Source organism: uncultured Aquimarina sp. (assembly GCF_947492405.1).
GTDB lineage: Bacteria > Bacteroidota > Bacteroidia > Flavobacteriales > Flavobacteriaceae > Aquimarina.
In genome coordinates this window covers 1-57,671 of the sequence record NZ_CANLMP010000001.1, presented here as the reverse complement: position 1 = coordinate 57,671, position 57,671 = coordinate 1, and the positions used below count along the sequence as shown (strand labels likewise).

Sequence of the window (57,671 nt, the reverse complement as noted above, 5' to 3'; positions counted from 1 at the left end):
AACGATCATATTAAATTGGTAAGATGTTTAATAAAACCTGATCAAGCAAGATTGTATGAAGGGTTCTTACGTTTAGAATCTACTCCTAATGGAGGATTGCCAGATGTTCCCATTGTATTACTTACTGCTTTCGAAAATAAAGAAACACATAGTAAAAAGTTAATCCAGGATTGGGTGGAGACATTTAAAAAAGATGAAAAACTACAACAAGACCTCGATACCAGAAATCTAAAATTTGATTGGGATGTTTTAGAATTCGAAACAAAACTCGAAAATGAGAATACCGATTGTGATGTATTGTTGTTAGAAATGTTAAGCACCTTTCAGAAAGCAATGCCAAATCCACAACTACCATTAGCATTATCCCTGTATCCTTACTCCGTAGAAGAAACTAAAGAGTATGGAAAATGGATTGATAAGCTTATGCAATTAGGGTTACCCGATAAGGTCCGATTGATGTTTTTTGACTATGTAGAAGAACGATACTTTGATCTGCTTATAAAAAAGCACAGTGGTATATCAATCTCACTTGCAGTTCCTTTAGATTTACAAGGAGCTATCAACAAAATTGCTTCTGCCGGAGATCCTAATGATCCCGAAGTACAGTTTAGACAATGTATGATCGAAATGTCTAAAAGTGTAACTAAAAAGAATTTACAAAGACTTCATACCTGGGGAAAAAAAGGATTAACCGTTACTCAGAAGTCTGGCAGTAAATCTGCGTTTGCCACAGCTCATGTGATCTATGCCGGGATGCTTTTTAATTTTAAAGAATATAAAATTATAGAAGAATTACTGCAAAAAGGATTAGCCATTGCTAAACAAGGATTATCGGGAGGAGATGAAACCTGTAAACCTATTATTGTACAAAATTATGGATATCAAGCTAGTTGTAAACAGTTACAAAAACAAAAAGATACAGCAGCGGATTTATTTTGCAAACAAGCAGATATTTCAATTGAATATGGTTTTGGACCACAAGCGTTAACTGCATGGTGGTTAGGATATAATGTAATCAAGAAAAGAGATAAAAAAAGATATATAGATATTGTTACTAAAGCGTATCAATATGGTGTTTCATTAGCACCAGAAATGATAAAATCCACCTGTATGGCCTACATCGCCGCAGATTATTACAATATCAAGGAAAATAATAGAAATATAAACGAATGTGAAGCTATAGATATCTTTATGAAAGAAATTGAAGGAGAAGAATGGAGAGAAAGCGTAGAAGCACATCGTAAAGAAATGGAAAAAAAGAGTCTTTCAATTTTAAACTGGTTCTAGATATGTTATTAGCAAGTAAACACTTTACTCCTGTCATCGGAATTGATATACATATCGTAATCATTCCACCTGGAGTTCCTGTTCCAATACCGCATCCGTATATTGGTATGGTGATTGACCCAATGGATTATGTTCCTATAATTGGATCTACCGTAAATGTTAATTGTGTTCCTAAAGGGAATAGTGGTACCGCAGGGATGATCGGAACCATGGTACATATCCCTATGGGAGGTCCTTTTGCCATGGCTCCAATGATTGGTCACGATTCTATGAACTTTTTTGGAAGTACAAAAGTGAGTGCAGAAGATGCTTACTTCACTCCTGCTGGGTATATGACAATGACCTGTAATGATATCGGAATGCCACTATCCGCTACACCAGGAAAAAAAATGAAACCTATTCCTACTTTATATCTCCCCTCATCGATGAGCGTGCCATTACCCATGGGAAAACCTGTAAATGTAGGTGGTCCGTACGCTCCCGATTTAATGGGAATGTTGATGGCATTAGTCATGTCTTATGGTTTTGGAGCTTTAATGAAAGGAGCCGGAAAACTTGCCAAAAAAGGACTTACCAAACTTAACCACGCATTACCTGCTACTAGTGGATTAAAGAAAAAGATGTGTAAAATGGGCTTCGAACCTGTAGATTTGATTACAGGTCGTATGGTATATGAAGGAGAAGACTTTAGTCTTGCAGGCCCTATACCAATTAGATGGGAACGTAATTGGTACTCCGATTCTGGATATGAAGGAATGATGGGACACGGAATGCATTGTAACTATGATCTAGCGCTACACATCGATTATGACAAAGATGCTATAGTGATGCGATTAGCTGACGGAAGAATTACCTCTTTCCCAATGTTACTAACAGAAAATGAATCTTCTTATAACAGACCAGAAAAACTAACGCTTACATTCATTAATGGTAACACTTATGAAGTTATAGATCACGAATCACAACAGACATATACCTTTACTAAATATACAGACACTCTTTATAAACCAACTAGTTTAAGAAATCCTGAAGGTTTTAAAATTCAATTTATATACAATGCTGTTTATAAACTAGAACAAATCATCGATGCCGCTGGCAGAAGAATTAATTTAGATCTGGATGAAGAAAATAGAGTTACTAAAGTTACAGCTACACACCAAGGAGAAACCAGAACGCTGGTTCAGTATGCATACAATAAAGATGGAGATCTAATAAAAATTATTGATGCATTAGATCAAGCAACCGTAATGGAGTACGAAAATCATCTGATGATCAAAAAAACGGATCGTAACGGACAAGCTTTCTACTGGAAATATGATGGAAAAACTACGGGTGCTAAATGTATTGAGACCTGGGGTGATGAAGGAATTCTTTCAGGAACCATCGAATATAACAAAGGATATAATGTGGTAACAAACTCACTTGACCAAGAGAGTATTTATTATTTTAATAGCTTAAATCTTTGTACACAGGTTACCGATCCAATGGGTGATCATATCTTTCACGAATACACTCCATATATGGAACCGTATCGCGATATTGATGAAGAAGGAAACATTACTGGATATAGTTATGATGAACGTGGAAATTTAACTGGTTTACACCAACCAGATGGTTCTGTTATTGGATTTGTTTATGATGAAAAAGATAGGTTAGTTCTTACTAAAGATCCATCTGGAGGTTCTGTAGTAAAAACTTTTGATAATGATCGTCTACACGCAGTTATTGGATTAGACGGAGGCGTTACTTCTTTCGAGTATAATGAATCGGGATTAATTAATGAAGTCAGAGATAATGCCGGAAACAGAACAAAACTCGAGTATGATGAAGATCATAACCTACATAAACTTACGCTACCCAATGGAGCAGTTTCTAGCTGGAAATACGACCCATGGGGAAGATGTTTGCATACTAGAAACTCCGAAGAACATCAACAGCAATTCTTCTATGATGAGTTAGATCGTATTTATCAAATAAGACAAGCTGACACTAATCTTGTAAAGCTGAAGTACAATGCATATGATGAGGTCATCCAAACGGTGGATCAGAAAAAACGTGAAGTCAATTTCGATTATACCCCCATGGGAAGCCTTAAAATGCGGGAAGAAAATAGTAGAAAAGTCTACTTTAAATACGATACCGAAGAACAACTAAACACCATTACCAACGAGCATAATGAATTCTACCGTTTCTCCAGAAATGAAAAAGGAGAAATTATAAGAGAAATTGGTTTTGATGGATTGACCAGAAAGTATGATCGTGATCGTGCTGGAAAAGTACTAAAGGTAAATAGACCGGATGATAAATACACAGAATATGAATACGATCTAAACGGAAGAATCACTCGAGCAGAACATAGTGATGGCACTTGGGAAACCTATAGTTACGATCTTAATGGCAATCTTATTGAAGCAGTAAATGAGAATAGTCGTGTACAACTCATCAGAGATACTGCCGGACGTATCATTGCAGAAAATCAAGATGGACATCTGGTAGAAAGCGAATATGACAACCTTAGTAATCGCACCAATATTACCAGTAGTTTAGGTGCAAACATAGCACTCACCAGAAATAAACTTGGATTGATTGAAGAAATGAATGCCGCTGTTTCTTCAGACAGCTTCTCTCCTTCCAAAGAAGAGATATCTGCCCAAGGCGGACAGAGAGGTTGGAATGCCCAATTCTCCCATAACAGTTTAGGTATGGAAGTAGAAAGAATACTTCCTGGCGGGATCACTAATCATATCGAATACGATAATGCAGGCAGACCCATACAACATAAAGTAACTGCTGGCAATAGGGAAATGCGCCATCGCACCTACACCTGGAATGTAAATGATCGACTCACCAAAATGGTGGATCAATTAACCAAAGGTACAGTAGCATATAGCTATGATGAATTTAACAATTTAGCTGGTGCGCGATACGAAAACAAACAATTTGATTACAAATTACCCGATGAGGTTGGTAATTTATATAGAACCGAAGGCAAAGGAGATAGAAAATACGGAACTGGTGGACAATTATTAGAAGCCGATGGCAATAAGTTTAAATACGACTTAGAAGGAAATCTAATTACCAAGATTACGAACAAAGGAAACTGGGACTATGATTGGTATGGCAACGGAATGTTAAAATCTGTGACTGATCCTAAAAATAAAGTAACCGAGTTCGAATACGACGCCTTAGGCAGACGAACAGCCAAAAAAATACTGTCACCTCGAGCGGAATCGAGAGGCGGTCAAATTGTGAGATTCGTATGGGACGGCAACGTGCCACTCCATGAATGGAAATACGATCTCAATCAACGACCAGAATTGGTAGTCGATGAGTTTGGTATATTAAAAGAAAGTAAACCTGAACCAGTAGAAAACCTAATTACTTGGATATTTGACGAAGGTACTTTTAAACCAGCTGCTAAGATCACAGAAGACGACTCCTACTCTATTATCACAGACTATCTCGGCACTCCTGTAGAAATGTATAATTCTAAAGGCGAAAAAACCTGGCAGGTAGCATATGATATTTATGGAAAAGTACGTAAGTTAGCGAAAGGTTCTTTGGAAGATTGCCCATTTAGGTATCAGGGACAATATGAAGATACTGAAACAGGACTGTATTATAATAGATTTAGATATTATTCTGCTGATGAAGGTGTTTATATCTCGCAGGATCCGATTAGGTTAAAAAGTGGTAATGCCAATTTCTATGGATATGTTTTTGACTCCAATAGCTTGATTGATCCTTTTGGACTAAGTGATTGTGCTCTTTCGGATTTAGATAAAAAAGCAATAGATGCTTGGGATACCTTACCAAAGGGAAAAAACAAAAATATGACAACTGTGGCTGTAGGAAAAGGTAAAAGCGGTCAGCTTTACGTCTCTACAAGTGGTACACATACACCTAAGAAAATTCAAGCATGGGCAGATGCTAATGATGTTAAATTTGTTAATAGTAAGACTTCTAATGTTCATGCTGAAGAATCACTACATAATTTTGCAGGTGAAGAAATGGTTGAAATAGGAAGTAGTAAACCTATATGTCTTGATTGTGAAAATGGAATGAAGAAAAATGGCGTTGGCTTTAATGAAAGTAATACAAAAGGGTCTCGTTCAAATAAAAGAAAAAGAGAAGGAGATTATTCAGGTATGTGGTAATAAAATAAAATATGTCTTTAGAAAATAAAGTTTTAGAATTATTGAACACCTTAAACAAAGAACAAAAAAAGTCTTTTGGTATTTTTTGTTTAGAAAGAGTTCTTAGTTTGTATAAGAAAGTTGATGAAACTGAAAATTTAAATATTGTAGATTCCTCTATTAAAAAAGGTGAAGCATACAAGAGATTAGAATCAATATTTAATGAAGTTAAAAATAAAGAAATAAGTGATATTGATAAGTTAATTGAAGCTTGCGATCCATTAATTCTTGATACTGAGGAGATATTTGATAATACCTCGGAAAATGAAATTTCAGGATTAGTAGCCCAAGGCCTTGATTATCTTTTAAATTTTGAACAAAGTGAAGATGAAGAATTTATTGAATATTGTTCATCAAATAACATTGAAATTCTAAATCAATTAAAAGCTAGAGAATACTATGTTCAAAGCAATTTTAAAGCTAATGATGATGAAATTATGAATTATGTAAAGCCTCTTTTTGAAAAAGAGTATGAAATTCAAATCCAAGCTATTAATTTTATTAAAGAGCAAAACTTAGAAGGTATCAAAAACTTGATTAAAGCGAACTTGATAGAGTGGAGTAACTAAGACCTTAATTGAAAGTTTTTAACTTCATAATATAAAAAAGATAAAACCACTTTATAATAATAAGAGTGGTTTTTTTATACAATTAGCTAGAGCTATCAAACCGATGCTAGAGGTAAAAAGTTTAAATCAGAATACAACAAGCCTAAAGGAAAAGAGAAGCCTAAAGTTAAATGCTGACAAAATAATATGAAAAAAACTTCTAAATTAAACTAAACAAAAAACTACCAAAGGTAAAAGAAGGTTAAAAGCTGCAGATAAACTATTAGATGGTAAAAAACCAAGTCAATTACCTTCGTTAGATGAATTAGAGTTTAAAGACTTAGGATGTAAATAAATATGACAACAATATTAGAACAAGAAATTATCCATCACGATGATTTAGTTGAACAAATTTTTGTGGAGTATGGTAAAGCCGATAAAGAAAAATACATATCATTATTTTTAGCTAGCTTAAGTACTAAAAATATGAATTGGAGAAGTGGTTTATCTGCTTATTCAATTTTGCAGACCTTTCCTAATCATAAATTCAAACTGGTTGAAAATCAAAAACCTTCTCGAATATCACCTTGCGATATTTGCTCTAACTATGAACAGATCGAACTAGATACAGAATTAGTCGAAGAATCTTTTGAAGAAATTGGTGGACTGACAGGTTTTGAACTTTTAGATTATTTTTACTACCTCAAGAAAACTAGTGAGTTAAAACCTATAAAACCTAAAGAAGAAGATCTTGAAATTTTCTCTAAAATATTAGAAATATTAGGTAATGCAGATGAAGAAGAAACAGTGAAAAAGTCAATTCAAACCAAAATATCTAAAATTAAAGAATTTAAATCGAATTCTGAACAAAGACAAGCACTACTAGAAACTTTGGGCTACTGTAGTATTTTAGAGACAGAAGAACATAAAGGTTTATTAAATCAATATACTAATTTGGCTGTTGCTCCAACAAAAACTCATAGTTCTGACTGGAATTATCCTGTAGATTGGTGGTTAGGAAAAAATGGACTTAATAAAGAAGCATTGAAATTCTGGTTTGGAAATTATTCTGAACTCGAAAAATTTTGGACATGATCTGGCATGAACGAACTCTTAGAAGTTGTAAAAGATAAAGTAGGTTCTTTTCTAATAGATAAAGGATATACAAAAAGGGGTAACAATGCTTATATCAAAAAAGAAAAACTTCATAAAAGAGAGGAAGTGATTTCTTTTTCTTCCAGAAAAGGAAGAACTCCACATACAGACCAGACATATATTGGTGTCACATCGGGTATTTATTATAGAGAACTAAACAGTAAGGATAAAAAAATAATTCAGGATTTTTTAAATTCTTATCCTATAATTGCTGGATCTATAGGTCACTTTAAAAATACTGATAGTAAATTTATTTCTATCCCTATTTGCAATACAGATCAAATAGAAAGTGTCTCAAATGAAATTATTAGTAACATAGAAGATGGGGCTTTCAACTTGTTTAAAACATTCCCTACTTTAGAAAGTATCTTAGAAGGAATTGACACAAAAAATGAATGGTTAAACGATTATCATAAATTTATCAAAATAAGGAGCCAGGTAAGAGTAGCTGCAATATATCTATTAACGGAAGATAAAAACAAAGCTGTACAATGGTTTAAAGAAAACGCTACAGATTCTGAAAAATCAAAACAAGAAATCTTAGAAAAAATGGAAGCTAATTGGTGATTCAATAACTAACCATAATATTAATTTATTTATAATGGAAATAACATTAACCTCTCAAATTGGTGGTTCTGATGCAGGTAGTAAATTTAGGAAACCAATAGTAAAACTGAGAAAATCTTTAAAATTACTTAATGATAAAACATATTCAGAATCTATTGAGAAAATAAAAGTATTGCTTAGAATCAGTGGAGAAATAGAAAATTATGATGAGTCTACAGGTATTTATAATCATAGATTAGACAAGAAAAATAAAACTGCTTCCGCTGAAATAATTATATCAAATGAATCCTGGAAGCAAAGTAACGATATAGGACTACTTCTATCTGATTTGACTAAAGTTTTTTTTAATTCTTTATCAGAATATTTAATTGAAAAAAAAATAGAACTTAATAGAGAATCTTTGTTACGGGATGTTGAAAATATTGTAATAACTAATAATAACTCCGAGAGTTAAAACAACTTAGATAGCGGAGTCTTCAACTAAGAAAATGCTTCAGATTCCGAAAAAACTAAGTTCGAAATTCTAGAAAAAATGCAGATAAATTTCATTTCTTAATCCAACATTGATGTAGTATATTTAGAATTCTAATCAACCAACAATGAAAAATTTTAAAATCTACTATATCAACATATTTTTTGTTTGCTTTGCTTTTTCTCTTTTTGCGCAAGACACTACTACAGAGTACATAGAAACTGATGCAATTATTAAAGAAATTAATTTCAAAGTTAGATCACGTAGATCCTCTGCAACCGCAAAAGTAGCTTATAAGACCATAGAAGGAGATAGTCTTACAAGTACAGTGAAACTAATGCATATTCCTTTTATAGGAGCTCTGGACAAGGAAGGTGATAACATTAAAATATTATATAATAAAGAGAATCCTCTCCTACTTACCACCAAGAGCAATTCTTTTTGGCAGTCTTATGGATTATACCTTCTTATAGGATTAGGTATTATTATCTTATTATATAGGTTTATAAAAAGGTCTAAAAAATGCATCCTTGGATCTAGCTTGTTTAAATAATCTCATAATTAACTAAAGAAGTAGTACCTAATTTCTGTACCAGAAATCAACATTTCTTTATATAAATCATTTTTGTAACTTTAAAAATAGAATTACCTACAAGATTTATGGCATTTACAGCAGACGAATTTGAACTTCTTACAGAGAAAACTTCGCTATTTCTTATCATCCTGGATGAACAAGGAAATATCCATAAAGCCAATAAACGTTGCGAAGTACTTTTTTCGTTACCATCAGATAAAATCATTGGAGAATCTATTTATACCTTTTTACTGGATGAAGATGAGCTGAAATTTAAAGCGGTAATTTCGGGACTTTCCAAAAGTAAATCTAAACTTAATACAACATTAGGTTTTGCCAAGCTAGTTTCTGACGCTATTTTATATATAAAATTTGATCTTATTTACCATAAAGGTAAGATTTATGCTTCGGGAATAGATGTTACCGAAGAAAATGAGGAACACAATTTCTTAAAGACCGTATTTAGATTAACCAAAACAGGAGCCTGGCATTATGATCCGGTCCATGATCAAGTATACTTTTCTGATGAATGTTATCATTTGCACGATCTAGACATAGGTACTTCCATAACAATGGAGCAAGCTTTATTATACTATCCTGAAGCATCGCAAGAACGTATAAAAAACTATTGGGATAATCTTATTAAACACGGAACTTCATATGATTATATAGATCAAATAATCACTAAAAAAGGTAAACAAAAATGGATACGCGTAATTGCAGAAGCTATAAAACACAATGATAAAGTTATTTTTATCAATGGTAGTTTTTCTGACATTACTGATCAACAAAATTATATAGAACAGCTAAAATATAATGAGGAAACTAAAAAACTAGCGTTAAAAGGAATTCGGGCTGGATTATTCGATCATTTAATAGAAACCAACATGGTTTTTTATAGCCTGGACTTTAGAAAAATGCTGGGGTTACCATTAAAAGAAGACTTTGTTCCCGAAGAAACTTTCAGAACAATGATACATCCGGATGATGTTGATGATGCTTTACAAAGACATCAAGATAACCTGAAAAAAAATGGATATCATTATTTTAACTATTATCGTCTTAAGCACCTTGATGGCGGATATCGCCATTATGAAATATATGGATACAGGAAAAAGAATGAGAAGGGCGAAACAACCAGAATGATTGGTAACCTTATTGATGTACATCAAAAGAAATTAAATGAACGAACCATAGCAGAAAATCAAAGTCGATTGCTAGCAATGGTAAATAATGGTTTTGCATATACTGTATTGCTCAATACTGCTGGAGAAATTCTAATGGCCGATGAGAACTCTGTAAATATCATAAAAAGAGATTTTAATGTAGATCCTACTGTTACAGCATCTCGTTTTATAGATGTAATGCCTGTTAATTTTAGGAATACCTTTGCTCATGAATTTAATGAAGCTTTAAAAGGAAAAACAGTTAAAAAAGAAATCGAGAGAACCACTATCAAAGGATCCGTACAATGGTTAGAATCAAAATATACTCCCATCAAAGATCAAGAAAATAATGTCAATTCTATTTTAGTTAGTTTTCACGATATTACGGAACAAAAATCTGCGGAGCTGGCCATAAAAGAAGCACATATAAAAGAACAAGAGTTAAGCAGTTTAAAATCAAATATCCTATCTAATTTCAGCCATGAGATAAGAACACCTTTAAACGGTATTATTACGATTAGCAACCTATTATTACTTGGAGAAGAAAATCCAAGTGATCGTAAAAAATTAGCCACTTATCTGGATGAAAGTAAAGAAAGATTGCTTGCTACTATTAATAACCTATCACATTATAGTGAAATAGAAACTATCCAAAAAAATCTCAATTACCTAGAAGTTGATATGAATTACACAGTAGAGACTTCTTATCGAGAATATCGTCATTTTGCAAATTCTAAAAATTTAGAATACATTTTGGAGCTAGATGAAAGCTGCCCTTCTGCAATTATTGATGTAGATGTTTTTCATACAGCTATAAATAATATTATTCACAATGCCATTAAGTACACCAATAAAGGTAAAGTGATTGTTAATGTTAAAGCAAAAAAAACAAGCATTCGTATTTCTATAAAGGATTCAGGAATCGGAATTGGAAAAGAAAGTCTAAGAAAAATATTTGATCCTTTTATACAAGAAAGTATTGGATTGAGTCGCAAATATGAAGGTACCGGAATTGGTTTAAGCCTATCAAAAAGATATATTGAAATCCTTGGAGGAAAAATTAAAGTTATTAGTAAATTGAAAAAAGGAACAAAGTTTATCATTACAATCCCAAAAAATATATGAATATACTTTACGTAGAAGATAATAAGATAAACGCAATGGTCATGAATAAGATGCTATCTAAAAATGTATCCAACGTTATGATTGCAGAAAATGGTCCAACTGCTCTAAAAATAGTCAAAGAATCATCTCCTGATTTAATTTTAGTAGATATTAATCTTGGGTTAAATCAAATGGATGGATGTGAATTATTAAAACGACTTAAGAAACTAGATATACTAAAAAACATACCAATATATGCAGTAACAGCATATGCTATGCCAGGTGATGCTCAAAAATTTATTAAAATCGGATTTGATAAATACTTTTCGAAACCTGTTAATTTTGAAAAACTTTTATCCGCTATTTCCAGCGTAGCATCTGGAATAAATTAAAAAAGCGAGTGTTAAAAGTAAACACTCGCTATACAATATAAATACTATTTATACTTTTTATTGTTGTTCATAATCAGAATCCCAATCAGTTCCATCATCTCCTTTCTGACCATCCATCTTGATCATAAAGTTTTTTGCTGGGAAATAAGGTTTCATATGTATATCAAGATACACTCTATCCTTTTGATTTGGATCTTGTTCAAAACGTTTTATAGAAAAATCTTCAATTAATTGATCCGGACCAGTAATTTCATCTAAGAACTTAACAATTTGTCCCATCAATTCTTTACGAGTTCTAGCATTAAAGTTTTCAAATGCTCTTCTATTTAAGAAGTCCATAAGTACCTTAGTTACATAATCAAACACCCTTACTACAGAATACGTTTGTAATCCTAGGTTATCTCCATTAAACAAGGTTTTAGCGGAGAAAGCCATAACTTTTCCATATTCATTAACCATAGGTACTAATCCAAGTTTTTCTAGCTGAGCGATTTCACTTTTCTTTAGATCAAATCGAACTCCATCAACCTCATTAATTCCACCATGTTTCTTACCAGCAGCAACCTGAGACATTAATGTTCTATATACTTGCCCTGCTAATGCACTTGATGGTGGCACAAAAAGATCATCTTCTTCTCCAACTTCATCATGTTTTCCTCTTCCTACTAACCAGTTACAGGCCATCATTACATTAGATCTATACTTATCACCACCTGTAAGATTAGCAGCTTCAAACATCTCCATAACATCATCTGGTTCATCAAGATGCTCAAAATCAGTAATCATCATAACTTTATTCTCATGCGCTATTTTAGCCCATTTCTCTACTACTTTGTTAGAACCAAGATATCCTGGTATCACTAAAATACCATAGTTATCTCTTAAATCCAGACGATCATATCCTTGTACTAACTCTTCTTGGACAGCATCGATGAATCTGGTATTATCCAGATCTTTCAACTGTTCAAGTTCAGCATTCATGATATTAATATTTTTAACTTTTTGAGACTCAGTATTTTTAAAGAATAATGCTACTGATCTATACGATTGTTCCAATTCTCTTGTTTGTTCCAGTGCTGCTCCCAAGTTTTTTTCTAGAGATTTACCAGCGATTTCTGAACGCTTTTCAGATTCTTCAACCATTTCTGAAATATCATCAGAAGATGATAAAACATCTCTCCAAATCTCTAATGTCTTTTCGAGTTTAGCTCTCTCTAATTTTTTAGTTGATTCTGTAAGAAAAATCTTTTTTCGTGCTTTACGATCAGGATTCATATTCTGAACGTCATCTATACACGCTTCTAAAAGATCAAAACCACCATATCTGGCTAATTTTTCTTCATTTATTTTTAGCTCCTTTGCTGGATTTTCTATCTTAATACTCTCTTGAGCTTGTTTTCCTGCTGCCATGTATTTTATATCTTTATCTTTTAACCTTGTTGTAATTCTGCTAATAATGATTCAATAGATCTTATTAATGCCTGTTTAGCATCTGGGTCTGCCAAAGCAGTTTTTAAGATCTTATTTGATTTAAGTTGTTTTACTACTTTAAGATACTGATCTTTTTCTGTATCCAAATCATTTAAGAATTTACTTTGGTCTATAATTCCCTTTTTCCCAAAATTACCTAAATGGTTAAATTTCAACATTTCTTTACTCTCTACACCATCTGCATCTTCGAATTCTACTTCCACTTCGGGCTTATAATTTTCAAATACATGATCAATAGATGTTAAACCATTTACTATCTGCGGTTTAATAGGTTGATCCTGTGTTAATTTCTGAACAAGAAGTGTCTTATTTTGTCCGATTTCCAATATAGCTTCACTAGCATCGGTTTTAACCTCTGTTCCTCCTAATCCATATGTGTTATTGCTCATACTTTCTTATCTTAATAATGATTGTGAATTATAAATATACTAATTTTATCGCAGGATACGGTCTTTATTCGTATGACCACTGCATTTTTTCATCTTTTACATCAAGACTCACCTTGCTCCCCTTACCTATTTTACCGGTAATCAGCATTTTAGATAGCGGCCCTCTTAAATCTGTTCTAATAACTCCTCGTAAAGGTCTTGCTCCATATTTGGGGGTAAATCCCTTATATGCAAGATATTCCTGAGCAGCTTCAGTCAACTCTAAAGTTACCTCTTGCTTGTTTAAAGCTTTGTGCAAGTCTTTTAATTGAATATTAAAAATCTTAATTACATTGTCTTTTGTTATCGGCGCAAACGGAACAATTTCAGTAAGTCGTCCCAAAAACTCAGGTCTGAAATGTCTAGACATCAATTCTAAAAGATCAGAGGATTTAGGGATTTCACCATCGGTAAATGATTTCACCACATGCTCACTACCTATATTAGAAGTAAATAAAATTACCGCATTTGAAAAGTCTCCCGTTTTTCCTAATCTATCGTTTAATTTTCCTTCGTCCAAAATCTGAAGAAAAATATCAAAGACCGAAGGATGCGCTTTTTCTATCTCATCAAAAAGCACAATCGAATATGGTTTTTGTCTTATTTTATTTACTAATAATCCTCCTTCTTCATAACCTACATATCCTGGAGGCGCTCCATATAAAAGTGCAGCAGAATGCTCTTCCTTAAACTCTGACATATCAAATCTAATAATAGCATCTTCTGTCTGGAATAAGAATTCAGCCAAAGATTTTGCTAATTCTGTTTTACCGGTACCGGTTGGCCCTGTAAAAAAGAAAGATCCAGTTGGCAAACCTGGTTTACTTAACCCTGACCTAGATTCTAATACCGCCTCTGAAATTGTTTTAATAGCATGATCCTGTCCAATCACTCTCTTTTTAAGGTGATCTTCCATGTTTAACAGCCTTTCTTTTTCATCTGCTTGCAATTTTCCTACTGGAATCCCTGTCTTATTGGCAATAGTAGCAGAAACATCATTTTTATCTATAAAAACTTTCTCTTCTGAAGCTTTCTTAAAAAAGTGATCCAGAATTGTTACAAGTTTAGTTTTATAATTATCGAATGTTTCTGATCCCAAAACCATTTCATCTTCACTAAGTTCAGTAAACAAAAGATAACTAAACTTACTTTTAAGATTATTATATATCCAACTTATCGAATTTACTTTTTCAGATTCTTCCGATTCTTTTTCCCCTATTTCTTTTACCTCTTTTAATAAAGTTTCAACATTATTAGCAGTCGTTTCTATCATATATCTAGAAGCAGACATCGTTCTATCGAGCAAATCAATAGCTGCATCAGGAAGACTTCTATCTTTATTAAAACGTTTAGAAAGTCGGATCGCCTCCGCTATTGTCTCATCAATAACATCTAGGCTATGATGATTTTTATACTTATCAATAGTATTAGAAATCATTGTAAGCGTATCTTCTTCTGAAGGTTCATCTAAAGCAACAATCTCGAATCTTCTAGTAAGTCCTTCGTCTGTTTCTACATGTTTGCGATACGCATCATTAGTAGCAGTAGCTATAAAAGTTACTTCGCCTTTTGCTAATTCTGATTTCAGGATATTTACTAATCCTTGATTACCACTATTCTTATCAGTAAGATTATTTATTTCATCGATTAGCAAAACAGGCTTATCAAATTCTTTTAGCGCCACTAAAATCTTTTTAAACCGATCTTCTACTTCACTTTTGTAACTAGCTCCTGAAACAAGATTTATAAAATCTAATTCGTAGATCTGTGCATCCTTTAATGATTCCGGCACGTTACCGTTAACAACAGCTTCAGAAAAACCATCTAACAGCACTGTTTTTCCAACACCTGGTTCTCCTGTAATCAAAACATTAGGTTTAGAATGTCTCCCCAATATCTCGGTGATCATCTTTATTTCACCATCTCTACCAAAAACGTCATCTAGCTGCTTATTTTTAGCAGCAAAAGTTTTATCAAAACAATACTCATCTAAAATTCCTGAATCACCTTTCTGTCCTATAGCACCCGTAGTTCCACTCTTAGAAGCACCAGTCTTTCCGGTTACAGTTTTGCCTTGGGTAGCAGCAATTAAAACTTCATCAGCTTTAAGAGGCAATGTTTTAAGTTGTTCATAAGAGAACCCAACACCAGGTGTGCATAAAGCTATTAGAACAGCTTTTGGAGTAATTTCATCCTCACCTAATTTAAGTTTTAATGTATCTGCTTCATTAAATACAGCTTCAACGGATTTATCTCCGTTAATTGCATCTGGAATATTAACTACCCTAGGTAAAGCCTCTATTCTTACTTCAGACCACTCTTCATAGTAATAAATATCTCCATCAATTTGGTTAAAAAAATCTTTTAATCCCACATCTTTGTGCAAAAGAGCTTTTAATAAATGAGCAGCATTATACTCATCATTATGATATTCTTTAGCGATAGATTGTGCTATATGAATAGCATTAGTCACTTTTGGAGATAATGTATAGTCTAAAATTTGCATGAAGTTGGTTTTTCGTAAAGTAAATAAATAACCTAATAATTCGCAAAAAATTATCGCTCCGCTCGAAATAAAACTTGTTTTTTTTCGATATCTCTTAGGTTTTCATCCAATTGTTACATAAAATATACTTTCCGAAACCAAAAGTATATTATTTTTTCTAATCTATTTACCTAGTTTTTAGGTAAAGCATCCCCCCTGTTTTCAGGTAGTTTTTGAATAAAATCTATGTAATTTATCCTGGTTTTTTGATAGAATCCGAAATCTGATGATACTATTTTTATTACAAAAGGATCAAAAATAATTAATTAGTTTGCTTTATCTAATCTGGGAAAACCTAATTCCGAGTTGCTTTTCCAAATCTCTAATCACTTTTAATTCTTGCTTAACTATTAATGCTAATGACAACCCTGTTTTTCCAGCTCTTGCGGTTCTACCACTTCGATGTGTATAATACTCTATTTGATCCGGTAATTGATAATGGACTACAAATGCTAAATCAGCCACATCAATACCCCTTGCAGCTACATCTGTAGAAACCAATAAGCCGAGAGTACCTTTTTTGAAAGCACGCATTACCTTATCCCTATCTTTTTGAGTCATATCACCTTCCAGTAAGCCTACCTCGTGATTTTTTGCAATTAATTGCTTAGACAATTTCCTCGCTGCAGCTTTGGTTTTAGTAAAAATAATACCTCTTTGTTTTTTTTGAGATTTAAGAAAATAAGTTAATGTATCTAATTTATTTGCTTCTTCACCAACAACGAACTGATGTTCAATCCCTTTGTTAACCGTATCATTTTTATCTATAGAAACTCGTACCGCATTTTTATCTACATAAGAATTAATAATTTCGTTAAGAGCAGACGGTATCGTAGCAGAAAACAACCAAACATTTCTTCGACCTTTCGTTTTACTTAAAATTGTGGTGAGATCTTTTTTAAATCCCATACTCAACATTTCATCAGCCTCATCCATCACCAAAGTCTTTATCTTGGAGATATCTACTGCTTTTCTTTCCATTAGATCTATAAGTCTGCCGGGAGTTGCTACAATTATATGAGTAGGTCTTTTTAACCTTGAGAGTTGTATTTCGATTTTTTCGCCTCCGTAAACGGATTCTGTGAAGATTTTATCCGTATACTTAGTAAACTTAAAAAATTGTTTCGCAATTTGCTGTCCTAACTCTCTAGTGGGAGCTAATACTAAGGCTTGAACTTCTTTCTTTTTAGGATCAATAGCTGTTAATAAAGGAATGCCAAAGGCAGCGGTTTTCCCTGTACCTGTCTGAGCTTTACCAATAAAATCTATTTGATTATTGATTAGAACAGGTAATGTTTGTTCTTGAATTTTGGTAGGGATCGTAATCCCCATTTCTTTTAGACCTCTGTTTAGATCTTTAGGAACACCTAATTCTGAAAATTTCATCCTTATTTTGTTTTAGGGTACAAAAATAGATGAATATATTCATTGCCCAACTAAATAGATCAATACATCATAGAAAATATAAGCGTATTAGCAGGAAATTTTCATGAAATAATCAAATAATTGTTTTTTTAAGGTTAGTCCTCTTTTATGAAAATGAGACTTATCCATACAGAAACCTCCTGAACAATTAAAGTCAGATCCTTCGTCAGACGAAATGATATCAATAAGTGAAATACTCTCAGAATGTATATGACAGATTTGTTCCGGAGTATGTTCAGAATGGTTATGAGAATCGTGAGAGTCTAATTCAAAATTTGAAATGTAAGAAAAAACGTTCTTTTTATTAAACCCGTCCATTTCAAAATTTGTTGATATATCTAAAATCGTTACTTGATTATCAAACAGGGCTTTAACTTCCTTAACATCTTCTTTCTGAGCTATTAATAAAGGGGATACTAATAAAAAAACTAATAATAAAGTGGGGTGTAGTTGTTTAGTCATACGTATTTTTTTGGCTTGTTAATACAAATTCAAAGTAAGCCTGTTTTTAAATAAATCTTCGGAAATTTAAGCCGTATTATTTAAAATCATCGGCAAAATACACATAAATAGGTTTAAGTGCAATATATTTTAAAACTTTAACACTATTTACGACTGATTATAGCTACAAAACGAAATATTAATTTTTATTTTAAGTAAAAAACTAACTAAAATAAGGTTGCACCATCGGATGAATGGTTGGGTAAATTAAGACTTGTTCCCAATTCCTTATTCAGCAATTCAATAAAATATTTAGACAATAGCGGAGATTCTTGTTCAATATTCTGATGTACAAAAAAATGAATATCCTCAATACCCTGTTCTTTCCAGAATTTTAATCGACTTACCCATTCGTCTAATCTCGTATAATCTGTTTGATGATTAGCACCTACATATCTTATAAAAGCTTCTTTATTAGTAAGTCTCATATGCAATAAATCTCTTCTACCTGCAGAATCCGTAATGATATTTGCTACATTATTATTTTCTAATAAATCATACAACTCATTAGCAATCATCTCGTCATTAAACCAATCTGTATGCCTAAATTCTATTGACAAACGTAATTCTTTAGGCCATTTCTCTACAAAATTCACAACTCTATCGAAATATTTAGGAGTAAAATTACTGTGCATTTGTAAAAAAATGGTCCCTAATTTTTCTTTTAAATGGATAGCACTCGACAGGTATTGATCTACATAAGGTTGTACATCTTCGTTCAATCTTTTAAGGTGGGATATATTCTGAACAAGTTTAGGAAAAAACTTAAACCCTTCTGGTGTTTTCTCATACCATTTCTTAAATTGATCTTCCGAAAAGATTCTATAAAAAGTAGCATTCAATTCTATAGAATTAAACTGTCGGGAATAATAATATAACTCATCCTTTGTGCCTCTTGGATAAAACCCCTTTAAATCCTGTTTATTCCATTTAGCACATCCTACATATACAGATAAATCCTTTTTACTTTCTTTTTGTAAAACCTTTAAAGTATCTCCATGATCTTTTGGTAATACAAAATTTATATTCTCGGGGTGCTCTACTTTGCCAAATTTCATAACTTTTATTTAAAAAGATTACCATAAATAGTGTAACAAAAATATGATTCGAATGACTAACTTTACAGTAACAACATTAAAAATTTAACAATGAATACTTTAAAATCGTTAATAGTAGGTTTAATTATAGCAATTCTGGCTCCGGCAAACGCCCAAACAGCAGATGAAATCGTAGCAAATTATCTAGAAAACACAGGAGGAAAAGAAAACTGGGAAAAACTAGAAGGGGTTGAAATGGTTGGAGTTATGAAAATGCAAGGAATGGAAATTCCTTTTGAACAAGTATCTACAAAAGATGGAAAACAATTAGTTACTATAGAACTGCAGGGAAACCGTATGACATGGTCTGCGTTTGATGGTGAGACCTCTTGGCAGAGAAATCAAATGACCATGGAAGCTGAGAAAAGTGATAGTGAAGCTACCGAAAACATGAAAAAGCAGACTAAAGATTTTCCTGATCCTTTTTTAAATTATAAAGAAAAAGGATACACTATCGAATTGGTAGGGAAAGAAACTGTTGATGGAACCGAAACTTTTAAGATCAAAATGACCAAAGATCCCATTATTGTAGATGGACAATCTATACCTAATATTGTTCACTATTATTTTGATACAGAAAATTTTGTACCTATCATTGTTGAGACACAAATGAACCAAGGTCCAATGAAAGGACAAACCGTAAAATCTTCTATTAGCGACTATCAAGAAGTAAATGGTGTTTATTTTCCTTTTACAATAGGAAGTGAGTTTCAAACTATGAATTTTAAAGAGATTAAACTTAATCCAGAAGTTGACAACGCTAAATTTGCTTTTCCAGAGAAAAAGTAATTTTCAATATACAAACCAGATCCCCAATTCGTTGGGGATTTTTTTTCACATAAATTACTAATCAATCGAAAGAATTATGAATAAAAAAATTATAATAGCGGGGCTTAGCATTATATTTTCTCTAACAATACAAGCTCAAGATATTGTACTAAAAGGTAAAGAACTTTTTGGAAAACTAGAAGCAAGGCATATAGGTCCAGCTTTAATGAGTGGTCGTATTATTGATTTAGAGAATCACCCTACAAATGATAGAATTATCTACGCTGGAACTGCTGGTGGTGGTGTCTGGAAATCTTCTAATGGAGGTGCAAGCTTCACTCCTATTTTTGATGATTATGCACAATCTATAGGTACTGTAGCCGTAGATCCAGGCGATCCGGACAATACTGTTTGGGTAGGAACCGGAGAAATATGGACCAGGAATAGTGTTTCTGTAGGAGATGGACTTTATAAATCTTCAGACGGTGGTGCTAATTGGAAAAAAATGGGCTTTGAAAAGTCGGAGAGAATTAGTGGTATCGAAATTAATCCGAAAAACTCTAACGAAATATATGTTGGAGTTATGGGCGCACTCTGGGGAGATAGTGACGAACGTGGTGTGTATAAATCAAATGATGGTGGAAAAACCTGGAATAAGATTTTATATGTAGACGAAAAAACAGGGGTTAGTGATTTAATCATGGATCCTTCTAATCCTAATATCCTCTATGCTGCTATGTGGGAGTTTAGAAGAACCGCTTGGGGCTTTAACTCAGGTGGACCTAATAGTGCTCTCTATAAATCAACAGACGCAGGAAAAACATGGAATAAAATCCATAACGGTTTCCCAAAAGGTGATTTAGGAAGATTTGGTATAGCAATCGCTCCTTCTAATCCTAAAATTGTATACGCTCTTGTAGAAAGTAAAGAAGATAAAGGTTTATACAGATCCGACGATGCAGGAGCAAGTTGGAAATTATTAAATGGAGATTTTGGGCTCGTGGTAAGACCTTTTTACTTTGCTAGAATCGTTGTAGATCCTAAAAATCCAGATATTATAGTAAAAGGAGGTTTATTTGGTTCCATATCAAGAGATGGTGGAAAGACTTTTAAAAATCTTGGTAACATGCATGCGGATATCCACGATATTACATTTGATATTAACAATTCAGATAGAATGTATGTAGGTACTGATGGTGGTGTTTATAGAAGTTGGGATGGTGGATCTACTATGGATATGGTAGACAACCTGCCATTATCACAATTCTATCAAATTAGCGTAGATAATGAAGAACCTTATAACATTTATGGTGGATTACAGGATAACGGTTCCTGGTATGGTCCATCTTCTTCTCCTGGAGGTATCGAGGCACGTGATTGGAAACGTATAGGTGTCGGAGATGGTTTTAGAGTGCTTAGACATCCAACTAAAAAAATTATTTACTCCGAAATGCAAGGTGCTCAAAATGTATGGAGATATGATATTGATAAAAACAATACTAAAAATGTAAAACCTTTACAAGTAAAAGGAAAAGCTGATCTCCGTTTTAATTGGAATGCCCCCATGGCAATAAGTTCACATCAGCCAGATAGATTTTATATGGGTAGTCAATTTCTTCATATAAGTGAAGATATGGGTGATAATTGGAAGATTATTTCTCCAGATCTTACTACTAATGATCCACTAAAACAAGATAAAGAATCTGGAGGTATTTCAACTGATAAATCAGGAGCAGAAACGCATACTACAATTTTCACAATTGCAGAATCACCTTTGGATGAAAAAGTAATCTGGGTAGGAACAGATGATGGGAACGTTCAAATAACACAAGACGGAGGAAAAACATGGTCCAATACAACACCGAATATACAAGGAGTTCCTAAAAATACATGGGTATATCATATAGAAGCAAGTAACCATTCTAAAGGAACAGCATATGCCGTTTTTGATGGTCATGCACAGAATGACATGAAACCTTATGTATACAAAACCACCGATTTTGGACAAACTTGGAAATCTCTTGTAACTGATGATATTATTGGATTTACTAGAAATATCCAAGAAGATTTTGAGAATGAAAACTTACTATATCTAGGTACAGAATTTGGATTATTTATAACCATAGATGGCGGAAAAAACTGGTCTCGTTTTACTAATAACATGCCTGCTACTGCTGTTCACTTCATTGATTTACAGAAAAAAACAAATGATCTTGTATTAGGTACCCATGGTAGAGGAATTATCATTATTGATGACATTTCTCCATTACGCCAAATCAATCAAGAAATGTTAAAAAAAGATGTTCATTTCTTTGCTTCTAAACCAGCGATAATAAAAGAAGAAGGTGGTTTTGGAGGAGGAAGTACTGAGCTACAATTTGTAGGAAATAATCCTTCCTCTTCTGGTCAAATTATTTATTATTTAAAAAAGAGACACACTTTTGGAAAAATGACTTTGTCTATTCAGGATAAAAATGGAAATGAAATTGCCTCTCTTGTACCTGGAAAATCTAAGGGAATTAACATTGCTACCTGGGATTTTAGAACAAAAGCCCCTAAAGTTGCGGCCGGTAAGTCGTATACAGCTGGTGGATTTACTTCACCAAGAGCTGCTGCCGGAACCTATAAAGTAGTTCTCAAAAAAGGAAAAAACTCTTATGAAAGTTCTATAACGCTTCAAAACGATCCAAATTCGATAGTGACTAATGCCGAAAGAGAATCTCAATTTAAAACTACTAAAGAACTTTATAATAATATGGAAGATTTAGCATATTTAGTCTACAAGATCGACCAAACAATTAATAAAGCAGAAAAAGTACAAAAAGAAGATTCAAAAGCAACAAAAGTTGCTTCTGCACTAATTACAGAAATGAATACACTAAAAGAATCATTGGTTGTAACTACTGGTGATAATTATGTAGCTGAAGCGGAACCACAATTAAGAGAGAAATTAGCTTTATTATATAGCGATGTGGCTAACTTATTCGAAAAACCATCTTTATCACAACTAGAGAATAAAGAAGTATTAGAAAATAGATTAAACGAAGCGAAAACAAAATATCAAAAAATAGAAGCAAAACAATTAGCTAAGTTTAAAAAGTATTTAGAAAAAAATAATGCAGGTACTTTCCTAATAAAATCAAAAGAGGAATACCTAAGTAAATAAACTATACTTAATTATTTTTTTATGACAAAAAGAGCTCTTTTTTTAAGGGCTCTTTTCTTTACTCTAGGATTGAACAATGTTTATCATCCTAGAAAAAGAGAAAAACAATTGACTAATTTCATAATAAAATCTTGTTCATAACTGGTTTAAAACTCTAAACATCATAGTCTATTTTGGACGAAACAATTCTGTATTTTTAGTAAACACTCTTTACTATGGAAAACAGGGAATCAAATTTACTGGCAATACGCCCACAAATTTTAAATGCAAGAGTTTCTGAAAACATGTCAGATGACGAGCAATTTCAGAACAAAACAATCAGACCCATAATCAAGTTACAGGGCGAATTATTAATCGAAGTATTCAGGAATTACATTAAGAAAAGAAAAAACACTTTCTACGAATTAACTTTAGAAAAACGTTTGCTTTATATCGATAACGCTATTCAAAAGGACATGAAATTAAGGAATAGTCTAAAAGGAATGATTATCGGTCAATTTACTGTAGATGAATACTTAATATACATAAAGAATTCTTCTGCCCTAAATAAAAGGATGATGAGTATTGTTAGAGAACGTCTTCATAGTAACGTTCAATTATTAGAACGAACTCTAACCTCTTATTAGGCTAATAATAATCTTGATAAAAAAAGTGCGGATCAAATTTTGATCCGCACTTTTTTTATCATTAAAGTCTAGTGTTGGATTAATTACCTCCCTCTAGAGCTTTTAATTTATTTTTCATGTCTTCTGCTTTTGGATCATCTAGTTGATAAAAGATCTGCATTAGGGTACGAACGGCATCGACATTATCTGGCTTAGATTGTATAGCACCTTCTAAATAAGGTACAGCTTCTCTATATAGATCTTGTTTTTGCTTTTTAAGAACATCAAACCTTTTATAATCCGCGTTAGATGTACCTAGGCTATTCATTTCCTCATTAAGAGCAGTCTCTCCACTCAAAATAATAGCTGCTATATTTATTTGTGCAGAAGAATAATCAGGTTTTATCTCCAAAGCTTTCTTATAGTACTCCAATGCCTTTTCATTATCTCCAAGACGTGATGCACTTACTCCTAAATTATATAATAAATTAGGGTTTTCAGGGTCATTAGCAACTATCTTCTCCATTAATTCCTGATATTTAGCTATGTTCCCTAATTTGTAAAACATATTAGCTTCTTCTTGCATCAAAGCAGGATCGTTCGGATTTTCCTTTTTAGCAGCTTCCATTGCCTTAATTGCTTCTTCATCTTTACCTTGATTGATATAGATAAGCGCCAAGTTTTTTGTAATCTCTGATCTTCTAGATTCTGTTTTGGATGCTTCTGGCTTGATATGCGTACCTGCTTTAACAGAGAAATCTCTTAATTGTTTAGAATCAAAATTATCTACTTCTCCTGTTTCCTTATTAGTAGCTGTAAAACGATCTTCAATTCCATTATATCCAAGATCAATTAGCTCATTATAATATTTTAAAGCAGCGTCATAATCTTTTCCATTTACGGCATTAGATGCAGCAAAATACAAATAAGAAGTATCCGTTTTTTTAGTTTTATATCCTAAATAAAGTTTATCTGCTGCTTCTTTATTTTTTCCAGCTTTCTGATCTGCAACCGCTTCTTCAATTAAAGCTTGACGAAGTGTCTGGATTCCTGTATCTGCTTGTGCAGAATATTTTTTACTACCAGACTCCTTCTCTATTTCTAAAACTTTAGTATAAGCTGATGCAGCATTTTCTATTTTTTCTAATGATTTATCTGAAGATGCAGATATAACCTGTCCTTTTAGAAAATAATACTGTGCTTTCATTTTATTGTCAGCAGTTTCTAACTGACCTTCTGCTGCTGCTAACGCATCACTAGCTACTTCTATGTTTCCAGATTTTAATGCCTTTTTAGCTGCACTAAGCGCTTTTTTCTGTGAAAAACCAATAGCACTTATAGTTAAAAAAAATGCTAAAATAAATTTAGTTCTCATTACTTGTCTTTTTTTATGGGATTCTTTGTTATTCATTTGTTTCATCAATAGTCGTGCCATCAGCAGCATCGCCTTCATTTTGCAAAGATATATTATTTTCTTCAATATTCTCATTTTCATCTTCAACATCATCGTCATCATGCATTACTTTAGCTACCGCCGCGATAGAATCTTTACCTTTTAAATTAATCAAACGAACTCCTTGTGTAGCACGTCCCATTACTCTTAAGTCTTCTACTGACAATCTAATAGCAATACCTGATTTATTAATAATCATAAGATCATCCTCATCAGTAACATTTTTGATAGCAACTAACTGTCCAGTTTTATCAGTAACTGATATAGTCTTCACTCCTTTTCCTCCTCTATTCGTAATCCTATAATCATCTAGCTTGGAGCGTTTTCCATAACCGTTTTCTGAAACTACCAGAATATTACTTTCCATATCATTTACGGCAACCATTCCGATTACTTCATCTTTATCATCAGCAAGTCTAATACCTCGCACACCTGATGCTCCACGTCCCATCGGTCTAGTCTTTTCCTCTTCAAAACGAATTGCTTTACCTGATTTAACAGCAAGCATTACCTGGCTTTTTCCATCAGTAAGCTTAGCTTCTAACAATTCATCATTATCCTTAATAGTAATAGCATTTATACCATTAGTTCTTGGTCTGGAATATTGCTCTAGAGAAGTCTTTTTAACCTGACCTTTTTTAGTTGCCATTATGACATAATGAGAATTAATGTATTCTTCATCTTTAAGATCTTGCGTACAGATAAATGCTTTTACCTTGTCATCACTTTCAATATTAATCAAGTTTTGTATCGCTCTACCTTTTGACGTCTTACTTCCTTCTGGAATTTCATAAACTCGCATCCAGAAACATTTCCCTTTTTGGGTAAAAAACAACATATATTGATGATTCGTACCAACAAATAGATGTTCTAAGAAATCTTCATTACGCGTAGTACTTCCTTTCTGGCCAACTCCTCCTCTATTCTGCTTTTTATATTCTGTAAGGGAAGTCCTTTTGATATAACCTGCATGAGAAATAGTAATTACTACTTTCTCATTTGGTATCATATCTTCAATACTTAAATCTCCACCTGCATATTCTATCTGAGAACGACGATCATCTCCGTATTTATCTTTTACTTCAATAAGCTCTTCCTTAATAATATCCATTCGACGTTCTTTTTTGTCAAGAATATCCTTAAGGTCTTCAATAGTTTTCATTAACTCATCATACTCAGCACGCAATTTATCCTGTTCCAGTCCTGTCAGTTGACGCAGACGCATTTCGACAATTGCTTTCGCTTGTATTTCTGTGAGTTTAAATCGATCAATAAGTTTTTGTCTTGCTTCATCAGCATTAGAAGACGCTCTAATCAATTTGATAACTTCGTCTATATTATCAGAAGCAATGATCAGACCTTCTAATATATGTGCTCTTTCTTCTGCTTTTCTTAACTCATATCTTGTTCTTCGCACAACAACTTCGTGTCTATGCTCGACAAAATGATGAATCATTTCTTTTACATTCAGTAACTGTGGTCTTCCATTTACCAATGCTATATTATTAACACTGAATGAAGACTGTAAAGCAGTATACTTGTATAAAAGATTAAGTACTATATTAGGTATTGCATCTCTTTTTAAGATATAAACGATACGCATTCCTTTTCTATCAGATTCATCTCTAATAGTAGAAATACCATCAATTTTCTTATCATTTACAAGATCGGCAGTTTTCTTAATCATATCTGCCTTGTTCACTTGATAAGGTATTTCAGACACGATAATACATTCTCTACCATTTACCTCTTCAAAACTAGCTTTAGCACGCATTACTATCCTACCTCTACCAGTTTTAAATGCTTCTCTTACGCCATCATAACCATATATAATACCTCCAGTAGGAAAATCTGGTGCTTTAATGTGTTGAATAAGCTCATCTATTTCGATATCATTATTCTCAATATAAGCAATAGTTCCATCTACAACTTCGCTTAAATTATGAGGAGGCATATTCGTAGCCATACCAACAGCGATACCTGAAGCACCGTTAATCAGTAATCCTGGTACCCTACTTGGTAAAACCGTAGGTTCCTTTAATGTATCATCAAAATTAAATGTATGATCAACTGTATCTTTATCAATATCTGCGAGCATATCTTCGGATATTTTTCGCATTCTTGCCTCTGTATAACGCATTGCTGCCGGACTATCTCCATCTACAGATCCAAAGTTTCCTTGACCATCTACCAACATGTATCGCAAACTCCATTCTTGAGCCATACGAACCATTGTGTCATAGACTGATGTATCACCGTGAGGGTGATATTTACCAAGAACCTCACCAACTATTCTTGCTGATTTCTTATGAGCACTACCGGCTTTAACACCTAACTCATACATACCATATAAAACTCTTCTGTGTACTGGTTTAAGACCATCTCTAACATCCGGAAGTGCTCGTGATACAATCACTGACATCGAATAATCGATGTATGCAGACTTCATCTCATCCTCTATATTGATAGGTATTAGCTTTTCTCCTTCTGCCATAAAAATTATTTTATTCTAAAATTGATTTTATTTAACGGGCTAATTTAAGTAAATTAAGACGGTTTTAACTGTCTATACCTTCTATAATATACGTAATTTATTAACAACTTAAACGACCTATATAGTTAATAAGTCTACAAATATAGATTTTGATTATTAATGCTTTTTTTGTCTATTTACTCAGAAAACTTAATAATACTATTAAATTTGATTTTTTAATAATTAAAAAACATTGTGTAGACATACAGAAATATGACATAAAAGGTATTTATGTCAGCTTATCTGTTAATGATGGTTAAAAGGAATAGTTTTTGCCAATGTAATTTTAAAAATTACTATATTTAATAGTAAAAAACACAGAAAAAGAAAGAAACTAATTATATGGATGACAATTTTTCACCAAGAGTCAAAGATGTGATTGCATACAGTAAAGAGGAGGCGCTAAGATTAGGGCACGATTTTATTGGAACAGAACATCTAATGTTAGGACTGTTACGTGATGGAAGTGGGAAAGCAATTAGTATATTGGATGCGTTAGATATAGATTTAACAAATTTAAGACGAAAAGTTGAAATTCTAAGCCCCGCAAACCCCAACGTAGCTGTAGCTACAAATGAAAAAAAGAATTTACATTTAACCAGACAAGCAGAAAGAGCGCTAAAAACTACTTTTTTAGAAGCAAAACTATTTCAGAGCTCTTCCATAAACACTGCACATCTGTTATTATGCATATTAAGAAATGAAAACGACCCCACTACCAAGCTTTTAAACAAGCTTAAAGTGGATTATGATAATGTTAAAGATCAATTTAAATTTATGATTGCTAACGAAGAAGAATATATAGAAAACCCTAAGGCAGAGTCATTTTCTGAGGATGATGATATGACCGGGGATGCATCAAAAGAAAATCCTTTTAACTCTCCAGCTGGCGGAAATAAGGCAAGTAAAAAATCTAAAACTCCGGTATTAGACAATTTTGGTAGAGATTTAACCGCTATGGCGGAAGAAGGAAAACTAGATCCTGTAGTAGGTAGAACAAAAGAAATAGAAAGAGTTTCTCAAATTCTAAGCAGGAGAAAGAAAAACAATCCACTATTGATTGGTGAACCAGGTGTTGGAAAATCTGCGATTGCAGAGGGATTAGCTCTTAGAATTATTAAACGAAAAGTATCTCGAATACTGTTTGATAAACGTGTAGTAACACTTGATTTAGCTAGTCTTGTGGCCGGAACAAAGTATAGAGGTCAGTTCGAAGAGCGAATGAAAGCGGTAATGAACGAACTAGAGAAAAATGATGATATCATTCTTTTTATAGACGAAATTCACACAATTGTAGGTGCTGGTGGCGCTACAGGAAGTCTCGATGCTTCTAACATGTTTAAACCTGCTTTAGCTAGAGGTGAAATACAATGCATTGGAGCTACTACTTTAGATGAATATCGACAATATATCGAAAAAGATGGTGCATTAGAAAGACGTTTCCAAAAAGTTATAGTAGAGCCTACAAATATTGAAGAAACTATAGAAATTCTTGAAAATATTAAGGAAAAGTACGAAGAACATCATAATGTAAGTTATACCGATGAGGCTATTCAGGCTTGTGTTAAGCTTACTAACAGATACATGACAGATCGTTTTCTGCCAGACAAGGCTATAGATGCCTTAGATGAGGCTGGATCAAGAGTGCACATCACAAATATAGATGTTCCTAAAAAAATTCTAGATTTAGAGAAAAAACTAGAAGAAGTTAGAGAACTTAAAAATAGTGTTGTTAAAAAACAAAAGTATGAAGAAGCTGCTAAACTTAGAGATGATGAAAAGAATCTCGAAAAGGAATTAGCGCAAGCACAAGAGCAATGGGAGAAAGATTCTAAGCTTCATAAAGAAATTGTTGATGAAGAAAGTGTAGCTGATGTAGTGTCGATGATGACTGGTATTCCGGTTAATCGTATCGCACAAACCGAAAGTAATAAACTTGCCGAATTACCAAAACTTATAAAAGGAAAAGTTATTGGTCAAGATGATGCTGTTTCTAAAGTTGTTAAGGCAATTCAACGTAATCGTGCAGGTCTAAAAGACCCTAACAAACCTATTGGATCTTTTATATTCCTAGGGCAAACAGGTGTTGGTAAAACACAACTAGCCAAGGTACTTGCAAAAGAACTTTTTGATAGTGAAGACACACTTATTCGTATTGATATGAGTGAGTATATGGAAAAATTTGCTGTTTCCAGACTTATTGGAGCACCTCCAGGATATGTAGGTTATGAAGAAGGTGGTCAACTTACCGAAAAAGTAAGAAGAAAACCATACGCTGTAATTTTATTGGATGAAATCGAAAAAGCACATCCTGATGTATTTAATATGATGTTACAAGTATTAGATGATGGATATTTAACAGACAGCCTTGGTCGAAAAATTGATTTCAGAAATGCGATCATTATTATGACATCAAACATCGGAGCTCGTAAACTTAAGGATTTTGGACAAGGTGTTGGCTTTGGAACTAGTGCGAAAAAGACGCAATCAGATAGTTATGCAAAAGGTGTCATTGAGAATGCACTGAAGAAAGCATTTGCTCCGGAGTTTTTAAATCGTGTTGATGATGTAATTGTCTTTAATGCACTAGAGCGTGAGGATATTCATAAAATAATCGATATCGAACTAGAAAAACTATACGGAAGAATTAAAGACCTTGGATATGATTTAAGCCTAAGTGAAAAAGCAAAGGACTATATCACTGAAAAAGGTTTTGACAAACAGTATGGAGCAAGACCACTAAAAAGAGCAATCCAAAAGTACATCGAAGATGCGCTGGCGGAAGAAATTATTAGCGCTCAATTACAAGAAGGTGACAGTATTTTTATGGATCTGGATGATGATTCTAATGAATTGACAATTAAGATTAAGAAAGCCGAAAAACCAACGGAATCTTAATATAATACATAAGCAAATTAAATAACAAAGCTCTCTTTTTTACAAAGAGAGCTTTGTGTTTAAAATAGGCTTCGCCAAGCTACTCTAATTAAACTAAACACTTCTTAAAGTTTTATAGAAAAGAAATAAATCATTGTACGAAATATATAATTTAATATATTAAAAGTATATATTTATGACTCTTAAAGAGTTTCTAATGATAACTTCTTATCAAACAGATTTTGGCCTTGCGGAAATATATGAAGATTACATCAGAGTAATAATAAATGAAGGAGTCACCGTAACACCAGACGACAATAATACTCTATTAGAAATGGTAGAAAATCATTTCAAAAACAAACCCTTTGTATATATATCACACAGAATAAATTCGTATGCTGTAAACCCTACAGTGTATTTAGAAACTGTGAAAATTAAAAATCTAGTTGGTCTTGCAGTGGTTTCAGATGATCCTCGTCAAAAAAAACAAACCATAGTAGAAAAAACTTTTTTCAATAAAGAACTCCGACAATTTGATGACTTAGAATCAGCTTTATTGTGGAAAAAACAATTGCTTAAACAACAAGATTAAATCATAAAGTATCAAACCTCTTCACTAAACAAAAAACAAACAACCCCTTAAAAGACTTTAGGGAAAAATCCCAAATAAGATCAGAAACTTCTATATTTTATATTACTAAAAGTATATATTTGTGGCTCTTAAAACAATACCCCAAATGATTATATCATACCAATTAGATTTTGGCTTCATTGAGATCTATGAAGATTATATAAAAGTTACTATGAACGAAGGTATTACTGTTTCTCCGGAGCACAATGATGTTTTATTAGAAATGGTTCATAAACACTATAACAATAAACCCTTCTTATACATTACTCATCGTATTAACTCATACGCTGTTAACCCAACTATTTACCTGGAGACTGCAAAAATCCAAAACTTAGCTGGATTCGCAGTGGTATCAAATGATCCTAGGCAAAAAATACAAACTAAATTAGAAAAAGCATTTTTTAATAAAGAATTTAGACAATTTGACACTATGGAATCCGCTTTAGAATGGAAAGATCAAATCCTAAAACATGCTGTGGATTAACCTCCTGATATTTCCCCTAAAACCTCACTTTTACGCTCTCTTAATTTTTATAAGTAATAGTTTTATTGTAACTTATTAAAAAATTAACCATACTTGAATAATAGTTTTGTAATTACAAATGACAGAATACTATGATTTAGGTTTCGCTAAGGTAGAGATCCAAGAAGATTTTTTAAAAAATACTATTGCCGAAGGTTTTTTAGTTACACCAGAGCATAACAAATTACTACTAGAGTTTGTCAAGAAGTATTTTAACAACAAACCTTTCGTATATATATCCAACAGAGTCAATTCGTATTCAGTTGATCCAACAATATATCATGAGACCACAAAAATCGACAATCTCATTGGCTTAGCGGTTGTTTCAAAAAATCATAGACAACAAAGACTTACAGAATTAGAAAGTAAATTTTTTCAAAAAAGAATAAAATATTTCACAAACATGAACAAAGCATTGGAATGGAAAAATGAGCTATTAGAGAAAAATATAGGATTTTAATATTAAGTTTTTTTTTATTTCTATATCCTAAAAACTATCTTACGCGCTTAACTTTTTTTCAATCTACTATCTAAAAATCCCCCAATGATTAGATCTTATAATTTAGACTTTTGCAAATTAGACGTATATCAGAACTATATGATAGCCGTTATGAAAGAAGGTATTGTTGTTTCAGAAAAAAACAACTCCATTCTAATTAAAATTGCAGAAAAACATTTTAAAAAAGCACCTTTCGTATATATTACACATAGAATTCATTCGTATGCAGTAGATCCAATCATATATATAAAAACAGCAAAGGTGCCAAATCTTTTGGGGTTTGCAGTGGTATCTAATGATCCTAAACAAAAAGTTCAAACTACTTATGAAAAATCATTTTTTAAAAAAGAGTTTCGTCAATTTGATGATGTGGAATCTGCATTGACTTGGAAAGATGATCTTATTAATAAATATAAGGAACTGACCATCTCATCAGATAAACAAAAAAAGAGAATCAATTGATTCTCTTTTTTTGTTACAAAATAGCTATGTAATAATATTTACTTAGCAATATTAACCGCTCTTGTCTCTCTAATAACAGTAATTTTAACTTGACCAGGATACGTCATATCTGTTTGTATTTTCTGAGAAATTTCAAATGACAAACTAGCAGCTCTTTCATCATTAACTTTTTCACTTTCTACTATAACACGTAATTCTCTACCTGCCTGAATAGCATATGCTTTCTTTACTCCATTAAACCCGAATGCAATATCCTCTAGGTCCTTTAATCTTTGTATATAAGAATCTAATACTTGACGACGAGCTCCAGGTCTAGCTCCACTTATCGCATCACAAACTTGAACAATAGGAGAAATAAGTGCTGTCATTTCTATTTCATCGTGGTGAGCACCAATTGCATTACAAACATCTGGTTTTTCACCATATTTTTCAGCCCATTGCATTCCTAGAATAGCATGTGGAACTTCAGTCTCCGTGTCAGGAACTTTACCTATATCGTGTAACAAACCTGCTCTTTTGGCTAGTTTTGGGTTAAGTCCAAGTTCTGAAGCCATCACCCCACAAAGCTTTGCTACTTCTCTAGAATGCTGTAATAAGTTTTGTCCGTAGGAAGAACGATATTTCATTCTACCCACAGTTTTAATTAACTCGGGATGTAATCCGTGAATTCCAAGATCAATAACGGTTCTTTTACCAACTTCTATAATCTCTTCGTCAATTTGTTTTCTTGTTTTTTTAACTATTTCTTCAATACGCGCTGGATGTATTCTTCCATCGGTTACTAATTTATGTAAAGAAAGGCGAGCAACTTCTCGTCTTACAGAATCAAAACACGATAATATAATTGCTTCAGGAGTATCATCAACAATAATTTCTACTCCAGTAGCAGCTTCTATAGCTCTAATATTTCTACCTTCACGACCAATAATACGTCCTTTTACATCGTCACTTTCGATATTAAATACGGATACACAATTCTCTACCGCTTCTTCCGTACCTATTCGTTGTATCGTATTAATAATTACTTTTTTAGCTTCTTGTTGAGCAGTCAGTTTTGCTTCTTCTATAGTATCCTGTATCAGTGCCATAGAATCGGTCTTAGCTTGCTCCTTTAAAGATTCCACAAGCTGCTCTTTTGCTTCCTCTGCAGACAACCCAGATATCACTTCTAGTTGCTGAACTTGGCTTTTATGAAGTTTTTTTAGTTCGCTTTGCTTTTTCTCAAGATACTCATTTCGATGATTGTAATCCTTGATTTTTTGTTCCAGTTCCGTATTCAGTTTCTTCCCTTTAGAAAGCTCGTTAGAGATTTGAGATTCTTTGTCTCTAGTTCTCTTTTCTGCTTCAGCCATTTTTTTATCACGAGATAAAATCACTTTTTCATGTTCTGATTTCAACTCTATAAATTTTTCTTTAGCCTGAAGTATTTTATCCTTCTTAATCGTCTCTCCTTCACTTTTAGCTTCTCTAATAATACTTTGAGATGTTTTTTTGGCGCTTTTGACAATTTCTGAAGCTCTACTGCGCTCTAACACTTTAGCAATAATAAAACCTATCACTAAACCCGCCACTGCCGCAATAATCAAAAATATAATGTTATCCATAATCCTAGTTAGTGTTTATATATAAAAAAAGCCTGCACTAGCATGGGTTTTGTATAAACTCTGTAAAAACAGGTTTAGGGCTAACAAATTGCTCAAGGATCCGCAGAACTGATATATATCAGTACGGCATGCTTTTACAACTTAAACTCACCCTTTTTAAAATAATTCTTGTTGAGTTTATCAAAAAATAATAACTAGTGCAGGCAGTAACCTTATTTATTTTAATGAACGTCTACGATAGATGATCTTGCAACAAAGTATTCAGAGCACTTAATCGCCCTGTTACATTTATCTCATCACTATCTTTATCTATAACCTTTTGTTCTACTTGTGCAGCAAATTGTAAAGCACACATTGCTAATACATCTTGCTTATCTCTCACTGCATAACTTTGCTCAAATTGCTTAATCATGGCTTCAATCTTTTTAGCTGCTTTTCTTAATCCTTCTTCTTGATCAGGATTAATAGTTAATGGATACACTCTATCCGCAACTGATAATTTGATTTTTAGTTTATCCGCCATATTTTATATTACTCTGACAGCTGCGCTATACACACATCTATCTCCCTTATTAAGGCATTTATTTTGAGCTTGGTTTCCCTTTTGTATTCGTCACTGCCTAGCATTGCATTTGCATTTTTGAGTGCACTGAATTTTTCTTCCCATTGTTTTAATTGATCAATCTGAAGTTCTGAATTAGACTTCAAATCTTTTATTTTATCTCTAAGATCAGCATTTTGTTGTTTAAGCAACTCATGCTTATGAATCAACTTACTTATCCTATTCTCAAGAGAATCAACAATTTCAATTAAATCACTCATTATAATTTCACGCAATACTTCGTTACACAAAGTTAACATACCAATTGAAAAAACCCAATAGTTTTTGAACTAATTTTACAGCCCCAATATCTCATCAATCAAGTGGTTAGTTTATAGCCTTTTAGTTTTTAATTAAACATCACTTTAATTTTAATTCCTAAATATTTACATTTACTGCCTATGCGTATACTAACACTATTTTTAATATTCAATATTGGAATCGGGCACTGTCAAAAAGACATTCCGAAAGACTATTTTATAAACCCTTTAGATATTCCTCTTGCTGTTTCTGGAACTTATGGAGAACTACGATCTAATCATTTTCATTCTGGTTTAGATTTAAAAACAGAAGGTCAGGAAGGCTTAAAAGTATATGCAGCAGGTGATGGAACTATAAGTCGAATAAAAATTTCTCATTTTGGATACGGAAAAGCAATGTATATATCACACCCTAATGGGTATACATCTGTGTATGCACACCTCCAAAAATTTTCCCCTAAGATAGAGGCATATATCAAAAAAAGGCAATACGCAAAAGAATCATATGAAATCGAACTTTTTCCGAAGGCGGGAGCTTTATCTATTAAAAAAGGAGATGTAATTGCTTATAGCGGTAACACAGGAGGTAGTGGTGGTCCACATTTACATTTCGAGATAAGAGATTCAAAAGCAAGACCAATGAATCCTATGTGTTTTGGTATTGACATCAAGGACACTAAAAAACCTACAATTAATAGTGTTTGGATATATAGTCTTGATAAAAACTCACATGTTAATGGAGATCAACAACCGGCAAAATTAAGATTAATACCATTGGAGAATGGTAGTTATAAAGCTGAAGGCGTTAATGCAATAGGAAAAATAGGGATTGGTGTTTCGACCATAGATCAACAAAATTTAGCAGCCAACAAAAATGGGATTTATAAGATTTCGACAGAACTCAATGGTCAGGAAAATTTTGCTATGGAAATGAAACGATTTTCATTTTCGGAGACTCGCTATATTAATAGATTAATTGATTACTCATACTATAAAAAGAATCGTAATAGGATTACAAAACTATTTATTGAAAAAAATAATCCGCTTACCATTTATAAAAATATCGTTGACAAAGGAATTTTTAAAGTGGAAGATAGCTTATCGTATACGGCTAAAGTTTTAGTCGAAGATTTTAAGGGTAACACCACTGTAATTAGTATCCCAATACAGGGAAAACAACTACCTGAGTTTTCAAAAAAAGAAATTATTAAGACTCCTTATCTAGCAAAACCAACAGAAAACTTTACATTTAATTCTGGGATTTTTGATTTGTATATTCCTAAAGGTAGTTTGTACGAAAATGCATATCTAGACATTCAGGCCAATGGTGATACTATTAAAATTCATCAGGATGAAATTCCATTACATAAAAACATGACAATTGTATTTGATGTTTCTAACTACAGTGAATCAGATAAGAAAAAATTATATATAGGAAGGTTAGGCTATAACAATAAGCATTATTATGTAAAAACCAATAAAAAAGTCAATCGTTTTTCGACAAGAACAAGAACACTGGGTAGTTACTCTTTATTTACTGACCTTAACATACCCACCATAGTTCCCATAAATGTATCTGGTAAAAAATGGATGTCCAAAGCTAATTTTTTAAAGATTAAGATTGATGACGCTGATTCTGGAATAAAAAGCTATCGCGCTACAATAAACGGGAAATTCATTTTGATGGAGTATGATTATAAAACAGGAATGTTAGTTTATGATTTTAATGACAAAATAATTGCTGAGACAGAAAATAAATTTAAACTTATTGTGTTAGATAAAGTAGGAAATAATGCTACATTTGAAACAACATTCTTTAGAAAACCGTAAATAGATATATTCTTTGAAAAATCTCCACTTCCTTTTTGTTTTTTTTCTAGCCTTCACAAGTCATAACATAATAGCTCAAAATGCAGTCGTAAAAGGTGTTGTTCTTAACGAGTTCAACAAACCCATAGTTGGAGCCAATGTATCCTATGAAAATTCTGGCACACGCACAGACCAAAATGGTGTATACATACTCAGTATTCCTGCTAATGAGGATGTAAAAATTAAAATAAGTCATGTTGGTTTAAAGGATATTATTTTCACCATTAACTTAAAGGAAAACCAGGAGTATGAATTAAATCCTGTATTAAAAACAGATATTGAACAGATCAGCGAAGTAATTATTACTGGGAGAGAGCGAAAAGTGGTAGAAGGAATTACGACATTAGATCCAGAAACAATTCGTATAACTCCATCTGCTAATGCTGGTGTAGAAGGCTTGCTAAAAACGCTTCCAGGAGTTAGCTCTAATAATGAATTGAGTACTCAATATTCGGTAAGAGGAGGTAACTTTGATGAAAACTTAGTATATGTAAACGAAATAGAGGTTTATCGTCCTTTTCTTATTCGTTCGGGACAACAAGAAGGATTAAGTTTTGTGAATACCGACTTGGTAAGAAATGTTGATTTCTCTGCAGGTGGTTTTCAGGCAAAATATGGAGACAAACTCTCTTCTGTTCTAGATATTACATATCGCAGACCGACACGATTTGATTTAACTGCCGATCTAAGTCTATTAGGAGGAAGTATATCTGCCGGAGCAATAACGAAGGATAAAAAATTTGCAGGAGTAGTTGGTGTTCGATATAGAGACAATAGTCTTTTAGTAGATGCCAGACAAACTGAAACTAATTTTAGACCTAGATTTGCGGATCTACAAACCTACCTATCTTATAATTTTTCTGATAAGTTTGAATTAGGTTTTCTAGGTAATATTGCGATCAACAAATACGATTACGAACCACTAACACGTCAAACCAATTTTGGTACAATTACGAATCCGATTGCACTAACAATTTTCTATGATGGTCAGGAAAAAGACCAATATGAAACTTATTTTGGTGCATTAAAAGGCACATATCAAGCTAATGAAAATTTAACTTTAAAATTAATCGGTTCGGCTTACCATACACAAGAGCAAGAGTATTTTGATATTTTTGCCGCTTATTTTTTAGGAGCAGTAAATACAGATATTGGTAGTGAAGATCTTGGTGAAGTTGAGTTTAACGAAGGTATTGGTTCTCAACTAACTCATGCGAGAAATGATCTTGATGCTTTAATATTTAATCTTGAGCACAAAGGAACCTATATTGCAGATGAGCATCAAGTAGATTGGGGTATAAAATATACTTCTGAAGACATTAGAGATCGAATTCAGGAATATGAAGTTATTGACTCTGCTGGATTTTCGATTCGCCCACCTGGTACTTTTATTAATGATCAACCTTATAATCCTAATGCAAGTCCTATTGTTCCTTTCACTAGTGTAAGAGCTACTAATATGGTAACTATTGATAGGTTTTCGGGATACGCTCAGTATAGTTTCCGATCCACTATTAAAGAACACGAAATTTGGATGAATGCTGGAATAAGAGCACATAATTGGAATGTTTCTGGAGATGGAATTAATAGTACTTCTCAGACCGTATTTAGCCCAAGAGCTCAAATAGCCATCAAACCCGATTGGAAAGCAGATATGATTTTCAGACTTTCTGGAGGGGTGTATCATCAACCTCCTTTTTATAGAGAATTAAGAGATATTCAAGGAACCGTTCAACCCGATGTAAAAGCCCAACAATCTATTCATTTAGTCGCTGGTAATGATTACAGTTTTAACATGTGGGACAGACCTTTTAAACTTACCACAGAACTATATTATAAAAAGCTTACAGATGTTAATTCGTATACTATAGAAAATGTAAGAATTCGATACCGAGCTAATAACAATGCTGAAGCATATGCCGCCGGATTTGATTTAAGACTAAATGGTGAATTTGTTCCTGGAACTGAAAGCTGGGTAAGTCTTGGTTTACTAAAAACTGAAGAAAACCTTGATGATAGAGGATATATTGCAAGACCCACTGATCAAAGAGTAAAAATCGGAGCACTGTTTCAGGATTATGTACCTACGATTCCCAATTTAAAAATGTATCTTAATCTTGTATACCAAACAGGTGTTCCTGGTGGTTCACCGAGTAATGCTGATCCATACAATTTCCAGACTAGATTGCGAGATTACCGAAGAGCAGATTTAGGAATTTCTTATATCGTAGTAGATCAAAAAATAAGACGCAAAGAAGGTAGTTTCTTTAATAAATTTAAAGAGCTGAATCTAGGATTTGAAATCTTCAATGTTTTTGATAATCTTAACTCTATCACAAACACCTTCGTTAGAGATGCTGCGTCACAACAACAATTTTCCATTCCAAATTTCTTGACTCAAAGGGTTTTTAATGTCCGATTGGGAATGAAGTTTTAATCCTCAATAAACTCTTTTAAAACACCAATCACATAATCCACCTCTTCTTTTGTATTATATTTAGAAAAAGAAAATCTAATCGATGGTTTAAGCATATCTTCTTCAGACAGTATTTCTGTTAAGACATGAGAGCCTTTATTGCTTCCACTTTGACAGGCACTTCCTTTGGAACAAGCTATTCCTTTGATATCTAATTGAAATAATAAAATACCAGCTTTTTCCTGAGATATCGGAAGGCATACATTAATTAAGGTATACGTACTATGAGTTAAATCACAACAATTTGCATTAAATTTGATCCCATCAATTTGTTCCTTTAACTGATCTACAAAATATTGTTTTAGATTAGATATATATGCTTTTTCTTCAGTCATATGTTCATATGCTAAACGTAATGCCTCGTCCATACCTGCAATATTATGCACTCCTTCTGTTCCACCACGATACCCTCTCTCCTGCTCACCTCCATAAATCAATGGTTTTAGTCCGGAATTCTTTTTGATATATGCAAAACCAATTCCTTTTGGACCATGAAACTTATGAGCACTAACTGCTGTAAAATCTACATTAAGCTCACTTAAATTTACATTAAGATGCCCTATTGATTGCACCATATCACTATGAAAAAGAGCTTCATGCTTATTACATAAATTACCTACCTTATCAATATCTAAAATAGTTCCTACCTCATTATTGACATGCATTAAGCTAACTAATGTTTTAACAGTACTATTAACCAATAACTTTTCTAAATGATTATAATCAATAGAACCATCTACAGTAACATCTACATAGCTTACAGATATATTAGTTTGCGATTGTATTTCCTGGACTGTATGTAAAACTGCATGATGTTCGATTTTTGAAGTAATAATATGTTTTACTCCTAAATCTCTAACAGCACTATTTATTGCCAGATTATCAGCTTCGGTTCCACCAGATGTAAAAATAATTTCGGAAGCTTTTACCCCTAAATATTTTGCTATATTCTTTCGAGCTTGCTCAATATGATTTTTAGCGGATCTACCAAATCCATGAGTAGAAGAAGGATTTCCATAATCCTCTCTTAACACCAAAGTCATCCTATCAATCACTTCGGGACGCAACTGCGTAGTTGCCGCACTATCGAAATAAACCTTTTGCATTAAATCTAAAAAATTAGTTATAAACCAACAAAAAAATACAATTAATGCAATAACGAACAATGCATTTTATCATATCTTTATTTTATAACCACAAATCTAATTCAAATAAAATTATTTTCCTCGCTGCACGTTATAATCTTTCAATTCCATTATTTTTGTCAAAATATTCAGAAAAAAATATACCTAAAATAAACATGTGTAAATTTCATTCGTCTTTATCATATGTAAACTATTTTAGTATACTATAAGATTAAAGTATAGTTTCCTATAATGAAACTTCAATTTGTTACTAATTTTCAAAACATAGAAAGTGAAAAAGCTTTTATATATTTTTATTTTTTTGGGGTTAATCTCTTGTGATGATGGTGATATCATTGTTACTAGTTTTGAGTTTGATGACGTAGATCTTCAACTTTGCGAAGGAGCTAAACCCGACGAATTTGTTTTCTTTAAGATAAATACGTCCGTTAATGAATCTATATCATATAATTTTATTGATGCGACATATTCTGCAACTACTATAACCGAAAACCCAATTATTATTAACTTAGACAACTTGGATAATGGTCTGATTTACAGAAAATTTAATACTGCTATTACTTCAGATTATTACTGCAACAATATTCCTGATAGCAATATTATTGTTACTGAAGAACTTTTAAGTGTAAACGGTGAAGCAACTATAACTAACTTAATAGTTAGTGAAGATGACAATGACGGCGTGGAATCTACTTTAGAGTCTCCAAACAATATTGACCCTGAGGCTGATCCGGATGGTGATAGGGTTCCTAATTATCTGGATGATGCTATGGATGACAGCGCTATCGGAAATACGAATCAAACTATGGAAAATCCTCTAGGAATAGAGGAAGGATATGACACCGATGGTGATCAAATTCCTGACTTTAAAGATCAAGATGATGATAATGACAATGTATTAACCAGTGTGGAGTTACCTAACAGTGATCCGAATGACGATAGTTTTCTTGATACAGACGGAGATGACATCCCTAACTACATCGACCCAGATGATGATGGAGATAATATTCCTACTATAGATGAGGATATTAATGGAAACGGAAACCCAAGAGATGATGACACAGACGATGATGGTATCGCTGATTTTCTGGATGATGATGATGATGGAGATAATGTTTCTACAGTAGATGAAGATGTTGATGGTGATGAGAATCCAAGAAATGACGATACGGATGGTGATGGTATACCTAATTATTTAGATAATGATGATGATGGAGATGGCATTCTAACAATTGATGAAGATACTAATGGAGACGGGAATCCAATGAATGATGATGATGATGGGAATGGCATACCTAACTATTTAGACTCTAGTATCATGGGTAATAATCCCATTACAAATACAGAGAATCTTCCTGTTCTTGATAATACAGTCATTACAACTTTTAGAACTACATTAACAATTAGTGATCTCATTTTAAATGAAGTTAATGACCAATTTACAAATGATGATTTTTCCTTTGGTTTTAGAGACCAAACCATCTCCATTACCACTCCCTTAAATTAAGACTAATAGAATGATGAATAAACTATATTTTTTATGTTTCACACTCCTACTAATAAGTTGTAGCGAAGGTGATATTATAGAATTTTCTGTTGATGATTTGAACGGAGATCTGGAAAATTGCTCTAATGAAAATGATAATACTTTTGTATTTTTCGTAAATGATGTAGATATGAATAGATCATTATCGGTTAACTTCACAGATTCCAGTTTCGAAATTAATCCCGAAATGACATCTGACATATCTCTGGATGAACCTACAGTAATAACACTAAATGCTAGTAACAATCAACTTCTATATAGAGAATTTAACACTTCAATTATTGGAGAAGAATATTTCTGTAGTAGTATTCCTGTAAGTAATATTAACGTAACTTTAGAACTTATAAGCACTAATGGAACGGCTGAAATTAGTTATGAAGCTGCAGAGGATCAACCCGATCCAACTCAAACTGCATATTCCAGAACTGTTATATTAAAGGATGTAACACTAGAAGGAGATGGTATTGCGTTACGAAAGGAAAAATTGGATTTAGGATCAGATACTATATTCATCCCGAACTAACTATCCGTTTTTAGGGTTTTGTAATATATAGATTTCCATAGCTCCAAGACCGTATTTTTTATAATCTGCATCTGATATACTAATATTATCGTATCGTCCGAACAAATATTTTAATTCCTCTTTAAGAACTCCTTGTCCCACTCCGTGTATAAAAACTACCTTTGGAATACGTTTACCAATTGCAAAATCTAATTGCCTTTTTGCAGTATCTAGTTGTAAAGTAACCATTTCGTGATTAGTCATCCTTTTTGTAGATTTAACCAACTTATGTATATGGAGATCTACTTCCATAGGCGGTACACTTCTCTCTTTAGGTTTTATTGTTGGCCTTTTAGGTTTCTTTTTAAAAATCTCTTTTTCCTGTAGATTCCTCTCCACTTCTTCATAAGAAGGAATGATTAAATTATCAGATTGCTCTTTCACTAATTCATTAGTCATAAAAATCATGTCAAAACCATCATCAGATGTTATGGTGATCTCATTTCCATTAACAGAAATTACCTTACCGCTAATAGGTTCGTCTAATACCGAAACTATATCTCCTATCTTAATCATGTTCTCTACTCTTCTTCTTCATTATTTTTAGGATACTCCATATTATTATTTGTTGCTCTGGATGATACACTTGTATTTATTATAAATATCCCAGACATCAAGCATACAATCCCTGCACTCTGTAAATAATAGTTCTTTTTAGATGATGCTATTTCAACAATTAAAAAAATAGCACCTACGGTTATCAAAAGAAGACTAAATATCTTTTTTAATTTCATTTTATCCATTATGCAAAAGTATCAAATATTAGATTTTTTCTAAGCATTAATTTTTCGAATACTCAAATTGTGTATATTGTGCCACATAATTAAGAAAAAATGTCTTTGGAAAAGTATATGTTTCCTTGTCTAAACAAAAAACTTTTTGGTGTTGATTGTTTAGGATGTGGTTTACAAAGGTCGGTAGTGCTTCTATTTAAAGGAGAATTTGTTGCTGCTTTCCAAATGTATCCTGCTATATATCCTTTACTTATTCTTCTTTTTTTCTTAGGGTTTAATTTTTTTATTAAATTTAAACAAGATTCACTTGTAAAAGTTGTCTTAACTATTATATCTGTGCTTACAATGGTTGTAAGCTATCTAATCAAAATGAAATTCATTTTTAACTAATCGACTATTTTTATGGAAAAACAAACCTTACCTAATTCTACCCTTATTTTAGTATTCGGTATCTTATCAATTTTAGGATGCTGTTGTTATGGAATTCTTGGTCTTATTTTTGCGATAGTAGCTTTGGTTCTTGCTAAAAAGGCCACAGCAATGTATACAGAAAACCCTGAACTATATGAAGGATATAATAATGTGAAAACTGGAAAAATATTAGCAATAATTGGTTTAATCCTAAGTGCTATTTATCTAGTCTTTGTAGTTATCATGTTTGCAACTATAGGTTATGAAGGTTATATGGATATGGTCAGAGAACAAATGGGACAATATTAATAAAACCAAAATTTAATATATTTAAAACTGCTTTGTTGACAACAAAGCAGTTTTTATTTTTTGAGCTTATTAGAAATGAATGAAACAATAACTTTTCTTGAGAATAATCTTCTGTTTTGCCCTTCTAAAGAATTCATAGGAATTGAATGTTTGGGTTGCGGGCTTCAAAGAAGTTTTATTCTTTTGATAAAAGGAGAATTTCTGAACTCTATCATAATGTATCCTGCCTTAATACCAATGCTTATTATGGTTGGATTTTTAGTTAGCCATATATTTTTTAATTTTAAAAATGGTGCAAGCATCCTTAAATACTTTTATTTCTTGAATATAATCCTTATTGTTGCCAATTATTTTATCAAACAATTATCATAAACATACATGGAAAACAAACAACAATTACCTAATGCTACCCTTGTTCTTATCTTTGGTATTGTTTCAATAGTTACTTGTTTTTGCTACGGAATTCTTGGATTAATATTTGGGATAGTAGCCTTAGTAATTTCTAAACAGTCTATTAAACTTTATAATGAAAATCCAGAGTTTTATTATGGATACGAAAACCTAAAAGCTGGAAGAATTTGTGCTATAGTTGGTATAAGTCTTAGCTCTCTATATCTATTAATAATCTTAGGTTACATCGTTTTTGTAGGGGCTTTGATTCCTTGGACAGAGGTTTTTAATCAATAGAACTTTTTGTTATAATATAAATATTATTTCCTATCAACAAAGGAATAACAAAAAGCACCCAATAAGGGTGCTTTTAATATAAAACGTAGTTCTAAAAAACTATTCTTTTATTTATTCAAATGCTTTAAGCGTCTTTGTAATAATTCCGACACATTCTAGCAACTGTTCTTTAGTCATTACCAATGGTGGTGCAAAACGTATGATATTTCCATGAGTCGGTTTTGCTAATAACCCATTTTCTTTTAAGGCAACACAAATATTCCACGCAGTTTCACTTTCTTCATCATCATTTATTACAATAGCGTTTAGCAATCCTTTACCTCGAACAAGATTAACCACATTGGATGTTTTGATATATTCATTCAATTCTGATCTAAATAATTCTCCTAACTGATATGCATTTTCTGCAAGCTTTTCATCCCTTACAACTTCTAATGCAGCAACTGCAACCGCTGCTGCCACGGGATTTCCACCAAACGTACTTCCATGGTTACCAGGCTTGATAACTTCCATAATATCATCATTCGCTAATACTCCAGAAACTGGGTATGCGCCACCACTTAGTGCTTTACCAAGAATCAAAACATCAGGTTTTACATTAGGAGTTCCAGAACAGTTTTTATCACTACAAGAACAATTACCACAAGTAGCTAATAATCTACCTGTTCTCGCTATTCCTGTCTGAACTTCGTCTGCAATAAATAATACATTGTGTTTTTCACACAATGCTTTTGCTTTAGCCAAATAATCTTCAGAAGGAACATATACCCCTGCTTCTCCCTGTATTGGTTCTACCAAGAATCCAGCTACATTTTTATTATTTTCTAATGCTTCTTCTAATGCTTTAAGATTATCGTATTCGATTTTTATAAATCCAGCCGTGTATGGTCCAAAATTCTTTCGTGCAACAGGGTCATTAGAAAAAGAAATAATGGTAGTAGTTCTTCCGTGGAAGTTGTTTTCACAAACTATAATCTGAGCTTCATTCTCTGCAATACCTTTCTTTTCATATGCCCATTTTCTACATATTTTTAACGCTGTTTCTACAGCCTCTGCACCAGTATTCATTGGTAACAACTTGTCAAAACCAAAATATTCTGAAGCAAATTTTTCATATTCTCCCAATTTATCATTGTAAAATGCACGAGAGGTTAGCGTCAATGTTTGCGCCTGCTCCATCATTGCACCTACTATTTTTGGGTGACAGTGTCCTTGATTAACGGCAGAATAAGCGCTTAAAAAATCATAATACTTTTTTCCTTCTACATCCCAAACATATACTCCTTCTCCTTTCTTTAAAACTACCGGCAAAGGGTGATAGTTATGAGCTCCATACTTGTTTTCTAAATCGATTGCTTGTTGAGAAGTTAATTTTTCTAAAACAGCCATTTTTAATAATTTAAATTGATAAAATAACCATTCCTTCTGTACCTTTATCCTTTCGAAAAGACTCGAAAATTCAGCGTGGGAGAGAAATCATCCCTAAGAGAACCGTAAAATTACTAAATCTTTATTGATTATTTAATTTTAGAGTCTGTAATGCACCCTATTTTTAATTATTCAAAATAATTGATTTTCATTATTACGATTTAATGATTTCTAAAGCCAGAGCACCTATTTATTGATCGTACTTTGCGGCTATAGATGAAATCTGCAATTCCAGTCTTTTAATTTCTCTTAATAATGCATTTTTATCCATTTGCATCCAAGAAAACAACTTAAGCATTCCTGTTATCATAACACAGAAAAAACCAGCTGCGCTCCACTTTATAAGTTCATTAGTATTATCGGTATTTAAAAAGCGAATTAGACAATATATAAAAAGCCCAAATACTACAAGGTTTACGATAAACATCATAATAATAACCCAACTATTCCGTGTTTTGAAAAGCCCCCCTACCATTTCTAATAAGTTTTGCTCATCTAATTCGTCATAAAACTTCGCTTCTTCATTGGTTAATGTTTCTTTTATCAATTGATCGATATCTTCCATATTATTTTTCATGATTTTTATTTTTTTAGAATTAATTTTAATTTTTCTCTGGCAGTAAACAAGCGGGATTTTATAGTACCTGTAGAAACGTTTGCTATTTCGGCTATTTGCTTTACACTATAACCATCGAGATAAAAAAGATGAAGCACCATTTGTTGATTATTAGGCAACATCTTTATAGATTTTTTTAATACTATCATTACACTATCATCGTTCTCTTCGGTATCATAATCTATCGGAATTTGATCTAGGCTTTTACCGTAAGAGTTTATACCCTCTAATTCTTTTTTATTTTTACGTAGCCAATCATACGATTTTCTTGTAACTATGGTCAAAGCCCAACTCCCGAAACTATTAGGGTCTTTCAGATTATGAATTTTTAGTAATATTATACTCCAGCTATCTTGAGCGATATCTTTAGAAGCCTCTATATCCTTACTATACCAATACGCCTGTTTACATAATTTCTCATGCCATCGTTTAACAAGAATTGCTGCAGCTTTCTTATTTCCGGATTGGCACTGTAATACCAACAAAGAATCAAATGTTTTATTGGTGTTTGTCATGGTAACCTTTATAATATAGACGTAGAAATATGAATTAGGTTCATTTTTTTTATTCTTTTCATAAGATATGTGGAATATTTAATAAGTATATAGTTTCTATTCTTATTTTTGCGCTATGGCGAGAAAAAACAGAAAACAGGTTTTTGAGAATATAGAAGTAATCGATGCTGGTGCAAAAGGGAAAAGTATTGCCAAAGCTCCTGATGGAAAAATTATATTCATAAACAATGCGGTTCCTGGTGATGTGGTAGATATACAAACTACAAAAAAACGAAAAGCTTTTTATGAAGGGTCTGCAACCGTTTTCCACAAAAAGTCGGATAAACGGGTAGATCCAGTTTGCAAGCACTTTGGTACTTGTGGTGGATGTAAATGGCAGTTTATGGGATATGAGCATCAATTATCGTATAAACAACAAGAAATAGTTAATAACCTGACACGCTTAGGCAAAATAGAATTGCCTTCTGTAACTCCAATTCTAGGTTCTGAAGATCAATTTTTCTACAGAAATAAAATGGAATTTTCATTTAGTGATAGTAGATGGTTAACACTAGAGGAAATACAGAGTGGCACTGAAATCGAGAACCGTAATGCATTAGGATTTCACATTCCCGGAATGTGGGATAAAATTTTGGATATTGACACATGTCACTTACAAGAAGATCCTAGTAATGCAATTAGAAATAAGGTAAAGACATTTGCTACTGAGAATAACTTACCTTTTTATAATGCTAGAAATCAAAGTGGTTTTCTACGTACTTTGATGATGAGAATTGTATCTACTGGAGAAATTATGGTTTTGGTTCAGTTTTTTTATGAAGACGTAGAAAAAAGAACATTATTACTAGATTATATAATTTCTGAATTCCCTGAAATTACCTCTTTACAATATGTTGTTAATACAAAAGGAAATGACACTATATATGATCAGGAAGTAATCTGTTATCACGGAAAAGATCATATAGAAGAAGAAATGGAAGGTTTACGTTTTAAGATTAATGCTAAATCTTTTTATCAAACTAATTCTAAACAAGCGTACGAATTATATAAGATAACAAGAGATTTTGCCGGTCTTACTGGAAATGAATTAGTGTATGACTTATATACCGGTACAGGTACTATCGCTCAATTTGTAGCTAAAAAAGCAAAAAAAGTAATTGGTGTTGAAGCAGTTCCTGAAGCTATTGAAGATGCCAAGACAAATGCAAAACATAATAATATTGATAATGTAGAATTCTATGTTGGGGATATGAAAAAAGTATTTACGTCAGAATTTATTACAACTCATGGACAACCTGAAGTTGTAATTACAGACCCTCCAAGAGATGGAATGCATAAGGATGTTGTAGGTCAATTATTAAACATTTCGCCCAATAAGATTGTATATGTAAGTTGCAATAGTGCAACACAAGCAAGAGACTTGTCGTTATTAGATAGTACGTATAAGGTTACCAAAGTACAACCTGTAGATATGTTCCCACAAACGCACCATGTAGAAAATGTGGTTTTATTAGAAAAAAGATAATTCATGAAGTTATACAAGACTTTAATCCCTTTGGTTTGCTGCCTTACTGCAGTTTATCTAAGTTCTAGTTGTGAACGAGATGATATCTGTGCAGAAGATACACCAACTACACCATTTCTGATTATTAAATTTATTGATGATGTTACCGTATCTGATATTAAACAACCTGTAGATCTTGAAGTGAGATCTACGGATCCTTTAATAACGAGTACAGTTCCTGATGTTGTATCAAGGGATTCAATAATGATTCCTTTAAGAGTAGATTCTCAAATTACAGAGTTTGAATTTATTATTAATGCCACAAATGATGATACAACTTTAGCAAATGGAGATATAGTTAGTTTTGAGTATACCCCAGTAGAAGAGTACGTGAGTAGTGCTTGTGGATTTAAAGTGAATTTTCAAGGACTCACAAGTACTCTAACACAAGAAGAAGACGAAGGAAACTGGATTAAAAGAATAACGATAGAAGAAGATAACGTAACCAATGAAACAGCTGCACACGTATTTATTTTTCATTAGCCTGTTGATTTCAGGTACGATATTGAGTCAAGAAACTGAAGAAACTAACATTTCTGCAAGAGACACTTTACCTCCTGCCGAAAAATATGGTTTAAGAGTTGGTGTGGATATCGCACGATTAATTAGAACTGCTATAAATGACGACTATTCCGGTTTTGAGATTAACGGAGATTATAGAGTATACAAAAACTACTATTTGGCAGCAGAAATAGGAAATGAATCTCTTTTAAGAGATGAAGAAAATATTGAAGTAGAAGGGGCCGGAAGCTATATCAGATTAGGTGTTGACTATAACGTCTATAAAAACTGGTATGGAATGCAAAATAGTATCTATGCCGGTCTTAGATATGGTTTCTCTACTTTTGACCAGACATTAAACAGTTATAGAATATTTACGGGAACTGATTTTTTTCCCAATGAACCTATTACAGAAAAAAGAGAAGCTGAAGACTTAACTGCTAGCTGGATAGAATTTACTTTAGGAATCAAAGTAGAAGTACTAAACAATCTCTATTTGGGAGCCAGTGTATCTTTAAGAGGACTTGTTAGTGAAAAAGATCCTGATGGATTTGATGATGAATTTGATGGATTTGAAAATTTATTTATTCCGGGATACGGAAGAACAAATGACTTTAGTCAATTTGGAGTTGGTTATACATACACTATTAGCTATTTAATTCCTTTTATAAAAAAGAAAAGATAGACAACCACGGTACTTTAATCAATTAAATTAAGACTTATTATCCTGAAATTTAGCTTTTTTACTTCCTGCATACATTTCGTATTTCACTAAACGGCATTCTAATTTACCATTAAATACTTTTATTTTTCGAGAAGGTCTTAACCCTACATACTTTATAGCTTCAAGATTAGAAGTTATAAACCAAGCATTCGTATCTGGATAGCTCTGTTTAAGTGTATCCCCTATTTGTTCATAAAACTTTTCTTCATCTAATTCTAAACGTTCTCCATATGGTGGGTTAAAAACCATATGAAGCTTTTCATCCTCATTTTTAGAACTTTCAAAAAAATTATCATCTTTAATACTAATAAAATCAGTAAGATTGGCATTTTCTACATTTTTTTTCGCCTTTCTAACTGCAGATGGAGCTTTATCAAAACCAACAATTGAATGATGAAAATCACGTGTTTTTTTCAAACTAGCTTCTTCAATTTTTTCAAATAAATCCATATCCCAATCTAACCACTTTTCAAAAGCAAACTCTTTTCGGTTTAAATTAGCAGGAATATTACAAGCAATCATGGCTGCTTCTATAGCTAAAGTTCCACTACCACACATTGGATCTAGAAAATCACATTGCCCATCCCATCCAGATAACAATAACAGGCCAGCTGCTAAGACTTCATTTATCGGAGCAATATTTGTCGCACTACGATATCCTCTATGATGTAATGATCCACCAGAACTATCTAAAGATACTGTACATAAGTCTTGTTGGATATGAATATTAATAGTCAAATCTGGATAATCTGTATCTACATTGGGTCTCTTTCCTGTTTCTTTCCTAAACTTATCTACAATAGCGTCTTTGGATTTTAAAGAAATAAACTGAGAATGCCGAAATATTGTTGAGTTTACTGTTGCGTATATAGCAAAAGTATCATCAGCATTTAGATACTCATCCCAACGAATAGATTGAATAAAATTATATAAATCCTTTTCATTACGGATTTTTTTGGAAGAAATAGGTTTCAATATTTTCAAAGCCGTTCTTAAGCAAAGATTTGCCTTATACATAAAGCCTGTATCACCATAAAAACTAACCATTCGATTACCTATTTGAACCTTTTGCGCACCTAGATTCCTTAGCTCTTTTGCTAATATTTCTTCAAAGCCAAAAAAGGTTTTGGCTACCATTTTAAATGAATGATTCACTTCTTTAATAATTCTAAGTTATTCAACTTTCAAAAAACATTAAATATATTATTTCGAGAAAGTTTTTTTTGTTTTTGAGACTAAGCTTTTATAATTCGTTTGACCTTGCGGTAATAAACCGCAAAAATACATTAATTTTGCGCCCTATGCTAAAAGATTCTACAATGTGGTATGCATCATGGTTTGATACACCATATTATCATATATTATATAAAGATAGAGGTCACGAAGAAGCCCAGGAATTCATGGATAACTTGACTAGTTATCTAAGTTTAGAGCCAGAGGAAAAAATTTTGGATCTTGCTTGTGGTAAAGGAAGACACAGTGTTTATCTAAATAAATTAGGATATAATGTTACTGGAGTTGACCTTTCTAAAAACAGTATTGAATACGCATCTCAATTCGAAAATGAATCATTGAAGTTTAAGGTACATGACATGTCTAAACCTTATTCTGAAAAGTTTTCTGCAGTATTCAATCTTTTTACAAGTTTCGGTTATTTTGAAAAAGAAGAATGTAATCTAAGTACAATTAAAGCCATAAAGTCTGATTTAAACGAAAGAGGCTTTGGTGTTATTGACTTTATGAATGTAGATTATGTAATAGATAACCTGGTTCCAGAAGAAACGAAAGAAGTATCTGGGATAAATTTTCATATAAAAAGATATGTAGAAGATGGTTACATCTACAAGGAAATTAAATTTAATGACAATAATGAGGATTTTTTGTTTACTGAAAGGGTAAAAGCTTTGACCTTAGAAGACTTTAAAAATTATTTCGAAGAAGCCCAAGTAAGTTTGCTTGATATTTTTGGCGATTATCATCTTGAAAAATTTCATAAAACCGTTTCTCCTCGACTCATTCTTATTTTTAAATAGTGTATAACTACATACTCTCCATATCAGCAGTTTTTATAGGTTCATTAATAGTGTATATATTTAAACCTAATAATCAAAAAAAACTAAAACTACTTCTAGCTTTTAGCGGAGCATTTTTGTTGGCTATTACGATATTTAATTTATTGCCTGAAGTCTTCGAAGAACATCAATATGCTAAGCAGACAGGTGTTTGGATTATGATTGGAATTTTACTTCAAAAAGTACTAGAATATTTCTCAAAAGGAGCAGAACACGGACATATACATATTCATAAAGAAACAACCAGGATTCCTAAATTGCTTTTTATAAGTTTAGGAATTCATGCTATTTTAGAAGGTTTTCCTATTCATCATACAGAAGGTATTCTTATTGGGATTATTATTCATAAAATTCCGGTAGCCATGATTCTAACTACCTTTTTATTTAATACAAAAATAAAAAGACCTATTATCATATTGTTTCTTCTTATTTTCGCTTTATTGACACCTTTAGGAACGTTTATCTCTGAACATTTTGTCGCAGTACAAGAATACTATAAAGAGATTACTGCTCTCGTCATTGGTATATTTCTACATGTTTCTACCACTATTCTATTTGAAAGTAATGAAGGCCATAAATTTAATATTACCAAATTAATGGTTATTCTAGCTGCAACAGCTTGTGCTTATTTCATTTAATATGTTTAGTAAAGAAGAATCAAAAAAAATCAGACAAGAATTCTGGACTACATTTGGTAAAACGCACCCTCGTAAATGGCTTTTATATAATACAAAGATTAAAGATGTAACACTTAAGTTCACCTTTACTACCAAAGTCGCTCAGGTCTCTATAGACATAGAACCTTATGATAAGGTTATACGAGCTTATTATTATGACAAGTTTTTAAGTTTGAAAAATATTATTCTTTCTGAATATCTAGATGATATCATTTTTGATGAATACTATCAATTAGAAAATGAAAAAGTCATTTCTCGTATTTATGCGGAGCTGCCAGATGTAAGCATACATAATAAAAAAACTTGGGAAATGACTATGAAATTCCTAAACGAAAAGATGCTCATACTTGAAACTTTCTTTTTAGAATATAAAGATTTTATCGAATCATAATTAACAAAACATAAATAATTTTATTAATTATTTATGAAATTCGTAAATATGAAAGATTTTTCATACATTAGTTTCTAACACAAACTCAATCTTATGAAAAATTATTTTAAAGTTATAGCGATATTGCTATGCGCAATTGCATGCGTGCAATGTACAGATGAAAACATCTCCACGAAAGCATCTGAAATTGGCTTGGAACTCCAGAATGAAAATAATTTCGTTGGAAAACTGATGGTAAACAATCACAACATATCCTATGTTGTTAATGCTTCTTCCGAGCTTAATTTTACTTTGTCATTAGAAATTGATAAAAATTTGATAGATGTCTCTATTAATTATGAAAACGAAAGTATAGCTATAAATGGTTACGATAATGTCTTATCAGAAAACCAAAAAGAAGCATTACTTAAAATGGGACAACTAATATCAGAATATATTTTAAGCACTAAAGATGGTGACATATCTATGACAGAGTATACACTATTAAGCATGACGGAATATCTTGCAAAGTCACCCGATAATTATATCTATGCTAAAAGAAACATAATATCCTCCAATAACACAAACACTTTAAAAAGCAGGAATGAAGGTATTACTTGTATCAGAAAGAACACTTACGTAAATGCAGAATATGATGATTCTAGAGGTAATCACAGAGATAGAGTAAAGGTTGGTAGTAAGCCAAGAAACAATTACGGATGTATGGGACGATGCGGAGGAGACTGTGGTAGATGGTGGATACCTAGTGCCTGGACAAAAGATTGCATGGATCATGATCAATGTAGTAATATCAATAACGCCAGTGGAGGAAGTAGTGACAGAAACTGTGGCGATGAGTTTAATGAAGCAGCAGATGATTATGTTTTTGGAGTAATTAGAGGGTGTAGAGGATAAGGAACTATAAAAGCAAATAATATGATTGGTCAGTCTGAGTTTGTCGAAGACAATTTTTAAGTCAAATGTTTAATAACTTCGACAAGCTCAGTTTGACAAATATCAACTGATTTTTAGAAGGTCTTGTTATATTAGCTAATCTTTTAAACTTTTGTCATTTATTTTTTTGAAAAGATTCTATTTCGAAAAAAAAATTCCAAAATCAAATCTACTTTAAATTATATACTTCAAAATAAATATATAATGAAAGATACTACCTGCTAACACAAATAAATGCCAAATTACATGGTTAAAATTTAGCTTATTAAAAGCGTAAAATAATATCCCAGAAGTATAGGCCAATCCTCCTAACATAAGATACATAATTCCATCCGAACCTACTTGATTTGTTAATGCACTGATATCCAAAACAATTAACCACCCCATTAGCAAATATAAAATCACTGAAAGAATTTCGAATTTTCCAGTAAAAAAAAGCTTTAGAATTGATCCAAAACCAGCCAAAGACCATACTAATATAAAAAGAAGCCATCCTTTACTACTTACTAAACCAATTAAGGTTACCGGTGTATATGTCCCTGCTATTAGTAGATAAATACTAATATGATCCATAACCCTAAAACGATTTTTAAGAACAGTATCATTTGTATAATGGTATGCCGAAGATGCAAAATACAGCACCATTAATGAAATCGAATATAACAGTATTGAAAATGTACTATAAGAAGTTTTATATGTATCATTTAGTAGTAAGAAAAACAAACCTAAAACAGAAAGGAAGAAACCAAATCCATGAGTTAACCAATTCCATCTTTCTTCAATCGGTGTTTGTATTTTCATAGATTACAAAAATAATAAAGTACTAATGTTTCAAAGCCTATTTCATTACAATTATAAATAATAACATAAAATATAACAGTTACTTTCGTCATATTGGTATTCAAAACAGGATATTAAAAAGTAAGGTTAATACTACTTTTTTGGTGTTAAAAACAAAATAAATACGTTTTAACCACATTTTTAAAGCATTTAAACCCGTAATTATGTTTTTTTATATATATTTAGATACCCCAAAATCTAAAGTAACAAATGAAAAATATTAAAATCACCAAGTATTTTATATGTTTCCTATGCCTTAACTTATTTTTTTCTACTCTTTACGCCGATCAATACGAAGAAATGTCATTCGTTGAATTGGAATGTAGAATTATTCATACAGAAGAACACTTAAACTCGATTGGAAGAGCGAATAGTGTTATGATTATTGAAGATATTATAGACATTTCTACTAAATTCAATGCACAACAAGAATATTATTTAAAAGGATACTCCTATAACCTATTAGGAAAAATACATTTCCTTAATAAAGAATATAAACAAGCTCTTAAAGAATATAAAATTGCCGAGCTATTTATAAAAGAATTAGAAGAAGATTCTGAACTAATTATAGATGTTAATAATAATATCGCCTTAGTATATCTAGAGGGTTTTAACAAACCAGCAAGAGCATTAAAACGAATTAAACATATTTACGAAAACTCTAAAAACCTAAATAGCGACTATAAACATAGCTTAGAACTAAATTTAGCCAATATTTATCTAAAAACAAGAAACTACAGAAAAGCTCATAGGCTATTAAAAAAATGTCATAAATATTTTAGCCAAAATGCTGAACATATTAGTGAATTACTTTTAACATATTTAAGTTTTGGTGAGTATTATAAGATTCATAATAACTATAACAGTGCAATAAGACATTTCGAAAAAGCAGCTTCTATCGCAGAAAAGAATAAAATGTCTAGAGAAGCAATGAACATTTATAAAAAGTATGAGGAGTTACTTGTGAAATTCGGAAGACAAGACAGAGCTTATGCGATTCTAAAAAAGTATACTAAACATCACGAAACCGCATTAGAAACCGAGAAATTAGAAACAAATCAATTTAAAGAGAAATTAGTAGTAAGTAATAAGAATAACAGCATACAAACTCAAAAAGCAAAACAATCAAAAACAGTTTCTATATTTACTTTATCACTGCTAATATTATGTCTGATCCTATTTTGCTTTTTCATCTATAATCATAGAAAAACAAAAGTTCTTGGAGAATCTTTAGCAATTAGGAACAAAGAATTAAAAATTTCGAAAGAAAAATCAGATCGTCTTGCAGCCGTAAAGACAAAATTTATATCTACAGTAAGCCATGAGCTTAGAACCCCACTATACGGAGTAGTTGGTTTATCATCTATTCTTATGGAACGAATCAAAGATGAAGAAAATCATAAGTTTATAAAACTAATGAAATTTTCAGCGGATCACTTACTTAATCTTATTAATGACGTTCTTCAAGTTACTAAAATGGAATCTTATGAAATAAGTCTAGATAAGTCTGCATATAACATCAAAAGCTTAGCAGATGACATCAAAAACTCATTTGAATATCAAGCTGATAAAAATGGTAACACATTACATCTTAATTTTGATCCAAATATACCACACTATCTTATTGGAGATTCTGTAAGATTATCGCAGATCTTCATTAATCTCATTAGTAATGCAAATAAATTCACCAAAAACGGAGACATCTGGTTAAACTTTGTCAACCCTATAATCACAAATAATAAAGTTAAAATCACCTTTGAAATTAAAGATAATGGAAGAGGAATCCCTATTGATAAGCAAGGAATTATTTTTGATAAATTTTCTCAAGCTAATTCAAAAGATCATACAACTGGTACTGGGCTTGGCTTACACATCGTTAAAAATTTGGTTAATCTTCATGGTGGTGATATCCAAATAAAAAGCTCTCCTGGCAAAGGTTCTATGTTTTATTTTTCAATTTCTTTTGAAATTGATTCTACTACTCAAGAAAAAAATCAAATAAACAATTTGAAAAAATATATCAAATTAAAGAACACTGAAGACTATAATATTCTGATTGTTGAAGACAATAAGATTAATCAAATAGTAACTCAGAATGTTTTAAAAACCAAAGGGTTTAATTCCAGTATCGCAAGTGATGGTCTGATTGCTATTGAAATGGTAAAAGAAAATAGATATGATCTCATATTAATGGACCTAAACATGCCTAACATGGGTGGAATGGAATCAACTAAAATAATTAGAGAATTTAATCCAGATGTACCTATTATAGCATTGACTGCATCAGATACACAAGACACGGTACAGGCAATCCTTAATCCAGATTCAGGTTTCAATGACTTTCTTAGAAAACCCTACAAAAATGAAGAGTTCTTTCAAAAAGTTGAAGCACACATTAATGGTAAAATCTCAAAGGCATCTTAGTAAGGGTATTAATTAATAATAAAATTCAACATTAATCTTATACGTTTTTAGATAAAAGATGATTTTTAATATACTATATTCTTTTATTAAAATAGTTAATCATTATAAATCCGCTTGAAAATTTTAGATCTAAAAATAGATCTCTAACTAAAGTTTGAATCATTATATTATTCTTGATTCTGCCCTCCCTATCTAAATCACTATAATTTTTTGTATAATTATTTTAAAATCAAAACATCGAGACATAAAAAAACCCTTCATTGTCATAATGAAGGGTTTTCAAGGAAGGCGGCGACCTACTCTCCCACGATTGTAGT

The 57,671-nt window shown here is 32.2% G+C and carries 52 protein-coding genes and 1 other RNA gene (1 of these 53 running past the window's edge); 33 read left to right on the top strand and 20 right to left on the bottom strand.

What is annotated here, in order from left to right; all coding sequences use genetic code 11:
• The 9 genes from Q0829_RS00260 to Q0829_RS00220 all read left to right on the top strand — a co-directional run.
• A protein-coding gene (locus tag Q0829_RS00260) for a hypothetical protein (RefSeq protein ID WP_298538606.1) crosses the window boundary here: on the top strand, window positions 1-1,287 show its 3' portion. The gene continues 75 nt to the left of window position 1, outside the view; the window shows 1,287 of its 1,362 coding nt (coding positions 76-1,362); its start codon lies beyond the left edge, outside the window; the stop codon is at window positions 1,285-1,287.
• 2 nt (window positions 1,288-1,289) lie between these two features.
• A complete protein-coding gene (locus tag Q0829_RS00255) occupies window positions 1,290-5,444 on the top strand; it encodes a DUF6531 domain-containing protein (RefSeq protein WP_298538604.1) in 4,155 nt (1,384 codons plus the stop codon).
• Between the two features lie 11 nt (window positions 5,445-5,455).
• A complete protein-coding gene (locus Q0829_RS00250) occupies window positions 5,456-6,052 on the top strand; it encodes a hypothetical protein (RefSeq protein ID WP_298538602.1) in 597 nt (198 codons plus the stop codon).
• Between the two features lie 336 nt (window positions 6,053-6,388).
• On the top strand, window positions 6,389-7,126 hold the full coding sequence (locus Q0829_RS00245) for a hypothetical protein (protein ID WP_298538600.1): 738 nt from the start codon (window positions 6,389-6,391) through the stop codon (window positions 7,124-7,126).
• A 6-nt stretch (window positions 7,127-7,132) separates the two neighbouring features.
• Window positions 7,133-7,753: a hypothetical protein gene (locus Q0829_RS00240; protein ID WP_298538598.1), complete on the top strand. Its 621-nt coding sequence runs from the start codon at window positions 7,133-7,135 to the stop codon at window positions 7,751-7,753.
• A gap of 34 nt (window positions 7,754-7,787) precedes the next feature.
• Window positions 7,788-8,207 (top strand): Imm12 family immunity protein, encoded by a 420-nt coding sequence (locus Q0829_RS00235; RefSeq protein ID WP_298538596.1) that lies wholly within the window; start codon window positions 7,788-7,790, stop codon window positions 8,205-8,207.
• Window positions 8,208-8,352: 145 nt separating this feature from the next.
• Window positions 8,353-8,778 carry a hypothetical protein gene (locus Q0829_RS00230; protein WP_298538594.1) on the top strand — a complete coding sequence of 142 codons (426 nt, stop codon included), beginning with the start codon at window positions 8,353-8,355 and terminating at the stop codon, window positions 8,776-8,778.
• A gap of 107 nt (window positions 8,779-8,885) precedes the next feature.
• Window positions 8,886-11,090 (top strand): PAS domain-containing protein, encoded by a 2,205-nt coding sequence (locus Q0829_RS00225; protein ID WP_298538592.1) that lies wholly within the window; start codon window positions 8,886-8,888, stop codon window positions 11,088-11,090.
• On the top strand, window positions 11,087-11,461 hold the full coding sequence (locus tag Q0829_RS00220) for a response regulator (protein WP_298538589.1): 375 nt from the start codon (window positions 11,087-11,089) through the stop codon (window positions 11,459-11,461). Before Q0829_RS00225 ends, Q0829_RS00220 begins: the two co-directional genes overlap by 4 nt.
• Window positions 11,462-11,518: 57 nt before the next feature.
• Here the strand turns inward: Q0829_RS00220 and Q0829_RS00215 are convergent, their stop codons facing one another.
• The 6 genes from Q0829_RS00215 to Q0829_RS00190 form a co-directional block, all read right to left on the bottom strand.
• Window positions 11,519-12,871, bottom strand: coding sequence for a DUF5458 family protein (locus Q0829_RS00215; RefSeq protein ID WP_298538587.1), 1,353 nt, complete (start codon window positions 12,869-12,871; stop codon window positions 11,519-11,521).
• A gap of 20 nt (window positions 12,872-12,891) precedes the next feature.
• Window positions 12,892-13,341 (bottom strand): hypothetical protein, encoded by a 450-nt coding sequence (locus tag Q0829_RS00210; RefSeq protein ID WP_298538585.1) that lies wholly within the window; start codon window positions 13,339-13,341, stop codon window positions 12,892-12,894.
• Between the two features lie 64 nt (window positions 13,342-13,405).
• The gene (locus Q0829_RS00205) at window positions 13,406-15,886 is read right to left on the bottom strand and encodes an ATP-dependent Clp protease ATP-binding subunit (RefSeq protein ID WP_298538583.1); all 2,481 of its coding nucleotides are present in this window, start codon (window positions 15,884-15,886) and stop codon (window positions 13,406-13,408) included.
• Window positions 15,887-16,201: 315 nt separating this feature from the next.
• The gene (locus tag Q0829_RS00200) at window positions 16,202-17,311 is read right to left on the bottom strand and encodes a DEAD/DEAH box helicase (RefSeq protein ID WP_298538581.1); all 1,110 of its coding nucleotides are present in this window, start codon (window positions 17,309-17,311) and stop codon (window positions 16,202-16,204) included.
• Between the two features lie 87 nt (window positions 17,312-17,398).
• Window positions 17,399-17,812, bottom strand: a complete 414-nt coding sequence (locus tag Q0829_RS00195) for a hypothetical protein (protein WP_298538579.1) — start codon at window positions 17,810-17,812, stop codon at window positions 17,399-17,401.
• Window positions 17,813-18,018: 206 nt separating this feature from the next.
• Window positions 18,019-18,909, bottom strand: coding sequence for a DUF72 domain-containing protein (locus tag Q0829_RS00190; protein ID WP_298538577.1), 891 nt, complete (start codon window positions 18,907-18,909; stop codon window positions 18,019-18,021).
• Window positions 18,910-18,999: 90 nt separating this feature from the next.
• Here Q0829_RS00190 and Q0829_RS00185 point away from each other — a divergent pair, with 90 nt between their 5' ends.
• The 3 genes from Q0829_RS00185 to Q0829_RS00175 all read left to right on the top strand — a co-directional run bounded on the left by Q0829_RS00185 (window position 19,000) and on the right by Q0829_RS00175 (window position 23,508).
• Entirely contained in the window at window positions 19,000-19,737 is a 738-nt protein-coding gene (locus tag Q0829_RS00185) for an outer membrane lipoprotein-sorting protein (protein ID WP_298538575.1), read from the top strand.
• 76 nt (window positions 19,738-19,813) lie between these two features.
• Window positions 19,814-22,882 (top strand): hypothetical protein, encoded by a 3,069-nt coding sequence (locus tag Q0829_RS00180; protein ID WP_298538573.1) that lies wholly within the window; start codon window positions 19,814-19,816, stop codon window positions 22,880-22,882.
• A gap of 215 nt (window positions 22,883-23,097) precedes the next feature.
• On the top strand, window positions 23,098-23,508 hold the full coding sequence (locus tag Q0829_RS00175) for a glyoxalase (protein WP_298538571.1): 411 nt from the start codon (window positions 23,098-23,100) through the stop codon (window positions 23,506-23,508).
• A 79-nt stretch (window positions 23,509-23,587) separates the two neighbouring features.
• Here Q0829_RS00175 and Q0829_RS00170 read toward each other — a convergent pair whose 3' ends face one another.
• Together Q0829_RS00170 and gyrA are read right to left on the bottom strand one after the other, a co-directional pair.
• On the bottom strand, window positions 23,588-24,862 hold the full coding sequence (locus Q0829_RS00170) for a tetratricopeptide repeat protein (protein ID WP_298538569.1): 1,275 nt from the start codon (window positions 24,860-24,862) through the stop codon (window positions 23,588-23,590).
• A gap of 28 nt (window positions 24,863-24,890) precedes the next feature.
• A complete protein-coding gene (gene gyrA, locus Q0829_RS00165) occupies window positions 24,891-27,434 on the bottom strand; it encodes a DNA gyrase subunit A (protein WP_298538567.1) in 2,544 nt (847 codons plus the stop codon).
• 381 nt (window positions 27,435-27,815) lie between these two features.
• Here gyrA and Q0829_RS00160 point away from each other — a divergent pair, with 381 nt between their 5' ends.
• The 5 genes from Q0829_RS00160 (at window position 27,816) to Q0829_RS00140 (ending at window position 32,465) form a co-directional block, all read left to right on the top strand.
• Complete coding sequence (locus Q0829_RS00160) at window positions 27,816-30,371, top strand: ATP-dependent Clp protease ATP-binding subunit (protein ID WP_298538565.1); 2,556 nt, start codon at window positions 27,816-27,818, stop codon at window positions 30,369-30,371.
• 175 nt (window positions 30,372-30,546) lie between these two features.
• Window positions 30,547-30,942, top strand: a complete 396-nt coding sequence (locus tag Q0829_RS00155) for a hypothetical protein (RefSeq protein ID WP_298538563.1) — start codon at window positions 30,547-30,549, stop codon at window positions 30,940-30,942.
• A gap of 145 nt (window positions 30,943-31,087) precedes the next feature.
• On the top strand, window positions 31,088-31,465 hold the full coding sequence (locus tag Q0829_RS00150; RefSeq protein WP_298538561.1) for a hypothetical protein: 378 nt from the start codon (window positions 31,088-31,090) through the stop codon (window positions 31,463-31,465).
• A gap of 118 nt (window positions 31,466-31,583) precedes the next feature.
• Window positions 31,584-31,964, top strand: a complete 381-nt coding sequence (locus tag Q0829_RS00145) for a hypothetical protein (protein WP_298538559.1) — start codon at window positions 31,584-31,586, stop codon at window positions 31,962-31,964.
• An 84-nt stretch (window positions 31,965-32,048) separates the two neighbouring features.
• Window positions 32,049-32,465 carry a hypothetical protein gene (locus Q0829_RS00140; RefSeq protein ID WP_298538557.1) on the top strand — a complete coding sequence of 139 codons (417 nt, stop codon included), beginning with the start codon at window positions 32,049-32,051 and terminating at the stop codon, window positions 32,463-32,465.
• Window positions 32,466-32,503: 38 nt separating this feature from the next.
• Here the strand turns inward: Q0829_RS00140 and rny are convergent, their stop codons facing one another.
• The 4 genes from rny to Q0829_RS00120 all read right to left on the bottom strand — a co-directional run bounded on the left by rny (window position 32,504) and on the right by Q0829_RS00120 (window position 34,891).
• Window positions 32,504-34,069 (bottom strand): ribonuclease Y, encoded by a 1,566-nt coding sequence (gene rny, locus Q0829_RS00135; protein WP_298538555.1) that lies wholly within the window; start codon window positions 34,067-34,069, stop codon window positions 32,504-32,506.
• 55 nt (window positions 34,070-34,124) lie between these two features.
• Window positions 34,125-34,246, bottom strand: a non-coding RNA gene (gene ssrS, locus Q0829_RS00130) — 6S RNA.
• 55 nt (window positions 34,247-34,301) lie between these two features.
• The gene (locus Q0829_RS00125) at window positions 34,302-34,592 is read right to left on the bottom strand and encodes a cell division protein ZapA (protein ID WP_118462813.1); all 291 of its coding nucleotides are present in this window, start codon (window positions 34,590-34,592) and stop codon (window positions 34,302-34,304) included.
• Between the two features lie 8 nt (window positions 34,593-34,600).
• Window positions 34,601-34,891, bottom strand: coding sequence for a hypothetical protein (locus Q0829_RS00120; RefSeq protein ID WP_298538553.1), 291 nt, complete (start codon window positions 34,889-34,891; stop codon window positions 34,601-34,603).
• Window positions 34,892-35,071: 180 nt separating this feature from the next.
• Here Q0829_RS00120 and Q0829_RS00115 point away from each other — a divergent pair, with 180 nt between their 5' ends.
• Together Q0829_RS00115 and Q0829_RS00110 are read left to right on the top strand one after the other, a co-directional pair.
• Entirely contained in the window at window positions 35,072-36,760 is a 1,689-nt protein-coding gene (locus Q0829_RS00115) for a M23 family metallopeptidase (protein ID WP_298538551.1), read from the top strand.
• A gap of 13 nt (window positions 36,761-36,773) precedes the next feature.
• The gene (locus tag Q0829_RS00110; protein WP_298538549.1) at window positions 36,774-39,236 is read left to right on the top strand and encodes a carboxypeptidase-like regulatory domain-containing protein; all 2,463 of its coding nucleotides are present in this window, start codon (window positions 36,774-36,776) and stop codon (window positions 39,234-39,236) included.
• On the opposite strand, the gene Q0829_RS00105 is transcribed toward Q0829_RS00110, so the two are convergent.
• Entirely contained in the window at window positions 39,233-40,381 is a 1,149-nt protein-coding gene (locus Q0829_RS00105; RefSeq protein ID WP_298538547.1) for a cysteine desulfurase family protein, read from the bottom strand. The two genes, Q0829_RS00110 and Q0829_RS00105, sit on opposite strands and share 4 nt — an antisense overlap.
• A gap of 310 nt (window positions 40,382-40,691) precedes the next feature.
• Here Q0829_RS00105 and Q0829_RS00100 point away from each other — a divergent pair, with 310 nt between their 5' ends.
• Together Q0829_RS00100 and Q0829_RS00095 are read left to right on the top strand one after the other, a co-directional pair.
• Complete coding sequence (locus Q0829_RS00100; RefSeq protein WP_298538545.1) at window positions 40,692-41,927, top strand: hypothetical protein; 1,236 nt, start codon at window positions 40,692-40,694, stop codon at window positions 41,925-41,927.
• Between the two features lie 10 nt (window positions 41,928-41,937).
• On the top strand, window positions 41,938-42,489 hold the full coding sequence (locus tag Q0829_RS00095; RefSeq protein WP_298538543.1) for a hypothetical protein: 552 nt from the start codon (window positions 41,938-41,940) through the stop codon (window positions 42,487-42,489).
• Here Q0829_RS00095 and Q0829_RS00090 read toward each other — a convergent pair whose 3' ends face one another.
• Window positions 42,490-43,044, bottom strand: coding sequence for a DNA mismatch repair protein MutS (locus Q0829_RS00090; RefSeq protein ID WP_298538541.1), 555 nt, complete (start codon window positions 43,042-43,044; stop codon window positions 42,490-42,492).
• Between the two features lie 5 nt (window positions 43,045-43,049).
• Window positions 43,050-43,271: a hypothetical protein gene (locus Q0829_RS00085; protein ID WP_298538539.1), complete on the bottom strand. Its 222-nt coding sequence runs from the start codon at window positions 43,269-43,271 to the stop codon at window positions 43,050-43,052.
• 90 nt (window positions 43,272-43,361) lie between these two features.
• Between Q0829_RS00085 and Q0829_RS00080 the strand changes: the two genes are divergently transcribed.
• The 4 genes from Q0829_RS00080 to Q0829_RS00070 all read left to right on the top strand — a co-directional run bounded on the left by Q0829_RS00080 (window position 43,362) and on the right by Q0829_RS00070 (window position 44,669).
• On the top strand, window positions 43,362-43,652 hold the full coding sequence (locus Q0829_RS00080) for a DUF2752 domain-containing protein (protein ID WP_366892372.1): 291 nt from the start codon (window positions 43,362-43,364) through the stop codon (window positions 43,650-43,652).
• 12 nt (window positions 43,653-43,664) lie between these two features.
• Window positions 43,665-43,982, top strand: a complete 318-nt coding sequence (locus tag Q0829_RS00075) for a CCC motif membrane protein (RefSeq protein ID WP_298538538.1) — start codon at window positions 43,665-43,667, stop codon at window positions 43,980-43,982.
• Window positions 43,983-44,057: 75 nt separating this feature from the next.
• A complete protein-coding gene (locus tag Q0829_RS27590; RefSeq protein ID WP_366141955.1) occupies window positions 44,058-44,354 on the top strand; it encodes a DUF2752 domain-containing protein in 297 nt (98 codons plus the stop codon).
• 6 nt (window positions 44,355-44,360) lie between these two features.
• Window positions 44,361-44,669 carry a CCC motif membrane protein gene (locus tag Q0829_RS00070; RefSeq protein ID WP_298538536.1) on the top strand — a complete coding sequence of 103 codons (309 nt, stop codon included), beginning with the start codon at window positions 44,361-44,363 and terminating at the stop codon, window positions 44,667-44,669.
• A gap of 111 nt (window positions 44,670-44,780) precedes the next feature.
• Here the strand turns inward: Q0829_RS00070 and rocD are convergent, their stop codons facing one another.
• The 3 genes from rocD to Q0829_RS00055 all read right to left on the bottom strand — a co-directional run bounded on the left by rocD (window position 44,781) and on the right by Q0829_RS00055 (window position 47,228).
• Complete coding sequence (gene rocD, locus Q0829_RS00065) at window positions 44,781-46,058, bottom strand: ornithine--oxo-acid transaminase (RefSeq protein ID WP_298538534.1); 1,278 nt, start codon at window positions 46,056-46,058, stop codon at window positions 44,781-44,783.
• Window positions 46,059-46,287: 229 nt separating this feature from the next.
• Window positions 46,288-46,674, bottom strand: a complete 387-nt coding sequence (locus Q0829_RS00060; RefSeq protein ID WP_298538532.1) for a DUF6768 family protein — start codon at window positions 46,672-46,674, stop codon at window positions 46,288-46,290.
• A 5-nt stretch (window positions 46,675-46,679) separates the two neighbouring features.
• Window positions 46,680-47,228, bottom strand: a complete 549-nt coding sequence (locus tag Q0829_RS00055) for a sigma-70 family RNA polymerase sigma factor (protein ID WP_298538530.1) — start codon at window positions 47,226-47,228, stop codon at window positions 46,680-46,682.
• A gap of 115 nt (window positions 47,229-47,343) precedes the next feature.
• Between Q0829_RS00055 and rlmD the strand changes: the two genes are divergently transcribed.
• The 3 genes from rlmD to Q0829_RS00040 are packed head-to-tail and all read left to right on the top strand — an operon-like array spanning window position 47,344 to window position 49,978.
• Window positions 47,344-48,753 carry a 23S rRNA (uracil(1939)-C(5))-methyltransferase RlmD gene (gene rlmD, locus Q0829_RS00050; RefSeq protein WP_298538528.1) on the top strand — a complete coding sequence of 470 codons (1,410 nt, stop codon included), beginning with the start codon at window positions 47,344-47,346 and terminating at the stop codon, window positions 48,751-48,753.
• 3 nt (window positions 48,754-48,756) lie between these two features.
• Complete coding sequence (locus Q0829_RS00045) at window positions 48,757-49,275, top strand: DUF6452 family protein (protein WP_298538526.1); 519 nt, start codon at window positions 48,757-48,759, stop codon at window positions 49,273-49,275.
• Window positions 49,241-49,978, top strand: coding sequence for a DUF6048 family protein (locus tag Q0829_RS00040; RefSeq protein ID WP_298538524.1), 738 nt, complete (start codon window positions 49,241-49,243; stop codon window positions 49,976-49,978). The genes Q0829_RS00045 and Q0829_RS00040 overlap by 35 nt, the downstream gene beginning before the upstream one ends.
• Window positions 49,979-50,005: 27 nt before the next feature.
• Here the strand turns inward: Q0829_RS00040 and Q0829_RS00035 are convergent, their stop codons facing one another.
• On the bottom strand, window positions 50,006-51,154 hold the full coding sequence (locus tag Q0829_RS00035; protein ID WP_298541178.1) for a class I SAM-dependent RNA methyltransferase: 1,149 nt from the start codon (window positions 51,152-51,154) through the stop codon (window positions 50,006-50,008).
• Window positions 51,155-51,318: 164 nt separating this feature from the next.
• Here Q0829_RS00035 and Q0829_RS00030 point away from each other — a divergent pair, with 164 nt between their 5' ends.
• The 4 genes from Q0829_RS00030 (at window position 51,319) to Q0829_RS00015 (ending at window position 54,051) form a co-directional block, all read left to right on the top strand.
• Window positions 51,319-52,050 (top strand): class I SAM-dependent methyltransferase, encoded by a 732-nt coding sequence (locus Q0829_RS00030; RefSeq protein WP_298538522.1) that lies wholly within the window; start codon window positions 51,319-51,321, stop codon window positions 52,048-52,050.
• Entirely contained in the window at window positions 52,050-52,727 is a 678-nt protein-coding gene (locus Q0829_RS00025; protein WP_298538520.1) for a ZIP family metal transporter, read from the top strand. The genes Q0829_RS00030 and Q0829_RS00025 overlap by 1 nt, the downstream gene beginning before the upstream one ends.
• A 1-nt stretch (window position 52,728) precedes the next feature.
• Window positions 52,729-53,157, top strand: a complete 429-nt coding sequence (locus Q0829_RS00020) for a DUF4268 domain-containing protein (protein ID WP_298538518.1) — start codon at window positions 52,729-52,731, stop codon at window positions 53,155-53,157.
• A gap of 93 nt (window positions 53,158-53,250) precedes the next feature.
• Complete coding sequence (locus Q0829_RS00015; RefSeq protein ID WP_298538516.1) at window positions 53,251-54,051, top strand: hypothetical protein; 801 nt, start codon at window positions 53,251-53,253, stop codon at window positions 54,049-54,051.
• 213 nt (window positions 54,052-54,264) lie between these two features.
• Here Q0829_RS00015 and Q0829_RS00010 read toward each other — a convergent pair whose 3' ends face one another.
• Complete coding sequence (locus tag Q0829_RS00010; RefSeq protein ID WP_298538513.1) at window positions 54,265-54,891, bottom strand: hemolysin III family protein; 627 nt, start codon at window positions 54,889-54,891, stop codon at window positions 54,265-54,267.
• Between the two features lie 339 nt (window positions 54,892-55,230).
• Between Q0829_RS00010 and Q0829_RS00005 the strand changes: the two genes are divergently transcribed.
• Window positions 55,231-57,354 carry an ATP-binding protein gene (locus Q0829_RS00005; RefSeq protein WP_298538511.1) on the top strand — a complete coding sequence of 708 codons (2,124 nt, stop codon included), beginning with the start codon at window positions 55,231-55,233 and terminating at the stop codon, window positions 57,352-57,354.
• The last annotated feature ends 317 nt before the right edge of the window (window positions 57,355-57,671 follow it).

What these genes read in the sequence shown, in the direction of transcription:
- Q0829_RS00030 (WP_298538522.1), top strand. Translation starts at nt 51,319, where the DNA reads ATGCTAAAAGATTCTACAATGTGGTATGCATCATGGTTTGATACACCA.
- Q0829_RS00010 (WP_298538513.1), bottom strand. Translation starts at nt 54,891, where the DNA reads ATGAAAATACAAACACCGATTGAAGAAAGATGGAATTGGTTAACTCAT.
- Q0829_RS00170 (WP_298538569.1), bottom strand. Translation starts at nt 24,862, where the DNA reads ATGAGAACTAAATTTATTTTAGCATTTTTTTTAACTATAAGTGCTATT.
- Q0829_RS00115 (WP_298538551.1), top strand. Translation starts at nt 35,072, where the DNA reads ATGCGTATACTAACACTATTTTTAATATTCAATATTGGAATCGGGCAC.
- Q0829_RS00040 (WP_298538524.1), top strand. Translation starts at nt 49,241, where the DNA reads ATGAAACAGCTGCACACGTATTTATTTTTCATTAGCCTGTTGATTTCA.
- Q0829_RS00020 (WP_298538518.1), top strand. Translation starts at nt 52,729, where the DNA reads ATGTTTAGTAAAGAAGAATCAAAAAAAATCAGACAAGAATTCTGGACT.
- rny (WP_298538555.1), bottom strand. Translation starts at nt 34,069, where the DNA reads ATGGATAACATTATATTTTTGATTATTGCGGCAGTGGCGGGTTTAGTG.
- Q0829_RS00080 (WP_366892372.1), top strand. Translation starts at nt 43,362, where the DNA reads ATGTCTTTGGAAAAGTATATGTTTCCTTGTCTAAACAAAAAACTTTTT.
- Q0829_RS00185 (WP_298538575.1), top strand. Translation starts at nt 19,000, where the DNA reads ATGAATACTTTAAAATCGTTAATAGTAGGTTTAATTATAGCAATTCTG.
- Q0829_RS00060 (WP_298538532.1), bottom strand. Translation starts at nt 46,674, where the DNA reads ATGAAAAATAATATGGAAGATATCGATCAATTGATAAAAGAAACATTA.
- Q0829_RS00090 (WP_298538541.1), bottom strand. Translation starts at nt 43,044, where the DNA reads ATGATTAAGATAGGAGATATAGTTTCGGTATTAGACGAACCTATTAGC.
- Q0829_RS00210 (WP_298538585.1), bottom strand. Translation starts at nt 13,341, where the DNA reads ATGAGCAATAACACATATGGATTAGGAGGAACAGAGGTTAAAACCGAT.
- Q0829_RS00220 (WP_298538589.1), top strand. Translation starts at nt 11,087, where the DNA reads ATGAATATACTTTACGTAGAAGATAATAAGATAAACGCAATGGTCATG.
- Q0829_RS00150 (WP_298538561.1), top strand. Translation starts at nt 31,088, where the DNA reads ATGATTATATCATACCAATTAGATTTTGGCTTCATTGAGATCTATGAA.
- Q0829_RS00245 (WP_298538600.1), top strand. Translation starts at nt 6,389, where the DNA reads ATGACAACAATATTAGAACAAGAAATTATCCATCACGATGATTTAGTT.
- Q0829_RS00215 (WP_298538587.1), bottom strand. Translation starts at nt 12,871, where the DNA reads ATGGCAGCAGGAAAACAAGCTCAAGAGAGTATTAAGATAGAAAATCCA.
- Q0829_RS00035 (WP_298541178.1), bottom strand. Translation starts at nt 51,154, where the DNA reads ATGGTAGCCAAAACCTTTTTTGGCTTTGAAGAAATATTAGCAAAAGAG.
- rocD (WP_298538534.1), bottom strand. Translation starts at nt 46,058, where the DNA reads ATGGCTGTTTTAGAAAAATTAACTTCTCAACAAGCAATCGATTTAGAA.
- Q0829_RS00095 (WP_298538543.1), top strand. Translation starts at nt 41,938, where the DNA reads ATGATGAATAAACTATATTTTTTATGTTTCACACTCCTACTAATAAGT.
- Q0829_RS00160 (WP_298538565.1), top strand. Translation starts at nt 27,816, where the DNA reads ATGGATGACAATTTTTCACCAAGAGTCAAAGATGTGATTGCATACAGT.
- rlmD (WP_298538528.1), top strand. Translation starts at nt 47,344, where the DNA reads ATGGCGAGAAAAAACAGAAAACAGGTTTTTGAGAATATAGAAGTAATC.
- Q0829_RS27590 (WP_366141955.1), top strand. Translation starts at nt 44,058, where the DNA reads ATGAATGAAACAATAACTTTTCTTGAGAATAATCTTCTGTTTTGCCCT.
- Q0829_RS00240 (WP_298538598.1), top strand. Translation starts at nt 7,133, where the DNA reads ATGAACGAACTCTTAGAAGTTGTAAAAGATAAAGTAGGTTCTTTTCTA.
- Q0829_RS00200 (WP_298538581.1), bottom strand. Translation starts at nt 17,311, where the DNA reads ATGAAATTTTCAGAATTAGGTGTTCCTAAAGATCTAAACAGAGGTCTA.
- Q0829_RS00125 (WP_118462813.1), bottom strand. Translation starts at nt 34,592, where the DNA reads ATGGCGGATAAACTAAAAATCAAATTATCAGTTGCGGATAGAGTGTAT.
- Q0829_RS00015 (WP_298538516.1), top strand. Translation starts at nt 53,251, where the DNA reads ATGAAAAATTATTTTAAAGTTATAGCGATATTGCTATGCGCAATTGCA.
- Q0829_RS00045 (WP_298538526.1), top strand. Translation starts at nt 48,757, where the DNA reads ATGAAGTTATACAAGACTTTAATCCCTTTGGTTTGCTGCCTTACTGCA.
- Q0829_RS00140 (WP_298538557.1), top strand. Translation starts at nt 32,049, where the DNA reads ATGATTAGATCTTATAATTTAGACTTTTGCAAATTAGACGTATATCAG.
- Q0829_RS00180 (WP_298538573.1), top strand. Translation starts at nt 19,814, where the DNA reads ATGAATAAAAAAATTATAATAGCGGGGCTTAGCATTATATTTTCTCTA.
- Q0829_RS00230 (WP_298538594.1), top strand. Translation starts at nt 8,353, where the DNA reads ATGAAAAATTTTAAAATCTACTATATCAACATATTTTTTGTTTGCTTT.
- gyrA (WP_298538567.1), bottom strand. Translation starts at nt 27,434, where the DNA reads ATGGCAGAAGGAGAAAAGCTAATACCTATCAATATAGAGGATGAGATG.
- Q0829_RS00120 (WP_298538553.1), bottom strand. Translation starts at nt 34,891, where the DNA reads ATGAGTGATTTAATTGAAATTGTTGATTCTCTTGAGAATAGGATAAGT.
- Q0829_RS00055 (WP_298538530.1), bottom strand. Translation starts at nt 47,228, where the DNA reads ATGACAAACACCAATAAAACATTTGATTCTTTGTTGGTATTACAGTGC.
- Q0829_RS00190 (WP_298538577.1), bottom strand. Translation starts at nt 18,909, where the DNA reads ATGAAATTTGGCAAAGTAGAGCACCCCGAGAATATAAATTTTGTATTA.
- Q0829_RS00250 (WP_298538602.1), top strand. Translation starts at nt 5,456, where the DNA reads ATGTCTTTAGAAAATAAAGTTTTAGAATTATTGAACACCTTAAACAAA.
- Q0829_RS00070 (WP_298538536.1), top strand. Translation starts at nt 44,361, where the DNA reads ATGGAAAACAAACAACAATTACCTAATGCTACCCTTGTTCTTATCTTT.
- Q0829_RS00235 (WP_298538596.1), top strand. Translation starts at nt 7,788, where the DNA reads ATGGAAATAACATTAACCTCTCAAATTGGTGGTTCTGATGCAGGTAGT.
- Q0829_RS00225 (WP_298538592.1), top strand. Translation starts at nt 8,886, where the DNA reads ATGGCATTTACAGCAGACGAATTTGAACTTCTTACAGAGAAAACTTCG.
- Q0829_RS00075 (WP_298538538.1), top strand. Translation starts at nt 43,665, where the DNA reads ATGGAAAAACAAACCTTACCTAATTCTACCCTTATTTTAGTATTCGGT.
- Q0829_RS00175 (WP_298538571.1), top strand. Translation starts at nt 23,098, where the DNA reads ATGGAAAACAGGGAATCAAATTTACTGGCAATACGCCCACAAATTTTA.
- Q0829_RS00005 (WP_298538511.1), top strand. Translation starts at nt 55,231, where the DNA reads ATGTCATTCGTTGAATTGGAATGTAGAATTATTCATACAGAAGAACAC.
- Q0829_RS00145 (WP_298538559.1), top strand. Translation starts at nt 31,584, where the DNA reads ATGACAGAATACTATGATTTAGGTTTCGCTAAGGTAGAGATCCAAGAA.
- Q0829_RS00105 (WP_298538547.1), bottom strand. Translation starts at nt 40,381, where the DNA reads ATGCAAAAGGTTTATTTCGATAGTGCGGCAACTACGCAGTTGCGTCCC.
- Q0829_RS00155 (WP_298538563.1), top strand. Translation starts at nt 30,547, where the DNA reads ATGACTCTTAAAGAGTTTCTAATGATAACTTCTTATCAAACAGATTTT.
- Q0829_RS00085 (WP_298538539.1), bottom strand. Translation starts at nt 43,271, where the DNA reads ATGGATAAAATGAAATTAAAAAAGATATTTAGTCTTCTTTTGATAACC.
- Q0829_RS00255 (WP_298538604.1), top strand. Translation starts at nt 1,290, where the DNA reads ATGTTATTAGCAAGTAAACACTTTACTCCTGTCATCGGAATTGATATA.
- Q0829_RS00205 (WP_298538583.1), bottom strand. Translation starts at nt 15,886, where the DNA reads ATGCAAATTTTAGACTATACATTATCTCCAAAAGTGACTAATGCTATT.
- Q0829_RS00195 (WP_298538579.1), bottom strand. Translation starts at nt 17,812, where the DNA reads ATGACTAAACAACTACACCCCACTTTATTATTAGTTTTTTTATTAGTA.